This is a genomic window from Nesterenkonia halophila (assembly GCF_009467795.1).
GTDB lineage: Bacteria > Actinomycetota > Actinomycetes > Actinomycetales > Micrococcaceae > Nesterenkonia > Nesterenkonia halobia.
Genome location: NZ_WIAX01000002.1, coordinates 55516 through 111249, shown reverse-complemented (window position 1 = coordinate 111249; position 55734 = coordinate 55516). Strand labels below are relative to the sequence as shown.

General features: G+C 71.1%; 54 protein-coding genes (2 of these 54 cut by a window edge). 20 read left to right on the top strand and 34 right to left on the bottom strand.

Annotated elements, in window-relative coordinates; genetic code table 11:
- On the bottom strand, positions 1-850 hold the 5' portion of the coding sequence (locus tag GCL72_RS01615) for an alanine/glycine:cation symporter family protein (RefSeq protein ID WP_153142967.1). 707 nt of this gene lie to the left of the window's left edge; only the first 850 of its 1557 coding nucleotides appear in the window; it begins with the start codon at positions 848-850; the stop codon falls past the left edge of the window.
- A 261-nt stretch (positions 851-1111) separates the two neighbouring features.
- Between GCL72_RS01615 and GCL72_RS01610 the strand changes: the two genes are divergently transcribed.
- The gene (locus GCL72_RS01610; protein ID WP_246160958.1) at positions 1112-1939 is read left to right on the top strand and encodes a CPBP family intramembrane glutamic endopeptidase; all 828 of its coding nucleotides are present in this window, start codon (positions 1112-1114) and stop codon (positions 1937-1939) included.
- Between the two features lie 28 nt (positions 1940-1967).
- Here GCL72_RS01610 and GCL72_RS01605 read toward each other — a convergent pair whose 3' ends face one another.
- From GCL72_RS01605 to GCL72_RS01575, 7 genes are all read right to left on the bottom strand, one after another.
- Complete coding sequence (locus GCL72_RS01605) at positions 1968-2540, bottom strand: arsenate reductase/protein-tyrosine-phosphatase family protein (protein ID WP_153142965.1); 573 nt, start codon at positions 2538-2540, stop codon at positions 1968-1970.
- A gap of 81 nt (positions 2541-2621) precedes the next feature.
- The gene (locus GCL72_RS01600; protein ID WP_153142964.1) at positions 2622-3455 is read right to left on the bottom strand and encodes a fructosamine kinase family protein; all 834 of its coding nucleotides are present in this window, start codon (positions 3453-3455) and stop codon (positions 2622-2624) included.
- Positions 3456-3462: 7 nt separating this feature from the next.
- The gene (gatB, locus tag GCL72_RS01595; protein WP_153142963.1) at positions 3463-4977 is read right to left on the bottom strand and encodes an Asp-tRNA(Asn)/Glu-tRNA(Gln) amidotransferase subunit GatB; all 1515 of its coding nucleotides are present in this window, start codon (positions 4975-4977) and stop codon (positions 3463-3465) included.
- An 8-nt stretch (positions 4978-4985) separates the two neighbouring features.
- Positions 4986-6542, bottom strand: a complete 1557-nt coding sequence (gatA, locus tag GCL72_RS01590; protein ID WP_153142962.1) for an Asp-tRNA(Asn)/Glu-tRNA(Gln) amidotransferase subunit GatA — start codon at positions 6540-6542, stop codon at positions 4986-4988.
- 8 nt (positions 6543-6550) lie between these two features.
- Positions 6551-6847 carry an Asp-tRNA(Asn)/Glu-tRNA(Gln) amidotransferase subunit GatC gene (gene gatC, locus GCL72_RS01585; protein ID WP_153142961.1) on the bottom strand — a complete coding sequence of 99 codons (297 nt, stop codon included), beginning with the start codon at positions 6845-6847 and terminating at the stop codon, positions 6551-6553.
- Between the two features lie 138 nt (positions 6848-6985).
- Positions 6986-7672, bottom strand: coding sequence for a response regulator (locus GCL72_RS01580; protein WP_153142960.1), 687 nt, complete (start codon positions 7670-7672; stop codon positions 6986-6988).
- Entirely contained in the window at positions 7669-9393 is a 1725-nt protein-coding gene (locus tag GCL72_RS01575; RefSeq protein ID WP_153142959.1) for a sensor histidine kinase, read from the bottom strand. The genes GCL72_RS01580 and GCL72_RS01575 overlap by 4 nt, the downstream gene beginning before the upstream one ends.
- A gap of 205 nt (positions 9394-9598) precedes the next feature.
- Between GCL72_RS01575 and GCL72_RS01570 the strand changes: the two genes are divergently transcribed.
- On the top strand, positions 9599-11065 hold the full coding sequence (locus tag GCL72_RS01570; protein ID WP_153142958.1) for a CitMHS family transporter: 1467 nt from the start codon (positions 9599-9601) through the stop codon (positions 11063-11065).
- Positions 11066-11153: 88 nt separating this feature from the next.
- Here the strand turns inward: GCL72_RS01570 and GCL72_RS01565 are convergent, their stop codons facing one another.
- From GCL72_RS01565 to GCL72_RS01540, 6 genes are read right to left on the bottom strand one after another with little or no spacing between them, the layout of a single operon-like run.
- The gene (locus GCL72_RS01565) at positions 11154-11930 is read right to left on the bottom strand and encodes a hypothetical protein (RefSeq protein WP_153142957.1); all 777 of its coding nucleotides are present in this window, start codon (positions 11928-11930) and stop codon (positions 11154-11156) included.
- The gene (locus GCL72_RS01560; RefSeq protein WP_153142956.1) at positions 11930-12430 is read right to left on the bottom strand and encodes a hypothetical protein; all 501 of its coding nucleotides are present in this window, start codon (positions 12428-12430) and stop codon (positions 11930-11932) included. The genes GCL72_RS01565 and GCL72_RS01560 overlap by 1 nt, the downstream gene beginning before the upstream one ends.
- Before the next feature lie 46 nt (positions 12431-12476).
- The gene (locus GCL72_RS01555; RefSeq protein ID WP_153142955.1) at positions 12477-12881 is read right to left on the bottom strand and encodes a hypothetical protein; all 405 of its coding nucleotides are present in this window, start codon (positions 12879-12881) and stop codon (positions 12477-12479) included.
- A gap of 33 nt (positions 12882-12914) precedes the next feature.
- Positions 12915-13325, bottom strand: a complete 411-nt coding sequence (locus GCL72_RS01550) for a hypothetical protein (protein WP_153142954.1) — start codon at positions 13323-13325, stop codon at positions 12915-12917.
- 51 nt (positions 13326-13376) lie between these two features.
- Complete coding sequence (locus GCL72_RS01545) at positions 13377-14780, bottom strand: hypothetical protein (protein WP_153142953.1); 1404 nt, start codon at positions 14778-14780, stop codon at positions 13377-13379.
- Between the two features lies 1 nt (position 14781).
- Positions 14782-15120 carry a DUF6507 family protein gene (locus GCL72_RS01540; protein ID WP_153142952.1) on the bottom strand — a complete coding sequence of 113 codons (339 nt, stop codon included), beginning with the start codon at positions 15118-15120 and terminating at the stop codon, positions 14782-14784.
- Between the two features lie 185 nt (positions 15121-15305).
- Here GCL72_RS01540 and GCL72_RS01535 point away from each other — a divergent pair, with 185 nt between their 5' ends.
- The 3 genes from GCL72_RS01535 to GCL72_RS01525 all read left to right on the top strand — a co-directional run bounded on the left by GCL72_RS01535 (position 15306) and on the right by GCL72_RS01525 (position 16982).
- Positions 15306-16163, top strand: coding sequence for an EamA family transporter (locus GCL72_RS01535; RefSeq protein WP_246160957.1), 858 nt, complete (start codon positions 15306-15308; stop codon positions 16161-16163).
- Positions 16164-16227: 64 nt separating this feature from the next.
- Complete coding sequence (locus tag GCL72_RS01530) at positions 16228-16461, top strand: hypothetical protein (protein ID WP_153142950.1); 234 nt, start codon at positions 16228-16230, stop codon at positions 16459-16461.
- A 233-nt stretch (positions 16462-16694) separates the two neighbouring features.
- Positions 16695-16982, top strand: coding sequence for a hypothetical protein (locus GCL72_RS01525; RefSeq protein ID WP_153142949.1), 288 nt, complete (start codon positions 16695-16697; stop codon positions 16980-16982).
- Between the two features lie 826 nt (positions 16983-17808).
- Here the strand turns inward: GCL72_RS01525 and GCL72_RS01520 are convergent.
- The 5 genes from GCL72_RS01520 to GCL72_RS01500 form a co-directional block, all read right to left on the bottom strand.
- The gene (locus GCL72_RS01520; protein ID WP_153142948.1) at positions 17809-18372 is read right to left on the bottom strand and encodes a GNAT family N-acetyltransferase; all 564 of its coding nucleotides are present in this window, start codon (positions 18370-18372) and stop codon (positions 17809-17811) included.
- A complete protein-coding gene (locus tag GCL72_RS01515) occupies positions 18369-19265 on the bottom strand; it encodes an inositol monophosphatase family protein (protein ID WP_153142947.1) in 897 nt (298 codons plus the stop codon). The genes GCL72_RS01520 and GCL72_RS01515 overlap by 4 nt, the downstream gene beginning before the upstream one ends.
- A gap of 2 nt (positions 19266-19267) precedes the next feature.
- Entirely contained in the window at positions 19268-21598 is a 2331-nt protein-coding gene (gene ligA, locus GCL72_RS01510; protein WP_246160956.1) for an NAD-dependent DNA ligase LigA, read from the bottom strand.
- Between the two features lie 93 nt (positions 21599-21691).
- Positions 21692-22558 (bottom strand): methylenetetrahydrofolate reductase, encoded by an 867-nt coding sequence (locus GCL72_RS01505; protein WP_211364933.1) that lies wholly within the window; start codon positions 22556-22558, stop codon positions 21692-21694.
- Positions 22559-22707: 149 nt separating this feature from the next.
- Positions 22708-23502: an IclR family transcriptional regulator domain-containing protein gene (locus GCL72_RS01500; RefSeq protein WP_153142946.1), complete on the bottom strand. Its 795-nt coding sequence runs from the start codon at positions 23500-23502 to the stop codon at positions 22708-22710.
- Positions 23503-23669: 167 nt separating this feature from the next.
- Here GCL72_RS01500 and GCL72_RS01495 point away from each other — a divergent pair, with 167 nt between their 5' ends.
- The 8 genes from GCL72_RS01495 to GCL72_RS01460 all read left to right on the top strand — a co-directional run bounded on the left by GCL72_RS01495 (position 23670) and on the right by GCL72_RS01460 (position 32358).
- Positions 23670-24458, top strand: a complete 789-nt coding sequence (locus tag GCL72_RS01495) for an IclR family transcriptional regulator (RefSeq protein ID WP_170289520.1) — start codon at positions 23670-23672, stop codon at positions 24456-24458.
- A gap of 371 nt (positions 24459-24829) precedes the next feature.
- Complete coding sequence (locus GCL72_RS01490) at positions 24830-25840, top strand: ABC transporter substrate-binding protein (RefSeq protein ID WP_153142944.1); 1011 nt, start codon at positions 24830-24832, stop codon at positions 25838-25840.
- Positions 25841-25894: 54 nt separating this feature from the next.
- Positions 25895-26869: an ABC transporter substrate-binding protein gene (locus GCL72_RS01485; RefSeq protein ID WP_153142943.1), complete on the top strand. Its 975-nt coding sequence runs from the start codon at positions 25895-25897 to the stop codon at positions 26867-26869.
- 232 nt (positions 26870-27101) lie between these two features.
- Positions 27102-27914 (top strand): ABC transporter permease, encoded by an 813-nt coding sequence (locus GCL72_RS01480; RefSeq protein ID WP_153142942.1) that lies wholly within the window; start codon positions 27102-27104, stop codon positions 27912-27914.
- Positions 27911-28699: an ABC transporter permease gene (locus GCL72_RS01475; protein ID WP_153142941.1), complete on the top strand. Its 789-nt coding sequence runs from the start codon at positions 27911-27913 to the stop codon at positions 28697-28699. Before GCL72_RS01480 ends, GCL72_RS01475 begins: the two co-directional genes overlap by 4 nt.
- A complete protein-coding gene (locus tag GCL72_RS01470) occupies positions 28689-29552 on the top strand; it encodes an ABC transporter ATP-binding protein (protein ID WP_153142940.1) in 864 nt (287 codons plus the stop codon). Before GCL72_RS01475 ends, GCL72_RS01470 begins: the two co-directional genes overlap by 11 nt.
- A gap of 19 nt (positions 29553-29571) precedes the next feature.
- Positions 29572-30975 carry a vanillate/3-O-methylgallate O-demethylase gene (gene ligM, locus GCL72_RS01465; RefSeq protein WP_153142939.1) on the top strand — a complete coding sequence of 468 codons (1404 nt, stop codon included), beginning with the start codon at positions 29572-29574 and terminating at the stop codon, positions 30973-30975.
- A 159-nt stretch (positions 30976-31134) separates the two neighbouring features.
- Positions 31135-32358, top strand: a complete 1224-nt coding sequence (locus GCL72_RS01460; protein WP_153142938.1) for an MFS transporter — start codon at positions 31135-31137, stop codon at positions 32356-32358.
- Here GCL72_RS01460 and GCL72_RS01455 read toward each other — a convergent pair.
- The 4 genes from GCL72_RS01455 to GCL72_RS01440 all read right to left on the bottom strand — a co-directional run bounded on the left by GCL72_RS01455 (position 32349) and on the right by GCL72_RS01440 (position 35969).
- On the bottom strand, positions 32349-32843 hold the full coding sequence (locus GCL72_RS01455) for a MaoC family dehydratase (RefSeq protein ID WP_153142937.1): 495 nt from the start codon (positions 32841-32843) through the stop codon (positions 32349-32351). The two genes, GCL72_RS01460 and GCL72_RS01455, sit on opposite strands and share 10 nt — an antisense overlap.
- Positions 32844-32872: 29 nt before the next feature.
- Entirely contained in the window at positions 32873-34060 is a 1188-nt protein-coding gene (locus tag GCL72_RS01450; RefSeq protein ID WP_153142936.1) for an acyl-CoA dehydrogenase family protein, read from the bottom strand.
- 4 nt (positions 34061-34064) lie between these two features.
- Entirely contained in the window at positions 34065-34910 is an 846-nt protein-coding gene (locus GCL72_RS01445; RefSeq protein WP_153142990.1) for an amidohydrolase family protein, read from the bottom strand.
- Between the two features lie 111 nt (positions 34911-35021).
- Positions 35022-35969 (bottom strand): SDR family NAD(P)-dependent oxidoreductase, encoded by a 948-nt coding sequence (locus GCL72_RS01440; RefSeq protein WP_153142935.1) that lies wholly within the window; start codon positions 35967-35969, stop codon positions 35022-35024.
- Between the two features lie 162 nt (positions 35970-36131).
- Here GCL72_RS01440 and GCL72_RS01435 point away from each other — a divergent pair, with 162 nt between their 5' ends.
- On the top strand, positions 36132-36587 hold the full coding sequence (locus tag GCL72_RS01435) for a MarR family winged helix-turn-helix transcriptional regulator (RefSeq protein ID WP_153142934.1): 456 nt from the start codon (positions 36132-36134) through the stop codon (positions 36585-36587).
- A 28-nt stretch (positions 36588-36615) separates the two neighbouring features.
- Here the strand turns inward: GCL72_RS01435 and menE are convergent, their stop codons facing one another.
- From menE to GCL72_RS01405, 6 genes are all read right to left on the bottom strand, one after another.
- Complete coding sequence (gene menE / locus GCL72_RS01430) at positions 36616-38127, bottom strand: o-succinylbenzoate--CoA ligase (RefSeq protein WP_153142933.1); 1512 nt, start codon at positions 38125-38127, stop codon at positions 36616-36618.
- A 136-nt stretch (positions 38128-38263) separates the two neighbouring features.
- Complete coding sequence (locus GCL72_RS01425) at positions 38264-39013, bottom strand: PP2C family protein-serine/threonine phosphatase (RefSeq protein WP_153142932.1); 750 nt, start codon at positions 39011-39013, stop codon at positions 38264-38266.
- A 139-nt stretch (positions 39014-39152) separates the two neighbouring features.
- Entirely contained in the window at positions 39153-40382 is a 1230-nt protein-coding gene (locus GCL72_RS01420; protein ID WP_425486755.1) for an adenylate/guanylate cyclase domain-containing protein, read from the bottom strand.
- A 331-nt stretch (positions 40383-40713) separates the two neighbouring features.
- The gene (locus GCL72_RS01415) at positions 40714-41295 is read right to left on the bottom strand and encodes a hypothetical protein (RefSeq protein WP_153142931.1); all 582 of its coding nucleotides are present in this window, start codon (positions 41293-41295) and stop codon (positions 40714-40716) included.
- A 50-nt stretch (positions 41296-41345) separates the two neighbouring features.
- Complete coding sequence (locus tag GCL72_RS01410; RefSeq protein ID WP_153142930.1) at positions 41346-42350, bottom strand: biotin--[acetyl-CoA-carboxylase] ligase; 1005 nt, start codon at positions 42348-42350, stop codon at positions 41346-41348.
- A 66-nt stretch (positions 42351-42416) separates the two neighbouring features.
- Positions 42417-43361: an SDR family oxidoreductase gene (locus tag GCL72_RS01405; protein ID WP_153142929.1), complete on the bottom strand. Its 945-nt coding sequence runs from the start codon at positions 43359-43361 to the stop codon at positions 42417-42419.
- A gap of 171 nt (positions 43362-43532) precedes the next feature.
- On the opposite strand from GCL72_RS01405, the gene GCL72_RS01400 reads away from it, so the two are divergent.
- The 6 genes from GCL72_RS01400 (at position 43533) to GCL72_RS01375 (ending at position 50361) form a co-directional block, all read left to right on the top strand.
- A complete protein-coding gene (locus tag GCL72_RS01400; protein ID WP_246160955.1) occupies positions 43533-45182 on the top strand; it encodes an acyl-CoA carboxylase subunit beta in 1650 nt (549 codons plus the stop codon).
- 28 nt (positions 45183-45210) lie between these two features.
- Positions 45211-45504 (top strand): hypothetical protein, encoded by a 294-nt coding sequence (locus tag GCL72_RS01395; protein WP_153142928.1) that lies wholly within the window; start codon positions 45211-45213, stop codon positions 45502-45504.
- The gene (locus tag GCL72_RS01390) at positions 45501-46148 is read left to right on the top strand and encodes a Maf family protein (protein WP_153142927.1); all 648 of its coding nucleotides are present in this window, start codon (positions 45501-45503) and stop codon (positions 46146-46148) included. The genes GCL72_RS01395 and GCL72_RS01390 overlap by 4 nt, the downstream gene beginning before the upstream one ends.
- A gap of 19 nt (positions 46149-46167) precedes the next feature.
- Positions 46168-47958 carry an acetyl/propionyl/methylcrotonyl-CoA carboxylase subunit alpha gene (locus GCL72_RS01385; RefSeq protein WP_153142926.1) on the top strand — a complete coding sequence of 597 codons (1791 nt, stop codon included), beginning with the start codon at positions 46168-46170 and terminating at the stop codon, positions 47956-47958.
- A gap of 194 nt (positions 47959-48152) precedes the next feature.
- A complete protein-coding gene (locus GCL72_RS01380) occupies positions 48153-48761 on the top strand; it encodes a dihydrofolate reductase family protein (RefSeq protein ID WP_153142925.1) in 609 nt (202 codons plus the stop codon).
- 193 nt (positions 48762-48954) lie between these two features.
- The gene (locus tag GCL72_RS01375; RefSeq protein WP_153142924.1) at positions 48955-50361 is read left to right on the top strand and encodes an MFS transporter; all 1407 of its coding nucleotides are present in this window, start codon (positions 48955-48957) and stop codon (positions 50359-50361) included.
- Between the two features lie 164 nt (positions 50362-50525).
- Here the strand turns inward: GCL72_RS01375 and GCL72_RS01370 are convergent, their stop codons facing one another.
- The 5 genes from GCL72_RS01370 to GCL72_RS01350 form a co-directional block, all read right to left on the bottom strand.
- A complete protein-coding gene (locus tag GCL72_RS01370; RefSeq protein WP_153142923.1) occupies positions 50526-51179 on the bottom strand; it encodes a bifunctional 4-hydroxy-2-oxoglutarate aldolase/2-dehydro-3-deoxy-phosphogluconate aldolase in 654 nt (217 codons plus the stop codon).
- Entirely contained in the window at positions 51172-52686 is a 1515-nt protein-coding gene (locus GCL72_RS01365) for a mannitol dehydrogenase family protein (RefSeq protein WP_153142922.1), read from the bottom strand. Before GCL72_RS01365 ends, GCL72_RS01370 begins: the two co-directional genes overlap by 8 nt.
- Positions 52683-53663, bottom strand: a complete 981-nt coding sequence (locus GCL72_RS01360; protein ID WP_153142921.1) for a PfkB family carbohydrate kinase — start codon at positions 53661-53663, stop codon at positions 52683-52685. Before GCL72_RS01360 ends, GCL72_RS01365 begins: the two co-directional genes overlap by 4 nt.
- A complete protein-coding gene (gene manD / locus GCL72_RS01355) occupies positions 53660-54871 on the bottom strand; it encodes a D-mannonate dehydratase ManD (protein ID WP_153142920.1) in 1212 nt (403 codons plus the stop codon). The genes GCL72_RS01360 and manD overlap by 4 nt, the downstream gene beginning before the upstream one ends.
- Positions 54872-55098: 227 nt before the next feature.
- Positions 55099-55734 carry the 3' portion of a GntR family transcriptional regulator gene (locus GCL72_RS01350; RefSeq protein ID WP_153142919.1) on the bottom strand. Its footprint extends 78 nt past the window's final position, so only the last 636 of its 714 coding nucleotides appear in the window; its start codon lies beyond the right edge, outside the window — the gene reads right to left on this strand; its stop codon occupies positions 55099-55101.

Here is a 55734-nt window from a genome sequence, read left to right as displayed (position 1 = left end):
GCGGGCCGGTGCCCTGGCCGGCCTCATTGGAGTAGATGCCGCGCTGGACGCCGTAGCTGATGGCCACGCCGAGCATGCCGCCGAAGGCCGAGTGCACGCCGAACGCCGAGGAGACGATCAGCCGGACCATGTCCGGGATCTCGGTGATGTTGAACAGCACCACCACGATGGCGACCAGCAGGTAGAACGCCGCCATGATCGGCACGACGCGGGCGGTGAAGGCGGCGATGCGCTTCACGCCGCCGATGATGATGGTGCCCAGCACCAGAGCCAGCACGACGCCGACCATCCACTTGTCGATGGCCGGGACCGCATTGGTGACCGCCGTGGCCATCGTCGAGGTCTGGATCCCCGGCAGGAAGATGCCCAGCGCGATGACCGAGGCCATCGCGAAGCACCAGGCGTAGATCGTCAGCGGGATCCGCGCCCAGGTGTGACGATAGGCGCGCTCGAAGTAGAAGGCCGGCCCGCCGCGATACTCGCCGGTCCGCGGGTCACGCTCCTTGTAGATCTGAGCCAGCGTCGACTCGATGAACGAGGTCGCCGCACCCAGCAGCGCCACGACCCACATCCACAGCACCGCGCCGGGGCCGCCGACGGCGATGGCACCGGCCACGCCGGCGATGTTGCCCGCTCCCACGCGCCCCGACAGCGACATCGTCAACGCCTGGAACGGCGAGATGCCGTCGGCCGAGCTGCCGCCGCGGACGATGCTGCGGATCATGTTCGGCAGCCCGGTGATCTGGATCAGCCCCGAGCGCAGCGTGAACCAGAGTCCGGCTCCCAGGCAGAGCCAGACGAGCCAGTCGCTCCACACGACGTCGAGCGCTCCTTCGATGAATGCATCCATGCTGTGCTTCCCTCTCTCGCGCGTCGACGACGGCGGCGGGCCGGGATCTCCGACGCCCTCGCCGGCTCCCGTTCGGATGTGAACGGTGCCCGCCGTCTACGCTGCATGTGTCATGACTCACAGCGAGTCTCGCGGAGAAGAGTAGCACCCGGATGTTTCAGTCGTGTGGCATCAGCGCCGCGCCGTCCGGATCGACGCGCGCCCGCGGCTCCCGCACCCCGACGGCGGGGACGCGCTGACCCTCGCGATATGCTGACCGGCGTGGATCGCAGGACTCCCCCGCCCGACGCCGCACCGGCCGCACCGCTCGATGCGGGCACGCGCCGGCTGCTGATCATCGAGCTGGTCCTGGTGCTGGCGCTCTCGCTGGGCCGCAGCGCCGTCTATGCCGTGCTCGAGCTGGCCGAACGCCTGTCGCGGGGCCCGCTGGGCGAGCAGACCGCCACAGTGCAGACCGCCCAGTCGCGGCTGGAGATCTTCGACGCCGCCTACCAGGTCCTCGACAGCGTCTTCGCCCTCGCGCCGGCCGCGCTGGCGCTGTTCCTCCTGCACCTGCACCGTGCCGGCGGCTCGCCGCACCCGTTCCGGAGGCTCGGACTGGATCTGCGCCGGCCCGGGCTCGACATCGCCGTCGGGCTGGGCCTCTTCGGCCTCGTCGGCGGCGGCACGCTGCTGGTCTATCTGGCCGGCCGCAGCCTGGGCATCACCGCCGAGCTCGTCCCCGCCGACGTCGCCGCCCACTGGTGGACCCCGGCGGTGCTGCTGCTGGCCGCGCTGCGCCACGGGCTGGTCGAGGAGATCATCATGGTCGGCTGGTTCCTCGACCGCTGCCGGCGGCTGGCCCCGCGCACCTCGCCCTGGGTGCTCGTGGTGCTCTCCGCCGTGATCCGCGGGGCTTATCACCTCTATCAGGGGGTCGGACCGGGGATCGGCAATCTGCTGATGGGACTGATCTTCGGCGCGCTGTATCTGCGCACCGGCCGGATCATGCCGCTGGTGATCGCCCACGTGCTGCTCGACGCGGTGGCCTTCCTGGCGTTCCCGCTGGTGCTGCAGGCCACCGGACTCGGCGCCCTGCTGGGCGGCTGAGCTCCGCCGCCCAGCTCAGCCGCCCGGCTCAGCCGCGGACGAGCTCGACCAGCCCTTCTGTGGGGTCGCTGATCTGGGCGAAGGACTCGTCGTAGACCGACTCGGACAACAGGTACGGGTCGACGACGTCGTCGTCGCGGCCGGCCGGCCCCGCCGATGAGCGCGCGGCGTCGAGCAGCGGCACGACGGCGGCGAAGCGGTCGGCGATCGAGGCGCCCGCGCCCACGGCGTCGTCCAGCTGGGCGGCGTCGACGTGCTCGAGCAGGCGCCCGAGCTCGCGGATGGTGAAGGTCCGCTCGGCCGCCTGGGGCACCTCGTCGAGCAGGTCGGCGACGTGGACCCGGGTGGCGGTGAGGATCAGATCCGACTCCTCGATCATCGCCGCGGTGACCTGCTCGGCGACGAAGTCGTCCACGGCGGCCCCGGCGGCGGCTACCCGCCGCTTCATCGGCGGCTGCATGTCCTCGCCGTCGTGGGCGAAGGTCCCGCCAGAATGCACTCGGACATCCGGCGCGTCGGCGACGGCGCGGGCGAGCAGCCGTTCCATCGCCGGCGAGCGGCAGATGTTGCCGGTGCACACGGTCAGCACGGTGAAGGTCATGCGGTCCTCTCTGGTGAGCGGAGTGGTCGGAACAGACGGATCGGGCGGCTCCGGCGCGTCCGGAGCGACGGATCGTCCCCGTCAGAGCCGCAGGGCGGACTCGGCCGCCCGCAGCGTGGGCGCGGCGTATCCGGGCCCGAAGAGCGCCCAGTGGGCGAGCAGCGGGAAGAGCTGGTGCAGCGGCACGCGGTCCTCCACACCGTCGCGCAGCGGGGCGGTGCGCTGATACCCCTGCATCACCCGGTCCAGATGCGGCAGCCCGAACAGCCGCAGCATCGCCAGGTCGGCCTCGCGATGACCGGCGTGGGCGGCTGGATCGATGAGCACCGCCTCGACGGCGCCGCTCCCCCGGCCGCGCTCGGCCGGGGCGGTGCGCCAGAGCACGTTGCCGGACCACAGATCGCCGTGGATCCGCGCCGGCGGCTCGTCGTCGTCCAGCGCGCCGGAGGCGATCCGGTCGCGGACACGCTGCAGCAGTCGACGGGAGTCGCCGTCGGCGGGCCAGGGCGCGGCGTCCAGCTCGGCGAGCAGCGGGTCGAGTCGCTCGCCGGCGTGGAAGGCGCCCCAGGAGTCATGGGTGCCGGCGCCGACGTCGCGCAGGTCCTCGGCCGGACCGAAGAACGGGGCGACGCCGGCGGGGTGCTCCTCCGGCAGCGCGCCGAAGCGCGGGGGCTGACCGTGCGCGGCGAGCGAGCCGTGCGTGATCGCCAGCGCGGCCCCGAAGGCCTCGGCCGCCTGCGGATCCGGGCGGGCCTCGACGATCTCCTCCAGCTCCAGGAGCCCGTCGGCGGCGGCCTCGACGCCGACGACGGCCGCGCCGCCGGACGGCGCCGGCTCGGCGAGCCAGCGCAGTCCGGCGGCCTCGACCAGCGCGGCCTCGGGGCGGTCGGCGGGGACGGACTTGCGATGCGTCATGGACAGCTCAGGAGACTCCCAGCTTCTCCATGACGATCTCGCGGACCTTGCCCGCATCGGCCTGGCCCTGGGTCTCCTTCATGACCGGACCGATGAGCGCGCCGATGGCCTTGAGCTTGCCGGCGGCGACCTTCTCGACCACGTCGGGGTTCTCGGCCATGGCCTTCTCCACCGCGGCGGTCAGCGCCCCGTCGTCCGAGACGACCTCCAGGCCGCGGGCGGAGACGATCTCGGCCGGCGAGCCCTCGCCGTCGAGGTGGAACTCCAGCACCTGCCGGGCGATCTTGTCGTTGATCTTCCCCTCGTCGATGAGGCCGGCGAGCTCGATGATCGTCGCCGACTGCACGCCCAGCGCCGTCGGCTCGACGTCGCGGGCGTTGGCCAGCCGGGAGATCTCGCCCATCCACCACTTGCGGGCGGTGGCCGGGGAGGCCCCGGAGCCCACCGTCTCCTCGATCTCGTCGAGCAGCCCGGCGGCGACGACGTCGCGGAACTCCGCGTCGGAGTAGCCCCACGACTCGCGCAGCCGACGGCGGCGCTCGGCCGGCGGCTCGGGCAGCGTGGTGCGCAGCTGCTCGATCCACGCGGGCGAGGAGACGATCGGCACCAGGTCCGGCTCCGGGAAGTACCGGTAGTCGTCGGCGTCGGACTTGGGACGGCCCGAGCTGGTGGTCCGGGTCTCCTCCTTCCAGTGGCGGGTCTCCTGCACGATCGACCCGCCGGCGGCGAGCACACCAGCGTGGCGGCGGATCTCGAAGGTGACGGCGTGCTCGACGGCACGCATGGAGTTGACGTTCTTGGTCTCCGACCGGGTGCCGAAGGCGTCGCCGTCCTTGGGCATCAGCGAGACGTTGGCGTCGCAGCGGACGTTGCCGCGCTCCATCCTCGCGTCTGAGATGTCCAGAGCCTTGACCACGTCGCGGATGGCGCTGACGTAGGCCCGCGCGATCTCCGGGGCCCGGGAGCCGGCGCCGACGATCGGCTTGGTGACGATCTCGATCAGCGGCACGCCGGCGCGGTTGTAGTCCACCAGCGAGGAGTCCGCGCCCTGGATCCGGCCGGAGCCGCCCTGGTGGGTCAACTTGCCCGCGTCCTCCTCCATGTGGGCGCGCTCGATCTCCACGCGGAAGATCTCGCCGTCGTCGAGCTCGACGTCCAGCCAGCCGTCGTGGGCGATGGGCTCGTCGTACTGCGAGGTCTGCCAGTTCTTCGGAGTGTCCGGGTAGAAGTACTGCTTGCGCGCGAAGCGGCAGGACTCGGCGATGTCGCAGTTCAGCGCCAGGCCGAGCCGGATCGCCGACTCCACGGCCTTCTCGTTGACCACCGGCAGCGCGCCCGGCAGGCCCAGGCAGACCGGGCTGACGTTGGTGTTCGGCTCGTCGCCGAAGGCGTTCGGCGCCGCGGAGAACATCTTGGTGGCGGTGTTCAGTTCGACGTGGACCTCGAAGCCGAGGACCGGGTCGAACTGCTCCAGCGCGTCCTCGAAGGACAGCGGAGCGGCGTCGGGGAGCGTCTCAGTCATGGAAGTCCTCACTCTCCTGCGGTCTGGGCCGCGGCGGTCGGCAGCTCGGGGGCACGGGCCCAGAGGGGCTCGGCGTCGGCGGACAGCAGAGCCTCCAGGGCGCCGGCGGCGCGGTAGACCCGGGCGTCCTCGCGGGCCGGAGCCAGGAACTGGATCCCCACCGGCAGCGCGGCGCCGTCCCCGTCGGAGGCCAGCCCGCCGGGCACCGAGATGCCGGGGATGCCGGCGAGGTTCGCCGGGATGGTGGCGACGTCGTTGAGGTACATCGCCAGCGGGTCGTCCAGCTTCTCGCCCAGCGGGAAGGCCACTGTCGGCGCCGTCGGCGAGATCAGCACGTCGGCCTGCTCGAAGGCGGCGGCGAAGTCGCGCTGGATCAACGTGCGCACCTTCTGCGCCGAGCCGTAGTAGGCGTCGTAGTAGCCGGCCGAGAGCGCGTAGGTGCCCAGGATGATGCGCCGCTTGACCTCGTCGCCGAAGCCGGCCGCCCGGGTCGCGCCCATCACGCGCTCGATGGTCAGCGGCCCGTCCTCGGGCTCGACGCGCGTGCCGTAGCGCACGCCGTCGAAACGGGCCAGGTTCGAGGACGCCTCCGAGGGCATGATCAGGTAGTAGGCGCTCAGCGCGTGCTCGAAGCTCGGGCAGTCGACCTCGACGATCTCCGCACCCGCGGCGCGCAGCGCGTCCAGCGACTCCTGGAAGCGCGCGAGCACGCCCTCCTGGTAGCCCTCGCCCTGCAGCTGCTTGATGACGCCGATCCGCAGGCCGGAGACGTCCGTGGTCCGCGCCGCCGCCCCGAAGGCCGGGACCTCGTCGGGCAGCGACGTGGAGTCCTTCGGATCGTGGCCGGCGATCAGCTCGTGCAGCAGGGCCGCGTCCTCGGTGGTGCGGGCCACCGGGCCGATCTGGTCCAGCGAGGAGGCCATCGCGATGGCCCCGTAGCGCGAGACCGAGCCGTAGGTGGGCTTGGTGCCCACTGTGCCGGTGACCGCGCCGGGCTGGCGGATGGAGCCGCCGGTGTCGGTTCCCAGGGCCAGCGGGGCTTCGAAGGCCGCGACGGCGGCGGCCGAGCCGCCGCCCGAGCCGCCGGGGATGCGGTCGGTGTCCCAGGGGTTGCGGGTCACTCCGTAGGCTGAGTGCTCGGTGGAGGAGCCCATGGCGAACTCGTCGAGGTTGGTCTTGCCCAGGATCGGCAGCTTCGCCGCGCGGATCCGCTCGACGACGGTGGCGTCGTAGGGGCTCACCCAGTCCTCGAGCATCCTCGAGCCGGCGGTGGTCGGCTGGCCGACGGTGACGATCAGATCCTTGACCGCGATCGGCACCCCGGCCAGCGGGTGCAGCGCCTCGGCTTCGGCGCCGCCGGCCGCGCGGACGGCGTCGACCTCCTCAGCGGTGGCCAGCGCCTCGTCGCGGGAGACGTGGATGAAGGCGTTCAGGCCGGCCTCGCCGCCGTCGACGGCGTCGATGCGGTCCAGGTGGGCGCGCACCAGCTCGACGGAGGTGATCTCGCCGGCGGCCAGCTTCGCCGCCATCTGCGCGGCGGTCAGTCGGGTGATCTCTGCAGTCATCGCTCGCCTCACTCCTCGTCCAGGATCGCGGGGACCTTGAAGCGCCCGTCCTCGGCGTCCGGCGCATTGCTCAGCGCCTGCTCGGCGGTCAGCATCTCGCCGACCTCGTCGCGGCGGAAGACGTTGGTCAGCGGCAGCGGGTGGCTGGTCGCCGGCACGTCGGCGTCGACGGCCTCCGAGACCTTCTTGACCGAGTCGACGATGACGTCGAGCTCGCCGGCCATCGTGGTGAGCTCCTCGTCGGTCATGCTGATATGGGCGAGTTTCGCAAGATGCTCGACGTCGGCGCGCGAGATCTCAGACATGCAGCTCCCTCGAGACATGTAGGGGAAAGATCGGAATGGGTCGACGCCAGTCTACTGGGCACGTCGAGACGACGCCTGCTCGCCGCCGGCGCCGGACACCGCGGCGGCCGTCGGCGCCCGCCGCGCGGGATGCCGCGCTCAGTTCGCCCAGCGGTATCGGTGCTCCGGGCGGCCGGCCGAGCCGTACTGCAGCCGCAGCTCGGCCCGCTTCTCGGTGCACAGGTGCTCCAGATAGCGGCGGGCCGTCACGCGGGCGATTCCCGTCGCCTCGGAGACTTCGGCGGCGGAGAGGTCGCCGGCGGCGCCGCGCAGCGTCTCGGCCACCAACGTCGCCGTCGTCGCCGTCAGGCCCTTGGGCAGCGCGGCCGAGGGCGTCGGCCGCAGCAGCGAGATCAGCTGGTCGACGTCGCCCTGGGTGACGGTGCTCAGCCGATCGGCGGTCCGCCGCATCGCCGCGTAGCGCTCCAGCACCTCGCGCAGCGTGGCCAGCGGGAAGGGCTTGAGCAGGTAGTGCAGCGCCCCGGACTGCAGGGCGGTGCGCACATGGGCGAGCTCGCGCAGCGCGGTGATGACGACGACGTCGACCAGCCCGGCGCCGGTGGCCTGGCCGGGGCCGCGCATCTCGCGCAGCACGTCCAGTCCGGGGCGATCGGGCAGGAAGAGGTCGAGAAGCACCAGGTCCGGGGCGTGGCGCTGGACGGCCGCCACGGCCGAGGCGGCGGTGTGTTCGACGTCGACGACCTCGAAGCCGGCCGTCGAGTCCACCAGCTCCCGGTGGTTCTGCGCGACGCGGGCGTCGTCGTCGACGATCAGCACGCGGATCATCGGTCCTCCTCCTGGTCCTCCGGGACGGGCGCGCCGCCCGGCTTCGACGGCTCCGACGGTTCCGCCGGCTCCGGGGTCTCCTGCCGCTCGCGCGGCACGTACGCGCTGAACGTCGTCTCCTCCTCGACGTCGACGACGACGTCGCCGCCGCGTCGCCGGCAGGCCTGCCGGACCAGCGCCAGGCCCAGTCCGCGGTCGGATTCGCCGGCTGCAGACTTGGTGCTGAACCCGGCGGCGAAGACCTGCTCCTGCCCCGCGGCCAGTCCCGGCCCGGAGTCGGTCACCCGGATCTCGACGACCCGCCGGCCCTCGAGCGCGTGCTGCCGGACGAGCAGCTCCACGCGCCCGCGGGCTCCGGCGGCGTCCAGGGCGTTGTCAACCAGGTTGCCGACGATCAGCAGCAGGTCGTCGCGCAGCCCGGGCTCGAGGTCGTCGGGCAGGCTGCTCAGTTCGACCAGGGTGAACTCGACCTGCCGCTCGGCGGCCTGGGCGGCCTTCGCCAGCGTCAGCGCCGCGACGGCGGGGTCGGCCAGTCGCTCGGCGATCTCGGCGCCGTCGCGCGTGGTCTCGGCCGACAGCTCCGCGACGAAAGCCCGGGCCCGGTCCACCGCGCCGAGCTCGAGCATCCCGGCGATGGTGTGGATCCGGTTGGCGAACTCGTGACGCTGGGCGCGCAGCCCGCGGGTGACGGTCTGGGCGCCGTCGAGCTGCTCGGCCAGCCGGCGCAGGTCGGTCTGGTCGCGCAGCGTGATGACGGTGCCGCCGTCGGGCTCCTCGGGGCGCACCCGACGGCGCCGGCAGATCAGGATCCGGTCGCCGGCGGCGAGCAGCTCGCCCGCGTCCTCGGATCCCGGCTCCGCGGCGTGCCCGGCCTGTCCACCCGGCCCGTCGACCAGCGCCGTCGCGAGATCCTCGTCGAGCCCCACCTGCCGCGGCGAGCGCCCCAGCACCTCCGCATCCTCGGCGGGCAGTCCGAGCAGCCGCCGCGCCGGCGGGTTGGCCAGCACGATGCGTCCGGCATGGTCGAGGGCCAGCACGCCGTCGCCGATGGCGTGCAGCAGGGCTTCACGGCTGTCGAGCAGCTCGGCGATCTGTTCCGGCTCCAGTCCGCGGGTCTGGGCCCGGATGCGGCGGGCCAGCAGATGCGCCCCTCCCCCGCCGAGCAGCAGGACCAGCCCGGAGACGCCGAGGATGTACGGGATGTCCTCGCGCGAGGCGACGCGCACGTCGCCGGCGAGGATCCCGGCGGAGACGTAGCCGGTGACCGTCTCTCCGTCGTCTGCGCGGACGGGCACGCGGGCGCGCAGCGTCAGCCCCGCGGGGCCGCGCTCGGTGCCCGTCCAGGTCTCGCCCGCCAACACCGGGGTCGGATCGGTGTGCGGAGGCTTGCCGATGGCCTCTTCGACCGGATGGGACTGGCGGATGCCGTGGCGGTCGACGATGACGATGTAGCGGAATCCCGAGGCCTGTCGCAGCGTCTCGGCCAGCGGCGCCAGCGTCTCGGAGGGGTCCTCGGCGGTGAGATCCTCGCGCACCCGCGGCATGGCCGCGACCGTCTCGGCCATGGTCATCGCGCGATGTTCGTACTCGACCTGGACTTCGCGGCGCTCGTGGACGAACCACAGCGAACCGACCGCCAGCACGATGCCGACGAGCAGCAGCACATTGACCAGGAAGAGCCGGCGACTCAGCGGGATGCGCCGACGGCGGGCGGCGGCCATAGGTCCTCCCCTCGTCGCCGGCCGGGCGGACGACCGATCCGCCCGCGATGTACGTGACCACTATGACCATTATCGCGGCTGTGTGCACAACGACGTGACCCGCCTCACGCCTCCCTCAGGATGTGTCGGAGACCTCACCGGGGATCCGCGCCACAGTCCCGCACCGGGACCGGATCCCCGCCGCACCGTTCGCATCGGAGGAGACATGCTGAGCATCGTCGGCCTGGCCGTCATCGTCTGCATGACCACGCTGCTGATCCTGGGGCGCATCGCCCCGGTGGTCGGCCTGACCGTCATTCCCATCACCGGAGCGCTGGTCGCCGGGTTCGGCCCCGGAGAGATCAGCGAGTTCTTCGACACCGGACTCGCCGACGTCGCCGATGTCGCGGTGATGCTGATCTTCGCGATCCTGTTCTTCGGGGTGATGAACGACGTCGGCCTGTTCAACCCGCTGATCCGGGCGACGGTGAAACTCACCGGCGGCAATGTGATCGCCGTCTGCGTGGGCACCGTCCTGCTCGGGGCGGTGTGCCACCTGGACGGCGCCGGCGCCTCGACCTACCTGATCACGCTGCCGGCGCTGCTGCCCCTCTACCGGCACCTGGGCATGAGCCCCTATCTGCTCTTCCTGCTGGTCTCGACCAGCATGGGCATCCTGAACATGCTGCCCTGGGGCGGCCCGACCGGGCGTGCCGCCAGCGTCACCGGCATGGACCCGGTGGACCTGTGGATCTCGCTGATCCCCGTGCAGGGCGTCGCCCTGGTGCTGCTGATCGCCATGGCCGTGCTGCTGGGCATCCGGGAGAAGAAGCGGCTGGAGACACGGGCCCTGGTGGCCGCCGACGACCCCGAGCTGGCCGGCGCCACAGTCGGCGTGGCGGGATCCTCGCACGCCGAGGCGGACGAGGGCGCCGCCGGCCGCGATCGCTTCACCTCCTCGAACTCGGCGATCACCCGGGGCGTGGCCGACGAGTCCGCCACCGGGCCCGCGGACGACGACTCCTCGCACCCCGGCTCCTCGGATGTCGGCAACCCGATCGACGAGACCGCCGCCCGACGCCCGCTGTGGATGAACGCCGCGCTGGTGGTGCTGGTCATCGCCGCGCTGATCTCGCAGGTGGTGCCGCCGTCGCTGGCCTTCATGGTCGCTCTCTCCGGCGCGCTGGTGCTGAACTATCCGCGGGTCTCCGACCAGATGGCCCGCATCCGCGCCCACGGCGGCAGCGCCCTGGGCACCGGCTCGATCATCTTCGCCGCCGGCTGCTTCCTCGGCATCATGTCCGAGTCCGGCATGCTCGAGGCGCTGGCCTCCGCCGCGATCGGCGTGCTGCCCGAGGCGCTGCTGCCGCAGCTGCACCTGATCGTCGGCGCCGTCGGCCTGCCGCTGGAGCTGCTGTTCTCCACCGACGCGCACTACTTCGCGCTGCTGCCGCTGGTCGAGGGCATCGGCTCCGAGGCCGGAGTGAGCACGCTGGCCATCACCCAGACGGTGATCGTCGGCAACGTGATCGGCACCTACCTCAGTCCGTTCAACGCCTCGATGTGGCTGGGGCTGGGGCTGGCCAACCTCGACATGGGCAAGCACTTCCGGTACTCGTTCTTCCCCATGTGGATCTTCAGCCTCCTGGTGCTGGGCATCAGCCTGATCCTCGGCCTGATCAGCTGGTCCTGATCAGCTGGTCCTGATCAGCTGGTCCTGATCAGCCGGCCCTGACCAGCTGGTCCTGACCGCGGGCCTGCCCGGCGTCCGACACCGGGCGTCAGGCAGGCCCGGTCCATCGCGCGATGTCCTCGGCCCCGGGCAGGGAGCCGACGGCCATATGCCAGAAGACCCATGCCGGGGCGGGCTCGAGCAGGTGCTTCTCGCCGAGGAAGCGGCGTTCGACGGAGTGGAGGAGCATGCCGTCCGGAGTGTCGAGGCCCATCAGGCGGGCCTGCGCCCCGCCGGCGCCGTCGTCCCACTCGGCGGCCAGCACGACGACGTCGGCTCGACCGGCCACCAGGCTGTCGGCGATCTGCGCGGCCTGTCCGCGCACGGCCGCCGCGGCCTCGCGCCGGGCGGCGGCCGGGCTGTCGGGACCCTGGGAGAAGTCCACGGCCCGCATCATCAGATTCTTCGAGATCTCGGCGGGCACGACGCCGCGAGCAGGGGCCGGTCGCGGACCGAGCCCCAGTCCGTCGATGAGCACCGGGTAGAGCGTCCCGCCGGCCGCGCCGCGCAGCAGCACGGCGCCGTCGTTCTGTAGCTCATGCCAGAGCATGCCGTGCGGGCTGAGCCGGATGGTGGTGTTCTGCTCATGCCCCTGCGCGTCGACGCGCTGGACCAGGATCACCGCACGCTGCTCGGAGAAGGAGCGCATCAGGCGGTCGTACTCGGGAGCGGGGCGGCCGTCGCTCACGAGGAGCTGTCCGTCGAGGTCCCGGAGCTCGGGGACGGTGACCGGCTCCAGCCAGCCCAGGGCGGCGGCGAGCTGATCCACCTGTTCGGCGCTCAGTCGTGCCGTGCTGCGCTGTTCCATCGCGCTGTGCTGCTCCATCAGGAGACCCCCGTCCATTCGAGCGTGTTGGCCAGCGACCAGCCGCCCTCGGACCAGGTCAGCACATCGACGGTCGGATAGGTGACGGTCATGGAGAGCTCGACGCCGACGCAGCGGGCCACCCATTGGTGCATCATCACCGGCACGGCCTCGGCGGTGGTGTACGACGCGACGCGCATGACGCCGTGGACCTGCTGCTCACCGTGGAAGCCGAAGGTGTCGACGTCGAGATGCAGCGGGCGGTGATCGCGCAGCTGCTCGGCGATCGTGGTCTCGACGAGCCGCTGGGATTCCAGCACGGCGGCCGGATCGGTGCTGTGCTCCTCGCCCAGCCGCGCCTGGGTGAAGACCACCGTCGGCACGAAGCCCATGCTCCACGGCCGGTCGTCGCCGACGATGACCAGTCCGTCGTCGAGGCCGCTGAGGTCGACCTCCCAGCGCTGCGGGATCTCCAGGGCCGCGGCGAAGCGCGGGTGCTCGAGCCGCTGTGTCACGTCCATGCTGCTCCGTTCGTCCAGGGTGCCGGCTGATGATGCCCGGAGTCCTTCAGCTGGTCTGTTCGTTCCGCCGAGCGGCGGCATTCTTCTCCCGGCGACGCCGCCGACGCTCTTCCCGGTCCTGCGAGCGGCGTTCACGCACCCACTTGGGGGTCAGGAAGGGCAGCACGGGCACCCCCAACGTGGCGAAGAAGCCGCAGAGCATGAGGAAGCCGGTTGTTCCCATCGTCACCTGCTCCAACCACGTCGGCCAGCTGATACCCCACACGTCGGACACTCGGTATGCACATGCCACCGACGCCATAGCGAAGAACGGAGGGAGGCCGTACAGGTACAGGCGCTCCGAGAACCACCCATACCAATGAGCGTCGTTGATGAGGCGCGGGTAGACGACGAACCATACTGTCAGCACCGGACACACCAGCAGTCCGATGAACCATAGAGCGAAGCTCACCGTCTGTCGCCCGCTTTCGCTTCACACCGCGACTCAGCCCTCATTCGCCACTGCTTCGTCTTCCTTCGCCGACTTCTTCGCCTCACGACGCCGACGACGCTCCTCTCGGTCCTGCTTGCGCCGCTCACGCACCCACTTCGGGGTGAGGAACGGTGGGACAGGCATGCCCAGTGCAGCCAAGAGGCCCAGGATCATCAGAAGGCCCGTCACGCCGATCGTCACCTGCGCAAACCAGTCGGGCCACACGTGGCCGAACCCGCGCGATGCTTCCCGCATGCTGTAGAAGGCTGCTGCCGCGAAGAACGGCGGGAAGGCATACAGGTACATCCGTTCGGAGAAGAATCCGTACCACGTTGCATCGTTGATGATCCGCGGGTAGACCACGAACCATACAGCCAGGACTGAACTGACCAACGTCGCCAGCAACCACCAAACGATCTCCATGTCCCCTCCTTCAGCTGTCAGAACTGGCACGTCGGACCATCAGACAGGTCGTCAGAACCACGATGTCACAGAATCCCAGGTCTCCTCCGCCTTGTCCGCCGCGGCACTGGCCACCGCTTCGCCGGTGTCTAGGAGCCCGCTGACGACATCTCCGGTGGCATTCTTCAGGCCTTCGCCGAGCTCCTTGCCGACAGCGCTTCCAGCGATACCTCCGATGACGCCACCGGCCACTGCACCAATCGCAGTCCCCGGCCCCGGGAACAGCGATCCGATGGCGGCGCCGGCAGCGGCACCTGCTTTTGCCCCGGCCCAACCGCCGATGGCCGCACCGCCGCCCACTGTGGCGGCACGAGTGAATTGCTCCGCCCCCTCCATATCGGGATGCTTGGCGCTGTCCTCGTTCCATTGCCCGACGAAACCAGTCGCCAGTGTCAGCACGGATCCCGTGCCCCCCGCCACCTTGCTCACCTTGCTCGCCGTGCTGAACGCCCCGGACTTCCCCGCCTTGGGGGTCAGGTTGTTCGTGTTGAAGTTCGCGAAGAAGCGACTCCGCAGAGCCTTGGCTCCATCCACGAGGCCCTGCGGACGCCGGTAGGGGTTCTGCGCGGAGTTCTTCGCCAACCATCGCCCGCTGTTCGTCACCTGGTTGGCGTCCCAGCCCGTCACCTTCTTCACCAGCTCGGTGCTCCGTTCACCGCGAGCGGCGATGTTCTTCGCCCACTCGGGCGCCCAGCCCTGGCGCGGCCGCACCTCGGACCAGGAGTGCTTCAGCGAGTCGGCGACCGCGCCCGTCGTCGTGAGCCCTTTCGACGCGGCGAAGGAGAGCTCATCCGCCCAGCTGCCGTCGAAGTTCTCGCCCGGAGTGACGCCGAGGGACGCCACCAGCCAGTCCTCCGGCGACTGCGGCGGGGTCTCGACCTGGCCGGCGGCGTCGGCCGTCGACACCTCGGTGCGGCTCCCTCGGGGCAGCGAGGCGCTGGTGGTGATCGCCCCGAGCGCCGCCGCGCAGGCGTTCTGCGCCTCGTCCTTCCACTCGGCCAGCTCTCGGCACCGTCGCTGCAGCTCGGCGATGCGCTCCTCCCGCGCCGCCCAGTCGTCCTCGGCGGCGTCCTCTGCTCCCTCGACCTGGAAGGCTTCGATGTCCTCGACCAGCCCTCGCCGTGTCGTCTGCATCTCCCGGAGCGCCGCCGCATAGGTGTGCACCGCGGTTTCGGCCTCCGCCCCGGCTCGGGCCAGCTCCGCCGCCCGGCTCGTCGCCGGCTGCAGCGCAGTCAGCAGCTCCCCGGTCTCCGGTGCGCGGTAGGACTGCTCGAGTCCGCCCCAGATGCGAGAGGCCCGGCCGATGGACTCGTCGACGTCGGCCGTGGCAGTCTTCAGCGCCGTCGCGGAGGACTCGACGGTGTCCGGGTCGTCGAGGTCCGCCACTGTGAACAGCTCGGCATAGGTCGTGGCCATCTCAGCCCGTTCGCGGCATATCGGGTCGATGGACGTCTCCGGCGCTCTTCCGGGCGGCCGCCGCCATCTGGTCGTCGCCGGAGGAGTAGTGCCCCAGTGCTGTCGAGGTGCCGCCCGTCGCCGCCTCCGTCTGCGCGACGGCGCCGGACCCGGTGGGCTGCAGGACCTCGGCCTCCAGCCCCTGCACGGCCTCGACCACCACGGAGCTGTTCGCCAGGTCCTGGGCCAGCGTCGTCGCGGCCGCCGTGACGCCGCCCGTCCGGCCGCGTGCTTCCTCCGCCGTCGCCTCGACCGAGGAGACCGTCGACGACGCCTCGACAGGCAGGATCTCGAATCGCATCGGCGTGCTCGCTCCCCCTTCTCCGTGCTCGGACCTGTGTCCTGCCGCGGCCTCCGCGCGCCGCGGCGTCCCGACGAGGATAGGCAGATTCCCGCCGTCGCCGCAGACGTTCTCCACAGGCGCCCCGGGATCGCACTCATGCCGCGGATCGACGGGCCTCGGTCATGACCGTCTATCCTGTCCGGGTGAGACACTCGACCACCGTCCCCATCCTGCTGGTGCTGGTGAGCATCCTGGGCCAGCAGCTGGGGGCCTCGCTGGCGGCCACGCTCTTCGGCAGCGTCGGCCCGCAGGGCATGGTGATGATGCGTCTGCTGTTCTCCGCGCTGATCATGGTGGCCATCCTGCGGCCGGCGCTGCGCGCGATCACCGGATCGGGCTGGCTCACCGTGCTGGCCCTGGGCGCGACGATGACCGGCATGAACCTGATGATCTACGAGGCCTTCGACCGGATCCCGCAGGGCATCGCGGTGACCATCGAGGCGCTGGGCCCGCTGACGCTGTCGGTGCTGACCGGACGCCGCCTGCTCGGCCTGCTCTGGGCATTCCTCGCCCTGGCCGGCGTCGGCACGCTCGGCCGCGACGGGTTCGACGCCGTCGACGGCCTGGATCCGGTCGGCGTCGCCTTCGCCCTCGGCGCGGCCGCCTGCTGGGCGGGGTTCATCATGATGAATCGTCGTGCCGGCCGCGTGCTGCCCGGCGCCCAGGGCCTCGCCCTGGCGATGTGCGTCGGATCCCTGGTGGTCGTCCCGCTGGGGACCGCCTCGGCCGGCGCCGCCCTGCTGGATCCCTGGGTGCTCGCCGTCGGCCTGGGCATCGCGCTGCTCTCCTCGGCGATCCCCTACGGCATCGAGACGCGCGTGCTGCAGCGCCTGCATGCCTCGACCTTCTCCATCCTCACCTGCCTGTCGCCGGTGATGGCGGCGCTGACGGCCTTCGTCGTCCTCGGCCAGCGCCTCGAGCTGCTGGATCTGGTCGCCATGCTGCTGGTGATCGTCGCCTGCGCCGGCGCGGTGCGCACGCGTCCGGCGACGCCGGCCTGAGCCGCGCCCTCCTGGCGATAGTGCCCCGCGCGCCCCTGGCGATGACTCCGCAGGAGGTGTGGGAATGAAGCGACATTCCCACACGAGCCACGGAGCCACCACCTGGTGGGCGAAGCTGTCAGGCGTCTTCGCGGAAATCCTCGAGCGCCGGAACCTCATAACCGACCATCCCATCGCGTCCGCGGACCACGACGACGCCGCTCTCCTCCTGGTAGTCGATGCGGCGCAGCTCGGCGACCGTCGGCATCTCGTCGACGGCGGCCTGCTCGTCCCGGTCGCAGGGAACCTCGATCCGTAGCGCTCGACGTCGGCCAGATCGTCACCCGTGCTCCACGTGCCTTCAGCGCGCTCGGTGTATCGACGCACCTCCGACGAGTCCCGGCCCTTCCAGCAGAACGCCGTCGGCTCGTAGGCATCCCGGGATGTGACCGATTCTCCCGTCACGAGGTCGATCGTGACGGTCTCACCATCACGTGACGGCATCTCCTCGTAGCGCGCATCGTTCACGATGCCCGCCTCGGGCTCCTCGACTTGGGCGGCGCCATCGATGTCGACGCGCCACACCTGCTCGCCGGCGTCGATGTCCAGGCCGGCGACATACTGGTCCACGTCCTGGTCCTCCCAGGTCGTCTCCCCGTCGTCATCCTGGCTGAACGTCCGGGTGCCGGCGTCGTAGCCGCAGGCGATGGCCACCGTCGGGTCGCCATCGATCAGTTCATCGCTGGAGAGATCCGCGTAGTCGCAGCCCAGGTGGGCATTCTCGGCCTTCCAGAGCGTCTCGCCGGTCGAGACGTCGAGCCGCAGCGTGCTGGTCAGTGAACCGAGGTCCTTCTTCTCCCCGTCTCCTCCATACGGCCATACCGAGAGGATCAGGGGATAATCCTCGCCCCCGTCGGTGTACCGGACCGAGCGGTCCTCAGTGTTCTCATGCCCGAGCGCCTCGGTGTATGGACGCTCCCATCGGTTCTCCCCGTCGGCGCCATAGCCGATCAGGGTCCTCGGTCACCGGCGGAGCATCCTCGTCCTCCGTCCCGTCGACCTGCTCACGCGCCGTCCACCGTTCCGATCCCCCAGTCGAAGGCGATCTCCTGAGACTCGGCGAAGTACCCGGAGCCCCCGTCCTGATACCACCATTCTCCCTCGGCGCAGAATGTCTCCCCACAGGTGTACGGCCGGTCCGCGAAGGTCCCCTGGGCCAGCCCCGACCTCAGCCGTTCTCCCGTCTCGACATCGACGGCCTCGGGGTGCCCCGGCCCCTCCTCCGACGGCGCGTAGCAACTCGTCGTCGGACTCCCAGCCCACCTCCAGCGGCGCGGCCAGCTGGTCCTCCTCGGCCTGGGCGGTCAGTTCCTCATCGCTGGGACCGCAGCCGCTCAGCGCCAGCAGGGCCGCCGCCCCGGCCGCCGTCGTCGTCATCGCTCGCCACATCCACCGGCGCCAACGCCCGGCGGCCTCGACACGCTCCTCCACGTCGTCTCCCCTCATCCTGGTTCTCGGCCGGAGGAGAGGCTGCCAACGTGTCAGCTGTCTCGCTGACGACGGCCCTCAGCCTGTGGAGAACTCCCCGACGGTGGCTCGGCGGAAGGTGTGGGAACGAGCGCGTATTCCCACGCGTTCCACGGAGTCATCGCAGGTGAGGAGGGGGTCACGCCAGGCGGCGGCGGAAGAACGGGAAGCGGCCGACGCCCTCGACCACCAGGTCGCGCGACGGGTCCGCGACGAAGCCTTCGGACCGATAGAGCGCATGCGCGGCGGTCATCGAGCGCAGGCTGCACAGCACCACCGCCTCGGTCCCCGGCGCCTGGTCGGCGCGGGCCATCAGATGCCGCACCAGCGTGCGGGCGACGCCGCGCCCCTGATGCCGCGGATCCACGGCGAGCATGCGGAACTCCATCTCGCCCTCGCGCGCCAGCTCGGAGAGCACCTCTCCGGGCCAGGTGATCACCGCCGAGGCGGCGACGTCGCCGTCGAGCTCGACGACGACCACCTCACCGTGCTCCGCGCGGTGGGCGACGTCGGCCAGCTGCCGCATGTACGGATCCTCGCGGCGCATGTGTCCCCCGGCCGCGTAGGCGGCCATCGTCAGCTCCGCGATCGCGGGGTGGTCGGCCGGCGCGGCGTCCCGCACCCGCGGCGCGGCCGTGCCCCGGCCGCGGCCCCGCGTCGCGGCCTCACGCGCGTCGACGGCGACGTCGGCCTCGCCGGTCATGCCACCGTCTCCCGCGGCGCCGGCCGCAGCTGCTCCAGCGGGACGCCCAGGTCTCCGGCGATGCACCAGTCCGGGTGAGCGGCCCCGTCGGCGGCCAGCGGACGGCGCATCGGCACCCCGGCCTCCTCGGCGATCAGCGCGCCGGCGGCCCAGTCGTGCTCCTGGATGCCGTACTCGGCGTAGGCCTCGACCGTGCCGTCGGCGACCATGCAGATGTCCAGCGCCGCCGCGCCCAGCCGGCGCAGGTTCCCGAAGCCGCCCAGCAGCTCGACGACGGCCGACACCTGCTGCTCCCGACGGGCGGCATCGTAGCCGAAGCCGGTGGAGAGCAGCCCGGCCGCGCGCGTGCCCTGCGGTCCGCTCAGCCGGTCCACGCCGGGCTGGCCGGCATCGTCGACGCCTCCCACGCCGTCGCCGGCGCCGGGCCGCGCGGTCGACACTCGGCCGGTGAACGCGCCGGCGCCGCGGGAGGCCCACCACAGCCGGTCCAGCGCCGGCGCATGCACCACTCCGGCCAGCCAGTCGCCGTCGGGGCCCTGCACCGCGACCGAGGTGCCGTAGTAGACGATGCCGCGGACGAAGTTCGTCGTGCCGTCCAGCGGGTCGATGGACCAGCGGATCCCGGAGGCCTGCTCCGGAGCACTGGTGCCGTACTCCTCGCCGGTGATCGCGTCCTGCGGGCGACGCCGGCCGATCACCGCGCGCACCGCCTGCTCGGAGCGGCGGTCGAAGTCGGTGACCAGGTCGGCCTCGGAGGACTTGGTCTTCAGGCCCGACTCGTCGCCGCGCAGCACCCGGCCCGACGGCGCGACGGCGTCGCGCTCGGCGAGCACAGCGGCTCCGGCGGCCGCGGCCTCGGCGGCCACGTCCAGCAGTTCACGTGCCTCGGTCATGCTCAGTCCTCCAACCCGTCGGGTCCCTCGGCCAGCAGCGTCCGGAACTGGTCCTCGTCCAGCACCGGCACGCCGAGGGATTCGGCCTTCTCGGCCTTGGAGCCGGCGTTCTCGCCGGCCACCAGATAATGCGTCTTCTTGGACACCGAGCCGGCCGCGCGGCCGCCCCGGGCGATGATCGCCTCCTTGGACTCGTCGCGCGAGAAGCTCTCCAGGCTGCCGGTGACCACCACGGTCATACCCTCCAGCGTCCGCGGGGTCGACTCGTCGACGTCGTCGACCATCCGCACTCCGGCCGCGGCCCAGCGGTCGATGAGGCGCTGATGCCAATCGACGGCGAACCACTCGCGCACCGCCGCGGCGATGGTCGGGCCGACGCCGTCGATGCCGGCGAGCTCCTCCTCGTCGGCGGAGCGGATCCGCTCGATCGACCCGTAGGCCGAGGCCAGCGCCCGCGAGGCGGTGGGCCCGACGTGGCGGATGGACAGCGCGACCAGCACGCGCCAGAGCGGCTGCTCTTCGGCCTTCTCCAGCTCGGCGACGAGCTGGACGGTGTTCTCCGTGGGCTCGGAGGTCTTCTTCAGCCGCCCGTCGGCGTAGTGCTGCGCCTTGGTCCAGAAGTACAGCGACGGCGCCCAGCGTCCGGTGCCCTCCGGCTGGCCGGTCTCGGCGTTCTTCCGCCGCACCTCGCGCCAGACGTGGACCCCGCGCAAGTCCTCCGGCGTCAGGTCGAAGAGCTCGGCCTCGCTGCGCAGCACCGGGGTCTGCGGCAGCGGCTCGCCGTCGTCTCCGAAGGCCACCTCGACGCCGGACTTCGCCAGGGCGTCGTGGTCGATCAGCTCCTTCGACGGCCGCCGGCGGTCCGGGTCCGTCAGCGCCAGACCGGCCTCCTCGCCGAGTGCTTCGATGTCGAGCGCCCCGCGAGAGCCGACGTGGATGACCCGCTCGGCCAGCTGGGCCGGGCAGGACTCGGCGTTCGGGCAGCGGCGATCGACGTCGCCCTCCTTGGCCGCGGCCAGGGTCGTCCCACAGGACGGGCATGCGGCCGGGAAGACGTACTCGCGCAGCTCCTCCTCGCGGCCCTCGCGTGCCGGCATCACCGGGCCGAGCACCTCGGGGATGACGTCGCCGGCCTTGCGGATGAAGACGTCGTCGCCGATCAGCACGTTCTTCGCCCGGACCACGTCCTGGTTGTGCAACGTCGCCCGGGAGACCTCCGAGCCGGCGACCTGCACCGGCTCCAGCACCGCATAGGGCGTCACGCGGCCGGTGCGGCCGACCTGCTCACGGATGTCCACCAGCCGGGTGGTGACCTCCTCCGGCGGATACTTGTACGCCACCGCCCAGCGCGGCACCCGAGAGGTGTGCCCCAGGGCCCGCTGCTGGTCGAAGTCATCGACCTTGACCACCACGCCGTCGATCTCATGGACCAGCTCATGGCGCTTCGCCAGATGCGCGTCGAGATACTCCTCGATCTCCTCGAGGTCGGAGAGGATCCGTGTGTAGGGGCTGACCGGCAGCCCCCAGGCGGCCAGCTGGTCGTAGGCGTCGTGCTGGCTGGTCAGCTCGACGCCGGAGCGGGCGCCGACGCCGTGGACGAACATGCTCAGCGGCCGCTCGGCGGTCTTCGCCGGATCCTTCTGGCGCAGCGAGCCGGCCGCGGCGTTGCGCGGGTTCGCCAGCGGGGCCTTCCCCTGGGCGGCGAGCTGCTCGTTGAAGGCGTGGAACTCGGCGGTGGGCATGAAGATCTCGCCGCGGACCTCCAGCTCCTCGGGATGGTCGGAGCCGGCCAGCCGGCGCGGGACGTCGTCGATGGTGAGGACATTGTGGGTGACGTCCTCGCCGGTATGCCCGTCGCCTCGGGTCGCGGCCCGGACCAGCCGCCCGTCGCGGTAGAGCAGGCTGATGGCCAGCCCGTCGATCTTCACCTCGGTGAGCCAGCGCGGCGTCGCGTCGGGGCGCAGCTCGGCCAGCGAGGCGACGGCGCGCTCATGCCAGGCGCGCAGCTCCTCGCGGGAGAAGACGTCCTCCAGCGAGTACATCTGACGCAGGTGCTCCACCGGGGCGAAGGCCTCCGAGACGCCCTCGCCGACCTGCTGGGTGGGCGAATCGGCGGTGCGCAGCTCCGGATGCTCGGCCTCGATCCGCTCGAGCCGGCGGAAGAGCTCGTCGAACTCGGCATCGGAGATGAGCGGGTCGGCTTCCTGATAGTAGCGAGTGCGGTGGCCGCGGATCTCCTCGGCCAGACGCGCATGCTCCTCGCGCAGCTCATCGGCGGGCACGGCGGGGTCCTCGGAGCTCTGACTGGGACTCGGGCTGGGGCTCTGACTCACGCACCCCAGTCTAGGACGTGTCCTGTCAGCCCGGTGAGCAGAGCCCGATCGGGCACGACGGCGCGCGGGACGACGCGTCCGCTCCCGGGGCGCCTACGAGGCCTGGGCGATGAGGTCCCTCCGCCACGCCTCCGTGGCGGCCAGATCGTTGAAGGTGAAGACGTGGAAGCCGGTCAGCGCAGTGTCCGCCTCTCCCTCGGCCAGCTTCCGGACCAGCCCGCGGATGAGCTTGGTGGGCTTGTAGCCGGAGGGCGAGAAGAACTTCCAGACCATGTTCTGCTGCTTCGCCAGGAAGCTGGCCGACTGCCCGAGTCCCAGCCCGGCGGAGACGCGGGCGAGCTTCTGCCGGCTGACCGGCCCGGGCATCCCCGCGTAGATGGGCAGGTCCACGCCGTCGGCCTTGATGCGCTCCGCCCAGTCGACGACGGCGTCGGCGCTGAAGCAGATCTGCGTCAGGATCCTGTCCGCATACGGCGCCTTCCTCCGCAGGGCGCTGTCGATGTCGGCCTGCGGGAAGCTGGCGTGCCCCTCGGGATAGCCGCCGACGCCGATGGTCGCGAAGCTGTGCCCCCGGTCTTCGAGAGCCGTCAGCAGATCCATGGCGTCGTGGAATTCGCCGGCGGGCTCCTCGGCATCGCCGGCGACGATGAAGATCCGGTCGACGTCGGCGGCCTCGATCCGGGAGATCAGCCGGTCCAGCTCCTCGGGTCCGCCCACCAGTCGCGCCGGGATATGCGGGGCGACGGTGTAACCCTGCTCGCGCAGGAAGAAGGCCGCATCGAGGGTCGGTTCCAGCCCTTTGCCGCCTGTGGCGGTGATGGTCAGCGGCACCTCCGTGGGCACCTCGGCCACGACTCTGTCCTTGACCGACTTGAACGGCATGACCTCATAGCCCATGTTCTCGACCAGTCCGGCCAGCACCTCCTTCTCCCGGGCGGTGACTGCTACGGGCTTGGCCATATGTGGTGCCTCCTCAGTACGATGCGGGCTTCTTCCTGCGCCCCGGCGCTCGTCCCGGGACGGACGCGGCTCCCTGCTGGGCGCCACTCTATGGAGCGATCGGTCCCGCTCCCCGACGACGACGTCGGATGTGACCTCCGCAGCGGCCTTCACCATTGCAGCCCCAGGAGGACCTGCACCCGCTCTGCCGCCTCCTGCAGCGGGCCCACGAAGGTATTCTCCAGCTCGGCGCAGCTGCCTGCCGCGCCGTCGGCTGTCCCCAGCGCGACGTTCAACGCCGCGACCACCTCGCCGCCCGGAGAGAAGACCGGCACGGCCACGGATCGAAGTCCGGCCTCCAGCTCATGCTCCACCAGGATCCAGCCGCGCCGCCGCCCCAGCCACAGCTGAGCGAACAGCTCGTTCACATCGGTGACCGTGTCCGGAGTCAGCGCCGCCAGCGGCAGCTCCAGTCTCTCCCGGACCTGCCCCGCGGGCAGCTGGGCGAGCTGCGCCCGGCCCATGGACGTGGCGTAGGCCGGCAGCCGGGTGCCCACCGAGATCTCGAGCCGCACGACGCGCCGGACGGGGGCGCGGGCGATGTAGACGATGTACCCGCCGTCCAGCACGGCGGCAGAGACCGACTCGCCGAGGCGCGCGGAGAGATCCTCGACGACCGGTTGGATCAGCCGCGACAGATCGGCCGAGGCGAAGCAGGCATATCCCAGCTCCAACACCTTGGGAGTGAGCTCGAACCTGCCTCCCCGCCGCACGACATATCCCAGATCCGCCAGGGTGACCAGGAAGCGCCGTGCCGTCGCCCGTGACAGTGCCGTCCGCTCGGTGACCTCCGCCAGGGACAGCCCTGCGGACGAGGTGCTCGACGCCCCCTCCGGCCCGCCGGTGAAGGCCCGGATGACGTCGACGCCGCGCGCCAGCGACTGGACGTAGTCACCTCCGGCCATCAGCGCGCGCCTGAGTTCTCATCGCTTCCTTCTCCTCGATGTTCGCATGTCGAACTTGACGCCACTATATGAACTACGCCACACTCACACCAGTGTTCGTCCCACTCAATAAGGACGCGGAGGAAGATCAGGCAGCTTCCTCGAGCGCAGGGACAAGGAGGCCCCTCATGGCGAACTCACCCTCAGGAGATTCGGTCCTGGACCGAGTCATGCGCATGCTGACCGCCCTGGAAGCCGAACCCGAGCTGTCGCCGAACGGCCTGGCGCGCGAGACAGGCCTGCCCAAGTCCACCGCCTATCGACTCATCGACGACCTCGCCCGCAGGGGCATGCTGGAGCGCGGGCCCGAGGGGCAGATCTCCCTCGGGCAGCGACTCTGGGAGATGGCCCAGCGGACCCCGCTGGCGACCACGCTGCGCCGGACGGCGCTGCCGCATATGGAGGACCTCAACGGCGTCGTGCAGCACACGACACAGCTGACCGTGCTGGACGGCCCCTCCGTCATGGTCGTCGAGCAGCTCTCCCGCACGGGGGCGGCGGAGAACACCGCCGAGGTGGCCGGCCGCATGCCTGTGCACCTGACCTCGATGGGCCATGCGATCCTCGCCTTCTCCGCGCCGACGGTGGTCGACGAGCTGCTCAGCCGGCGGGGCGGACGGATCGCCGCCGAGCGGCCGACGTTCCGCGCCGAGCTGGCCGAGGCGCGCCGCCGGGGATACGCCCAGCTCGCCCCCGTGGTCGACCGGCGCACCACGGACATCTCAGCACCGGTGCTGGACGAGCAGGGGCGCGCCCTGGCCGCCCTCACCGTGGTCGTCCCCGCCGATGCCACGACTCCGCGACACCACCTGGCGGCACTGACGATGGCCGCCCGTGCCCTCTCCGCCGATCTGAGCCGTCAGAAGCGGCCCGCAGACCGAGGGCCACAGGGCGCCGCAGAGCCGGTCGCGGCCTAGTCACACCGCCTCGGACCACTGGCCATCGGCCACCGGCGAGCCCGGGGCGGCCCCGGCCGGATCCCGGCCGGATCCCGGCGACGCCGCCCGACGCCGCCGAACTCCCCCGCACCACCCCAGGACGAGCTACCAGCCAATGGGACTCGACACCACGACGACTGTCGTCCAGGCCTAGTGTGACCCAAGACACGCCGGAGGTCCGCAGGCGGGGAGCACCGGCAGCCGCCGACGCCGCAGGCTCGCCCGGAGTCGTCAGCACGACCCGACGGCACGGAGTCGGAGCAGCTCCCGGAGCGACGGCGAGCACCGACCTGCTCCACCTCCGACTCCGCTCACGCGTCACTCGCCCACCGCCGAAGGAGAGTTCCCCGATGACACGCTCCACCCTTCCATCACTGACAGCCTTGTCTATTTTCGGAGGCCTGACACTTGTGCTCAGCTCGTGCGGCTCCGGAGGCGACGCCCAGGACGACGGAGGCTCTGCGCCGGGAGACGGCGGCGAGCTCACGCCGATCGAAGTCGGCGTCCTACCGATCGTGGACAACGCCGCGATCTACCTCGGCCAGGAGGAGGGCTTCTTCGAGGACGAGGGCCTCGACCTCACCCTCACCCAGGCCCAGGGCGGCGCGGCACTGCTGCCGGCCGTGGTCGGCGGCGAGATGAACTTCGGCTTCAGCAATGTCACCTCGCTGGTCATCGCCGAGTCCCGAGGCCTCGACGTCGAGATCCTCGCCGGAGGCAGCGGCACCACCGGAGACCCGGACGAGGACTTCGCCGCAGTCGTCGTCCCGGACGGCTCCGACATCACCGAGATCACAGATCTGGAAGGGGCCAGCATCGCGGTGAACACGCTGAGCAACATCTCGGACTCCACCATCAGCGAAGCGGTGGAGCAGTCCGGCGGCGACCCCTCCACGCTGGACTACGTGGAGATGCCGTTCCCGGATATGGCCGGCGCGCTGAGCAGCGGAGACGTCGACGCCGCCGCGGCCGTGGAGCCGTTCCAGACGCTGATCCTCGACGACGGCGGCCGGGCGATCTTCTCGAACTACGCCTACCCGGTGGAGGACCTCACCGTGGCCACCTACTTCACCTCCGCGGACTACCTCGACGCCAACCCCGAGGTCGTCGACGCCTTCAGCCGAGCGATGGCCGAGTCTCAGCGTCACGCCGACGAGAATCCGGACGCCGTGCGAGAGATCCTGCCGACCTACACCGACCTGGACGAGGGCGTCATCGACCAGCTGACCCTCTCGCGCTACCCGGCGGCGGTGAACCGGGACTCCCTGCAGGAGATCAACGAGATCTCCGCGAAGACCGGAGTCATCGACGAGGAGATCAACCTGGACGAGCTGTTCAGCGAGCACACCGTCACCGAGTAGCACTGCGCTCGACTGTCGATGCATCGCACCTGACACGGGAGGGGGGCCTTCACCATGGCACGAGCATCACACGGAATCGCACTGATGTGCGCCGCAGCGCTGCTGCTCAGCGGCTGCTCCGGCTCGGCCGACGACGGCGGCGCCGGATCCGGCGAGGACGACGACCTGGTCGAGGTCACGCTGGGTGTGCTGTCCATCGCGCCGTCGGCGGCCGTGCAATACGGCCTCGACGAGGGGATCTTCGCCGAGCACGGCTTGGACGTGACGCTGACGCCCGGACAGGGTGCCGCTGCCATGCTGCCGACGGTCCAGGCCGGAGACATGGACTTCGCCGTGGGCAATGCGCTCTCCGTGCTGGTCGCCGTCGACCAGGGGCTGGACATGCGCATCCTGTCCGGCTATTCGCATTCGTATGCGGAGGGCGACGACATCAACGGCGTCGTCGTCCGGGCGGAGGACGATCTGGAGTCCTGGAGCGACCTGGAGGAGCAGAGCATGGCCGTCAACGTGCTCAACGGCCAGGGCGACCTGACCATCATGGAAGCAGTCTCCCAGGACGGCGGCGACCCCGGGGCGATCGACCTCACTGAGGTCAACTTCCCGGACATGGAGGCCCAGCTGGAGCGGGGCAACATCGACGCCGCCTGGCTCCCCGAGCCGTTCCTGAGTCAGTCGCTGGCGCAGGACGAGTTCGAGCTGCTGGGCGAGCCCAACCAGGAGGTCATCCCCGGCCTGCCGACGATGATCTCGTTCACCTCCGGGCGCTACGCCACGGAGAACCCGGAGGCGGTGGACCAGTTCCAGGCCGCGATGGACGAGACGCTCTCCGCCGCGGAGGAGGACCCGCAGGGCACCGCCTCCGCTCTGGCGAGCTTCCTGGACATGCCCGAGGAGGCCGCCGCCGAGATCCGCATGGAGGAGTACGACAGCGACCCGCGCGTCGAGCAGCTGTCCACGATGGTGGACCTCATGGTCGAGTACGACTTCGTCGACGAGCCTGTCGACCTCAACGAGGTGGTCGTGGAGTGACGAGGAGGCTGATCGGCGCCAGGACCCGCAGTGCGGCGGCGGACTCCCGTCCGGCCGACTCGCGACGGATCTCGCACCGCGGCCGGCGAGGTGATTCACCATCCGCACGACTGTTCGCATTTTCCTATCCAATGGACCATGATGCGCATCACTCCTCGGGCTGTTCCATCATGGCACCAGACCGAGAAGCGACGAGTCCCCATGGCCACCATGTGCGGACCGAGGAGGAGACGTGACGCGTGGATCCCGGGGAAGGCCGCGCAGCGGGGACCCTGCGTGGAGAGCGCCGCTGCTGGGGCTCGCCGGCATCGCCGGCTCTCTGCTCATCTGGGAGCTGCTGCCTCGCGCGGGCGTGATCGACGGCAGGTACCTGCCCCCGGCCAGCGAGGTGATCGCCGCGGCGATCGGCAATCTCGGCTCGAGCATCTTCTGGTCCGACGTGTACGACACGATGCTCGCCTGGGCCGTCGGGCTGAGTCTGGCCGCGCTGACGGCGACGGCGACCGGCCTGCTGGTCGGGATGAGCCCGTTCCTGCGCCGCTATACGCACTCGACCATCGAGTTCCTGCGCCCCATCCCCTCGGTGGCGCTGATCCCGCTGGCCGTGCTGTTGTTCGGCATCGGCATCGAGTCCGCCCTCATGCTGATCATCTACGCCTGCTTCTGGCAGGTCCTCATCCAGGTGCTCTACGGAGTCGCCGATGTGGACACGGTGGCGATGAACACCGCCCGCTCCTACGGGTTCAGCCCCCTGCAGCGCGTGCGGGACGTGGTCCTTCCGACAGTGCTGCCGTACTTCATGACCGGGATCCGGCTCGCGGCGGCGGTGGCGCTGATCCTGGCGATCACCGCCGGACTCGTCATCGGCTCGCCGGGGCTCGGCAGCGCCATCAGCCGAGCTCAGCAGGGCGGGGCCATCACCGGGATGTACGCGCTGATCCTGGCCACCGGCATCCTGGGCGTGCTCATCAACCTGGCCGCCAGATGGGTGGAGCGCCGGGCGCTGTCCTGGCACACATCGGTCCGGGCGGAGCTGGCCGCATGAGCATCGCCCGACGCCTCCTCTCCACCGCCCTGGCGCTCTTCGCGCTGCCCGTCCTGCTGCTGGCCGTCTGGTGGGGCTACACCCTGGGCGGCAGCAGCTTCTTCGTCCCGGAACCGGTGCAGCTGGCCGACACCTTCGTCAACACCTGGATCACCGGCGAGCGGCTGACCGAGGACGTGCTGCCCAGCCTGCAGCGTCTTGTGCTGGGGCTCTTCCTGGCCATCGTGCTCGGCGTGCTGCTGGGGCTGCTCGTCGGGCTGAACAAGACCGCCCGCTCGCTGACCGAACCGGTCTTCGAGTTCTTCCGCGCGCTGCCGCCGCCGGTTCTCATCCCCGTGCTGATGCTGACCATCGGCGTGGGCACCGAGATGCAGGTCGCCGTCATCGTCTCCGGCTGCCTCTGGCCGGTGCTGCTGAACACCATCGAAGGCGTGCGCGGCGTCGACCCGGTGCAGAGCGAGACGTCGCGGGCGTACGGCATCACCGGCTTCAGCCGGATCCGCCACCAGCTCCTCCCGGGAGCCGCCCCGCCGATCATGGCCGGGGTCCGACAGACCCTCTCCATCGGTCTGATCCTGATGGTCATCTCGGAGATGTTCGCCACCTCGTCCGGGCTGGGCTTCACGATCGTCCAATTCCAGCGGTCCTTCGCGATCCCCGAGATGTGGTCCGGGATCGTCGTCCTCGGCATGATCGGCGTCGCTCTGTCCTTCATCTTCCAGTTCGTCGAACGCCGAGTCCTCCGCTGGTACCACGGTTTGAAAGAGGTGGAGAATGCAGCCTGATCCGGAAGACGCCTCCCCCGCCGCGACGAGCGGCCCAGCCGGCGCCACCCTGCCCGACGAGGAGGCGCTGCTGCGCGTCCGCGGCCTGCAGAAGATCTATCCCGCCGATGCCGGACCCGTCGAGGCCATCCGTGACCTGACCTTCGACCTCGGGCGCGGCGAACTGACCTGCCTGGTCGGCCCCTCAGGATCCGGCAAGACGACGCTGTTGAAATGCATCGCCGGGCTGATGAGCACCAGCGACGGCGACGTGGCCCTCGGCGGGAAGACCATCACCGGACCGCCGAAGAACATGGCCGTGGTGTTCCAGGAGTACGGCCGGTCGCTCTTCCCCTGGCTGCGCGTGGGCGCCAACGTGGAGCTGCCGCTGAAGAACGCCGGAACCCCCAGGGCGCGGCGCAAGGAGCTCGTCGACGAGGCGCTCGAGGCCGTGGGGCTGGAGCACGTGCACAAGTCCTACCCCTGGCAGCTCTCAGGCGGCATGCAGCAGCGTGTGGCCATCGCCCGGGCGATCGCCTACCAGCCCGAAGTGCTGCTGATGGACGAGCCCTTCGCCGCCGTCGATGCGCAGACGCGCGCCGACCTCGAGGACCTCATCCGCTCAGTGTGGAAGAAGCTCGGCGTGACGATCCTGTTCGTCACCCATGACATCGACGAGTCGGTCTACCTGGGGCAGCGGGTGATCATGCTGTCCTCCTCCCCGACGGTCATCCAGGACGACATCGCGATCGACCTGCCGGCGGAGCGCACCCAGCTGGAGACGCGCTCCGATCCGCGCTTCACCGAGCTTCGACACCACGTCTACGAACAGATCCAGCAGGCGAAGCAGGGATTCCGTCCCCGCGGAGCCTGACCCTATGGAAGGAGCATCCATGTCAGCTCAGCACCTTCAGGACGTCCTCGACCAGGCCGACGACACGGTCACCCTCCTGCGGAACTCGCAGATCGGCGCCTACATCTACCCGGTGGTGCCTGCGGAGTTCTCCAACTGGCGCCACGAGCAGCAGGCCTGGCGCACCACCGCTGTGCTGTTCGACCAGACTCATCACATGGACAACCTGTTCATCACCGGCCCGGACGCGCTGCAGCTGATCTCGGACACCGCGGTGAACTCCGTCGCCAATTTCGAGGTCGACAAGGCCAAGCAGTACGTGCCGACCACGCCTGCCGGCCATGTGATCGGCGACGGCATCGTCTTCCGCGAAGCCGAGCAGCGGATCGTCTACGTCGGCCGGTCGCCGGCCGCGAACTGGCTGCAGTACCACGCCGAGACAGGCGGCTATGACGTCGAGGTCGAGGTGGACCGACGGTCGCCTTCGCACCCCATGGGCCGGCCGGTCTCGCGCGCGTACTGGAGGTTCCAGATCCAGGGGCCGAACGCCTGGCAGGTCATCGAGAAGCTGCACGGCGCGCCGCTGGAGAAGCTGAAGTTCTTCACCATGTCCACGATGACCATCGGCGGCAAGCAGGTCCGCACGCTGCGCCATGGCATGGCGGGAGCCCCGGGCCTGGAGATCTGGGGTCCCTATGAGGACTACTTCGAGATCCGCGACACCATCCTGGAGGCCGGCGAGGAGTTCGGCATGGTGCCGGTGGGCTCGCGGACCTATTCGTCCAACACCATCGAGTCCGGCTGGATCCCGTCGCCGCTGCCGGCCATCTACACCGGCGAGGAGCTGCGCGGGTACCGGGAGTGGCTGGGCGCCGACAGCTACGAGGCAGTCAACGCGCTGGCCGGCAGCTTCGTCGGCGAGTCCATCGAGGACTACTACCTGACCCCCTGGGACCTGGGCTACGGCGGCTTCATCAGGTTCGACCATGACTTCATCGGTCGCGCGGCGCTGGAGAAGATGGACCCCGGCGCCCAGCGGCGGAAGGTGACCCTGGCCTGGAACGCCGAGGACGTGAAGAAGATCTGGGGCTCGCTGGTGGATCGCGAGGGCCCGCAGTACAAATACTTCGACCTGCCGATGGCGCAGTACGGCTCGTCGAACTACGACGCCGTGCTGGACGCCGACGGCACCACGATCGGCTTCTCCATGTTCACCGGCTACACCTCCAACGACCGCACGGTGATCTCGCTGGCCACAGTGGACGCCGATGTGCCCGAGGGCGCCGAGGTCACCGTGGTCTGGGGCGAGCCCGACGGCGGCACCTCCAAGCCGACGGTCGAGCCGCATGAACAGACCACCGTCCGGGCCGTGGTCAGTCCGGTGCCCTACTCCGAGGTGGCTCGCACGGAGTACGCGGGCGGGTGGCGCACGGCCCGGACCTGAGCCGCTCCCGCCGCACCGCCTGCCGTGCCCCGGTCTGCTGACGGCCGGGGCACGGTCGTGCGGGCTCCGGTCTGCGGGCTCCGACCGTGCAGCCGCGGACCGGTCCCGATCGCTGGGACGGCCAGTCTGCGGCCCCGCCGTGCCGACTACTTTAGCCCCATGGAGCAGCCGGGGCACCGTGGGCCGTCGCAGCTGATGCTGCTCGCCACGATCCTGGTGGTCGCCGCCAACCTGCGCCCGGCCATCACTGTGGTGGGCCCGCTGATCGAGCGCATCGGGGACGACACCGGGATGGACCCGGCGATGCTCGGCGTGCTCGGTGCCGCTCCGGTCTTCACCTTCGCCGCCGTCTCCCCCTTCGTCCACCATCTCGGCCGCCGCGTGGGGAGGGACCGGGCGATTTTCCTGGCCCTGCTGACGCTCACCGTCGGCACGCTGCTGCGCGCCGTGGAAGTGATCCCCTCCGCGCTGTTCCTGGGCACTGTGCTGCTGGCCGGCTCCATCGGAGTCATCAACGTGCTGGTGCCGATCCTCGTGAAGCAGGACTTCCCCGACCGGGTCCCGATGATGACGGCGACGTACACTGCGGCGCTGACCGCCGCCGCCGCAGCCGCCTCCGGCACGGCGGTGCCGCTGGCCGATGCTCTCGGCTGGCAGGCGGCCCTGGCCGGCACCGGGCTGCTGGCACTCCTCGGCGCCGGGCTGTGGAGCATCCGGCTGTCGCGCCGTCGTCGGTCGAGCGCACCCCGCGCCTCCGAACGTATCCCTGCGGCCGCCGGCGAGGAGCGCAGCGTGTGGACCTCCGCCCTGGCCTGGCAGGTCACGCTCTTCTTCGGCCTGCAGTCCTCGATCTTCTACTTCTTCCTGACCTGGATGGCGTCCATCCACACCGCCCAGGGCTTCAGCGAGCGGGCCGGCGGCTACGGGGTGGCGGCCTTCCAGGCCGTCGGCATCGTCGCCACGCTCGTCGTCGGCAGGATCATGCAGCGCCGGGACGACCATCGGCTGGTGGCCGTGGGCCTGGGTCTCGCCATGGCGACCGGCGTGGCGGGGATGATCGTCCTGCCTCCGCTGATGCCGGTCTGGGCGGTGGTCTGCGGACTGGCCTCCACCGCCACGCTGATGCTCTCGCTGACCATGGTCTCGCTGCGCGCCGGCAGCGCGGCCCAGGCCACCCGACTCTCCGGCATGGCCCAAGGGGTGGGCTACCTCATCGGCGGCGCGCTCCCGGTGCTCGCCGGCCAGCTGTTCGAGAGCACCGGATCCTGGGAGCCGCCGCTGTACGCGGCCCTGGTCGTCATCGGGATCTACACCGGCCTGGGGTATGTCTGCGGGCGCGACGTCCGGATCCCGCCGGCGCGGCCGACCTCAGCTCACCGGTAGAAGCGGGTGAGGAACGTCGCCACCACGGCGGGCCGCTCCTGCCCCTCGATCTCGATGGACGCCTCGGCGACGAGATGCAGCCCGTCGCCGGCGACCTCCTTCACCTCGCTGACGGCGACCGTCATCCGCACCCGCGAGCCGACGACCACCGGATTGGTGAAGCGCACTGTGTCCAGCCCGTAATTGACCTTGGTGCTCACCCCGGTGACGTCGAGCAGCTCCGTCCACATCGGGATCAGCAGCGACAGCGTCAGGAAGCCGTGGGCGATCGGGGCGCCGAACGGTCCGTCCTGAGCCCGCTCGGGATCGACATGGATCCACTGATGGTCGTCGGTCGCCGCGGCGAAGGTGTTCACCTGCTCCTGGGTGATCTCCCGCCAGGAGGTCGGCCCGAGCGTGGAGCCCTCCAGCGAGAGCACCTCCTCGAAGCTGACGACGGTCGGAGCGGTGCTGGCCTCGGAACTGTGGCCCTGGGATGCGTCCATGGTTTCTCTCCTCTTCTCGTGCCTCGGTGTCAGGCGAACGCGCCGACCCCCGTCGCCGCCCGCCCCACGACCAGGGCGTTGATCTCGTGGGTGCCCTCGTAGGTGTAGACCGCTTCGGCGTCGGCGTGGAACCGCGCGACGTCGTGGTCCAGCACGATGCCGTTGCCGCCGACGACCTCACGGGCCAGCGCCACGGTCTCGCGCATGGTGCGACACACGGTCATCTTCGCCAGCGCGGAGTCCTCGTCCCGGTACTGTCCGTCCTCCTGCCGGTCGGCCAGCGCCGTGGTCATCGTCAGCGAGGAGGTCAGATTCCCGAGCATGCGCGCGAGCTTCTCCTGGACGAGCTGGAATCCGCCCAGCGTGCGTCCGAACTGCTCGCGCGAGCGCACATAGCGGCGGGCCGCCTCGTAGGCGCCGGCCTGGACGCCGGCGGCGATCCAGGCGACGTCGGCACGCAGGCGGCCGAGCATGACGGCCACGTCGCCGAAGGACTCGACGGCCCCCAGCCGTCGGGACTCGGGCACGCGGACCCCGTCGAGGACGACGTCGGCGTTCTGCATCATGCGCAGCGACGTCTTGCCGCCGATCGTCGTGACCTCCAGCCCCGCCGCGCCGCCGTCGACGAGGAATCCCTTGACCTCGCCGTCGGCGACGTCGCGGGCGAAGACCGCCAGCACCTCGGCGGTGTCCGCGCCGCCGATCCACCGTTTGGCCCCCTCGAGCACCCAGGTGTCGCCCTCGCGGCGTGCCGTGGTCGTCAGCCCCTTCGCGATGTCCGAGCCGTGGTCCGGCTCGGTCAGGCAGAAGACGCCCCGCGTCCGCCAGCTGGTGATCTCCGGATCCCAGGCGGCTGCCTGCCCCGTCGTGCCGCCCAGCCGACAGGCCGTGCGGAACAGCCCGGCCTGCGCATTGAAGAACGTCGCCAGCGAGGCGTCGGTGCGGGCGAGCTCGAAGGTGCGGAACCCCTCGTAGAGGCGCCGCGCCGGCGCACCGTCGAATTCCGGCGGGACGATGAGGTCGGCGTCGATCAGCCGCGGCACCAGCTCGTGCGGGAAGGTCCCGGCCTCCCAGTGCCGGGCGAGCAGCGGCTGAGCATGCTCGTCGAGCACGCCGCGCAGGCGATGCAGCGGGCCGCGCTCCTGGTCGGTGAGCCGGTTCTCCAGGGCGAGCGGATCGCAGAACGGATACAGCCGGTCCTCGGCGCTCTCGTCCATCGGCTCAGCCCGTCCCCTGGGCGAGCCCGAGCAGCCGCGCGGCGTTGTGCTTGATGATCTTCGACCGTGCCTCCGCGCCGATCTCCAGCTGGTCGAAGTCCCCGAACCACTTCTCCGGAGTGATCAGCGGATAGTCGGTGCCGAAGAGCACCCGATCCTGCAGCCTCCGGCCGGCGGCGCGCACCAGCTGCGGCGGAAAGTACTTCGGCGACCACCCGGAGAGGTCGATCCACACATTCGTCTTATGCGCGGCGATCGACAGCGCCTCGTCCTGCCACGGTACGGAGGGGTGCGCCATAATGATCTGCAGCTCCGGGAATTCCGCGGCCACAGAGTCCAGCAGCATGGGGTTGGACCATCCGAGCTTGATGCCGAACCCGCCGGGGAGTCCGGCCCCGATGCCGTTCTGCCCGGTATGGAACAGCGCCGGCACCCCCATCTCCTGCAGGGCGGCGTAGAGCGGCCGATGCGCGGGGGCCGACGGGTCGAAGGCCTGGACCGAGGGGTGGAATTTGAAACCGCGGACACCGTGCTCCTCGACGAGCCGTCGGGCTCGGGCCACCGCCTCCGCGCCCTGGTGGGGGTCCACCGAGCCGAAGGGGATGAGCACGTCCCGGTGTCGCGCCGCGCCGGCGGCGATCTCCTCGATGGAGTTGGGCGGGTGCCCCAGCGCCGTCGTCGCGTCGACGGTGAACACGACGGCGGCCATGCGCCGTTCACGGTACCGTTCGGCGATCGTGTCCAGCGTCGGCGAGCGCTCCTCGGCGGCGAAGTAGGCCCCGGAGGCTTCGGTCAGCGCCGCGGGCAGGGACGGATGCCCGTCGTCGGAGCACTCGATGTGCACGTGCATGTCGATCGCCTCGAGGGCGTCGACGTCGACAGCGGGTTCATAGCGCACGGCGGCCTCCTCTGCCTCGTCCAGCGTCGTCTAGCCTCGTCTGCCGCGTCCGGCCGACGTCCGTCAGGACGCGTCCTTCGGCTGGAGCTCCTCGGGGAGCGGCGGCAGCGTCTCGCCCACCGACTGCCGATGCTCGGCGATCAGCGCGGGAAGCCGCCGCGCGACGGCCTCGCGCGTCCAGCCGCCGTCCTCGTACTCGGTGGACACCGGGCGGGGGTGGCTGAAGATCTGCAGCCGGTCGCCGCCGACGCCGATGACCTGGCCGCTGATGTCGGAGGCCTCGTCGGAGGCCAGGTGGGCGACGACGCCGGAGACGTCGGCGGCGCTGCCGAAGCCCAGATCCCGGCGGAAGAAGGCCGGCACCGGCTCGCCGGCACGCTCGGCCTCGACGGCGGCGCGGAAGTAGGGGACGGTCTCGGTCATCGCCGTCGCGGCCACCGGCACCACGGTGTTGACGGTGACTCCGGCCCGCGCCATCTCCTGGGCCCAGGTGCGGACCATGCCCACGATGCCGGCCTTGGCCGCGGCGTAGTTGGTCTGTCCGAAGGTGCCGTACTGGCCGGTCGGGGATCCGATGGTGATGATCCGTCCGGCGACGCCGTTCTCCTTGAAGTGGCGGAAGGCCTCGCGCACGCAGACGAAGGTGCCGCGCAGGTGCACGCCGATCACGGCGTCGAAGTCCTCGTCGGTCATCTTCAGCAGCGACCGGTCCCGCAGGATGCCGGCGTTGGTCACCAGGATGTCCAGACGGCCGAAGGCCTCGACGGCCCCCTCGACGAGGGCGGTCGCCGTCTCCGCGGATCCCACCGGCGCGACGACGGCGCTGGCCCGGCCGCCGTCCTCGACGATCGAGGCGACGGCGGCGTCGACGGCCTGCTGGTCGACGTCGTTGATGACCACCGCCGCCCCCTGCCGAGCCAGCTCGCGGGCATAGGAGAGGCCGAGCCCCTGACCGGATCCGGTGACGACGGCGACTCTGCCCTCCAGGGGCCTCCGGGCTGCGGAAGTCATGGCGCTCCATCTCTCGTCGACGACAGCTGAGGTACGACGGCGTCCCTCAGCGAGCTATCTCACTCCATTAGAACGACATCCGTTGAATACGTCAATCATTAAGTTCTGTCATAATATGGGCCGGCGCAGGATGAACGGACGATCGCCCGAGGAAGGACCCGCATGACCCCTCCGAGCACCCCGGACGGCGAGCCGTCGACGGCAGGGAGCCCGCTGACCGACGAGCCGCTGTTCCTGATGGCTCGCGCGTCCTCGCTGGGCTCGGCGGCCGCGAACAAGAAGCTCGCCCGCCTGGAGCTGAAAGTGCGCCAGTACTCGGTGCTGGCTCTGGCCTGCAGCGACCCGGCACCGACCCAGACCGAGGTGAGCAGCTTCCTCGTCCTGGACCCCAGCCAGGTGGTGGGCATCGTCGACGGCCTCGAACAGCGCGGCGCCGTCGAGCGCCGCCCCGGTGCGCACGACCGGCGCTCGAAGACCATCCGCGCGACCGCCGACGGACGGCGCCTCTTCGCCGAGGCCCGGAGCCTGCTGAGCGAGTCGACGGCGGATTCTCTCGCCGCGCTGACGGCGGAGGAGCAGGACCAGCTCAACGAGCTGCTGCGTCGCATCACGCTCTGACCCCGCCCCGCGCGGCGCCGGACACCGGTCACGCCGAGGGGCGCCGACCGACGAGCTGGCTCTTGCGCAGCTTGCCGGAGGCTGTGCGGGGGAGGTCCTCGACGAGCGTCACGTGCCGCGGGATCTTGTACCGGGCCAGCCGCCCGTCAAGGAAGCTCATCACCTCCTGCTCCGAGATGGACCGCCCCTCGGCGGCGACGATGTAGGCATGCGGCACATCGCCCCACCGGTCGTCCGGCACGCCGACCACGGCGACCGAGGACACCGCCGGATGCTCGATGAGCGTCGACTCCACCTCGGCCGGGTAGACGTTCTCCCCGCCCGAGACGAACATGTCCTTCAGCCGGTCCGTGACGTAGAGGAACCCGTCCTCGTCACGATGTCCCACATCGCCGGTGTGAAACCATCCGTCGCGGAAGGCCGATCCGGCGTCGGGGCGATTCCAGTAGTCGGTGATCACCTGCGGGCCGGAGACCAGGATCTCCCCTGTCTCCCCCGGCCCCAGATCCTCACCGAGCGGGTCGACGATGCGCACCTCGGTGAAGAAATGCGGCAGCCCGGAGGAGCCGGCTTTCTCCCGAGTCCGCTCCGGCGGACTCATCGTCACGCCCGGAGAGGCTTCGGTCATCCCATAGTTCATCGTGAAGGCCAGGCCGCGGGACTCGTAGGCGTCGAGCACAGTGTGCGGGATGGCCGAGCCGCCGCAGCTCATCCGGCGCAGCGAGCTCAGGTCCCGCCGCTCCCAGTCGTCATGCTCCATGAGCATCTGGAACGTCGTGGGGACGCCCGCGAGGCTGGTGACGCGCTCCCGCTCGATGAGCTCCAACGCACGACCAGGGTCGAACCGGGCCTCCATCACCAGCGCCGCCCCCTTCAGCACCGCCGGGAGCACGCCCATGCCCAGCGAGGCGACGTGGAACATCGGCGAGATCATGAGGCAGACGTCGTCGCCGCGCACATCGGAATCGACCAGCGCGTTGATGCAGTTCCACGTCAGGTTCCGATGCGTCAGCCGGGCCCCCTTGGGCCGCCCGGTGGTCCCCGAGGTGTAGAGGATCATGGCCGTCTCGTCCTCGGCGACGGCGACGTCCTCGCGCCAGGGCTCGGCGAGCCCCGGCGCCGCATCCGTCGCCCCGGACCGCCCGGGCTGCCCGACGGCCCGGCGGGACACCGCCCCGGTCGGGCAGGACTCCGCGGCCAGTGCCTCCAGGGCCTGATCATGAAGGAGCAGCCGCGCCCCGGAATCGTCGAGCTGGAAGGCGACCTCCGGCGCGGCGAGCCGGGTGTTGAGCGGCACGAGGACGCCGCCGACCAGCCAGGCGGCGAAGATGGTGCGGAGGAACTCGACGCTGTTCTCGCCCAGGAAGGCGACGCGATCTCCGGGACCGATCCCTCCCTCGTGCAGCGCGGTCGCCTCACGAGCCGTCTGCTCGGCCAGCTCGCGCCAGGTCAGACGGCAGTCCCCGTCGATCACCGCGAGGTGCTGCCCCGATCGCTCCGCCCGGCGGAGCATCCAGGGGCCCAGTCCCTGGTTGCGCATGCGACGCCCCTATGTGTCACCCATCATCAATCATTGCATTTCTCCATGATTTCTTTCGACACAGATAGTACGTGACGAGCCTCACACAGTCCAGGGGTCGTCTCGGGATGCGCGAAAGGGCGAGGGAGCGAAGGGCTCAGGCCGCCTGCACGTCGACGACGACGACGGTGACGTTGTCCCGCCCGCCGCCGCGCAGCGCCTGATGGATCAGCCAGTCGACCGTGTCCTGGGCCGAGCGTCCGGCGGCGAGGATCCGGGCGATCTCCGCGTCGGAGACCTCGCCGGTGAGCCCGTCGGAGCAGACCAGCAGGCGCTGGCCGGCCTCCACCGGCATGGCGGTGAACTCCCCGCTGAAGGCCTCGCCGGCGCCCAGCGCCCGGGTGATCACATTGCGATTGGGGTGGTTGGGCATCTCCGCGGCGGTGATCATGCCCGACTCGTACATCTCCTGGACCTGCGAGTGGTCCCGGGTGAGCTGACGCAGCCGCCCGTCGGCCAGCAGGTAGGTCCGCGAGTCGCCGATGTTGAAGACCAGCCACTCCCGCCGTCCCTCGAACTCGGCGACCACCGCCCCGGTCAGCGTCGTGCCGGCCTTGGAGTCCGTCTCTCGCCGGATGCGGGCGTCGGCCTCGTGCAGCGCCTCACGCATCGCGGCGTCGTCGATCCGCCCGCGAGCGCGCTCCCAGCCCTCGGCCAGCGCCTGGACGGCGAGCGAGGAGGCGACTTCGCCGGCCTCGTGGCCGCCCATGCCGTCGGCGACGGCGAAGAGCTCGTCGGTGACCACGGAGGAGTCCTCGTTCAGCTCCCGTCGCAGCCCGACGTGCGAGCCGTACCCGTAGTCGAGCGTCAGCTCGGCTCGGGGACGGGAGTGCTGCTCATCGCTCATGCTCGCCCCTTCTTGCTGGCGTGGAGGTGGGAGTTCGCGCGGTGTGCGCCGAAGCACTCCCCCATCATGTCACGGTCGAGTCACACCCGGCAGAGGTCGATTGTTCGTCCTCGCTCGTCATCGCCCGACCGGAGGCCGATCAGCCGCCGTCGAGCACGATGCCGGTGCCGCCGGAGCGCAGCAGCATATGCGGGGTGACCTCTCCGAAGCCGCGGACCATCCGCGGCGGCTGCGGGACCATCAGGTAGTCGTCGTCGGGCTCCAGCGCCCGGGCGGTCACCGAGTCGACCAGCACCGTGCCCGGATCCGCCAGCGCGGTCAGCCGGGCCGCCAGGTTCACCGTCGGCCCGTAGATGTCGCCCATCCGGGAGAGCACCCGCCCCCAGACCACCGAGACCCGGGCCTGGGGCAGCACGTCGTCGGCGGCGATCGTCTCGGCCAGCGCCAGGGCGATCTCCGCGCCGGCCTCCGGGGTCTCGGCGTTGTACAGCACCTCGTCGCCGACGGTCTTGACCAGTCGGCCGCCGCCGATGGAGATGATCTCGGCGCATTTGGACTCGAAACGCTGCACGGTCTGCGCCAACGTCCGCTCGCTCATCGTCCGCGACAACGAGGTGTAGGAGACCAGGTCGGCGAAGCCGACCGCCCGGGCCAGCGGCAGCGGCGAATCGTCCTCGGAGCCGTCGCGGCCGCGGGCGGTCGCCGCGAGCCCGGACTCCACGCGCACCGTCAGCCGCTGCAGCGCCGCCGAGAGCTGGCGTCGCCAGGCATAGCCCATCAGCCGCTGGATCGGCTCGATCAGCTCCGGCAGCGTCTCGACCACCTGACTGCGCGCCGTGGCGTCGGAGAGCTGCTCGTTGGCGATCTTGTCCTCGACCAGCGCCTCGATCTGCCAGACCACCATCCGGTCGGTCATCTGGCCGATCGAGCGGGTCAGCGAGATCGCGGTCTCCTCATTGAGGTGTCCCTCGCGGACCAGGTCGATCATCGTCGCCAGCGCCTCGACGTCCGTGTGCGTGAAGGCCTTGACGTCGTCGTCGAGGTTCGGGAAGCCCAGCGCGCGCCAGAGCTTCCGCGCCGAATGGGTGGACACGCCCATCTCGCGGGCCATCTGTCGATAGGTCAGCGTCCGTTCGGCGCCGAGCAGCCGGCGTTCGAGGTCACGGATCCGCGCATGCCAGGAGCGCTGCTCCAGCGTCGGGATCGGGATCGCGGCAGTCTCCGGGGCCCGGTCGGCGTCGGCGTCGTCCGAGGCGTCCACGTCGGAGACGCCGGCCGCCGACTCCTCGCCGGCGGGCTGCGCAGTGCTCTCCTCGGTGACCTCCTCCGCCGCCTCCTCGGGCGTATCGGCGTCGACCGGGTCGAGCAGGCTGTGCGCGCCCGTATCCTCCGGGGTGGCCGCGGCCGGGGCGGCGTCGCGACGGCGCGGCGGCCGCGGCAGCGCGATCTCGCCGGTGCCCAGGCTCGGCCCGCCGGGCGACCCGGCGGGACGACTGCGCGGCGAGGGGAAGTCCGACCAGTCTTCGCGGGCTGCGGCCAGCTGCTCGGGGGCATAGCCGCCGGCCCCCTCCCAGGGGCCCGGGACCTCGCCGGTCTCGCCGGCCAGGTACTCGGGCGCCCGGTCGCCGGCGCCCGAGGGCATGCGCGCCGGGTCGTCCGCCGAGGCGTCGACGGAGTCGGAGCTGGTTCCCGGGCTGGAGTCAGACATTCAGGCTCCCTCGATCGGTGGTCACCGCGGCCTCTCGGGCGCGGCGGGCGTGCTGCGCAGCGGCCGCACGGCGATAGGCGCCCAGCTCCTCGGCCAGCACAGTGTGGAGATGCTCGGCGTCGGGCATGTCGGCCAGCACAGTGCGCTGCTGCTGCCCATAGGCCCCGTGGTGGAGCACCAGGTCGCCGGCGCCGCTCATCGCCTGCAGGCGGGTCTGCTTCAGCTGCGCCTCGGCGAGCAGCCCCAGCGGCACGATCACCGGTTGCGGGGCGCCGAGCAGGTTCTTCCGCACCACCCGCAGATCGGTCAGCCAGGTGACCCGGTTGGCCCAGGCCAGCACCGGGCGCAGCGTGCCGAAGACCAGCGTCAGCGTCCCGGCGCCGACGACCAGCGTCGAGAGCACATGACTGTAGTGGCGGATCACCTCCGGCTGCGAGCCGCGGGAGACGTACCCCAGCAGGAAGCTCATCAGCGCCACAGTGACCAGCAGGGTCAGCAGAGCAGGCAGCAGCGTGCGCCGGTGGGCGCGCGTGCGCACGACGACCTGCTCGCCGTCGACCAGTCTGAGCCTCATCGCGGTCTCCGACCTCCCGATCGCCGTCCTCCCCTGAGTACCGGTCCAGTCTACCCGGCGGCCCCCGGAGGCTCCTCGGCCGGCCGCAGATGGACCACATCGCCGGCGCTGAAGCTCGTCCGCCGCGCCGCGTGCTCGCGCCAGGGCTCCTCGGCGGAGGAGCGCTCGGCGTCGACGACGACCTCCAGCGCGCCGTCGTCGGCCACTCCGACCGCCTCGCCGCGGCGGGCGGAGCCGTCGGGCAGCTCGATGCGCACCCGGCGGCCGACGGTCTCCATCGCCTCGACGGCGGCGCGGCCGACCGGCGAGTAGCGCACTTCGCCGCGGCGGCAGGACTCCAGCGTGGTCAGGTGCCCGACGAACCGGGCCATGAACTGGATCAGCAGATCGGCGCGCAGATCGGCGCGGGCGGGGTCGTCGCCGGGCAGCAGGCCGACGTCGGCGGCGGCGCCGGCCCGCCGGCGCTCGAGCATCAGCGAGGTCGACCCCTCGACCGGCAGCTGGTCCTCCTCCTGGAGCACGTTGATCCCCGTGCCGAGGATCACCGTCGGCACCGTCGGCCCGGAGGAGCCCGAGGAGCCGGAGGCGGCGCCCGCGACGGCGTTCCCCGGGGCGAGCACGGCGAGGATGCCGCAGATCTTGCGGCCGTCGACGAGGACGTCGTTCGGCCACTTCAGCCGGGCCGGCACGCCGTGCTCCTCGACGAGCGCCTCGACCAGGGCCAGACCGGCGACCAGCGAGATCCACGGCATGGCGTCGGCGTCCAGCCGGGGTCGAAGCACCAGCGAGGCCGACAGCGAGGTGTGCCGCGGCGAGGACCAGCCGCGTGCCATCCGGCCGCGTCCGCCGGTCTGCTCCTCGGCGACGAGCAGGCTCAGATGCGGGCGGCGTCGGGCGAAGTCCGGCTCGCCGGCCTCGCGCTGCAGCGCGGCGTTGGTGGAGTCGATGCTCTCGACATGTTCGAGGTCGGCCAGGATGCCGGGGGCGACCAGCGAGCGGCGGAGCAGCTCGACGTCGAGCGGGCGCCGGAGCGGATCGTTCGGTCTGTCGGCCATGAGGTCCTCCTGGTGACTCCGGGGCTGCGGCGGGGCGCGCGACCCTCGGCCGCCCACCCTCCCGCCTCAGGCGTCGAGCGCCGCGGGGAGGAAGGCGTCCGGGATGAGCTCGCGCCCCTCCTCCACAGCGTATCCCCGCAGGTCGGCGACGCCGGAAGACTCCAGGACCTGCTCGTCGATCAGGAACTCCCCGCAGGCCTCTCCTACGGCGCCGGTGAGCACCGCCCGGGCGGCGTCGGCGACGATCTGCGGCCGCCGCGCCGAGCGGATCAGCTCCTCGCCGCCGGGCATGGCCCGCACGGCGGCGGTGTCGATCAGCGTCGCCGGCCAGAGCGAGTTGACCAGCACGCCGTCGTCGGCCAGCTCGCGGGACAGGCCGAGCGTCGTCATCGACATCCCGTACTTGGCCATCGTGTAGCCCAGATGGCGGCCGAACCACTCCGGCTCCAGGCGCCCCTCCGCACCGGTCAGCGGCGGCGAGAGGGTGAGGATCTGCGGCCGCCACGACGAACCCGCCTCCGCCCCGTCCGCGGCGGCCGCCCGCGCGGAGGCGCGCAGATGCGGCATCGCCGCCTGCGAGAGCCGGAAGGTGCCCCGGACGTTGATGTCGTGCATCAGATCCCAGCGCTTCATGCTCAGCGACTCCGTCGGCGAGAGGTCGATGGCCGAGGCGTTGTTGACCACGACGTCGACGCCGCCGAAGGTCTCGACGGCGGCCGCGACGGCACGGTCGACGTCCTCGTCGGAGCGCAGGTCGCCGACGACGGCCAGCCCTCGGCCGCCGGCGGCCTCGACGTCGGCGACGGCGCTGTGCACAGTGCCCGGCAGCGTGGCATGCGGCGCGTCGGTCTTGGCCAGCAGCACCAGATTCGCGCCCTGTGCGGCGAGCGCGACGGCGATGGCATGACCGATGCCGCGGCTGCCGCCGGACATCAGCACCGTTCGTCCGGAGAGCTCGCGCGGGCCCACCGGCGGGGCGTGGCGTGGGCGGGTGCTCGGCTGTTCACTCATGCTTGCAGTCTACTCGCCGGTAACCGCAGAATATAACCCGCATCACGCCAGCACCTCGACACACCGGACGGCGTTGTAGATTTCCTACAGCCGGACGCCGCTGACAGCGGGCTAGACTGACGTGCGGATTGTAGAGTTCCTCCGAGACGAGAAAAGGTCAGCTCCCCACCGATGACTTCTTCGCCCCGCTCCGACTCCGGCGCCGGCCCCGGCGCGCGCTCCGCGACCGGCGGCGCGGAGGAGCTCGACCTGGACACCACCGCCGGCAAGCTCGCCGCCTTCCGCCGTCGCCGCGACCAGACGTTGACCCCGACCGGCGAGGCCGCGATCGAGAAGCAGCATGAGCGCGGCAAGCACACCGCCCGCGAGCGCGTCGAGATGCTGCTCGATCCCGACTCCTTCGTCGAGCTCGACGCGCTGGCGGTGCACCGCTCCACCTCCTTCGGCATGGAGAAGCGCAAGCCCCTCGGCGACGGGCTGGTCTCCGGCTACGGCACCGTCGACGGCCGGCTCGTCGCGGTCTACGCCCAGGACTTCACCGTCTTCGGCGGGTCGCTCTCCCAGGTCAACGGCGAGAAGATCGTCAAAGTCCAGGAGTTCGCCGCGCGCAACGGCTGCCCGGTGATCGGCATCAACGACGGCGGCGGCGCCCGCATCCAGGAGGGCGTGGCCTCGCTGGCGATGTTCGCCGACATCTTCCGGAACAACGTCCACTCCTCCGGGGTGGTCCCGCAGATCTCGCTGATCATGGGCCCGGCCGCCGGCGGCGCGGCCTACTCCCCGGCGCTGAACGACTTCGTGATCATGGTCGACCAGACCAGCCACATGTTCATCACCGGTCCCGACGTCATCAAGTCGGTCACCGGCGAGGACGTGGACATGGAGACCCTCGGCGGCGCCCGCTCGCACAACGAGACCACCGGCACCGCCTCGTACCTCGCCGCCGACGAGGAGGACGCCCTCGAGTTCACCAAGGAGCTGCTGGAGTTCCTGCCGCTGAACAACCTCGCCGAGCCGCCGGTGGAGCCCCATGAGGAGCGGGTGAAGATCGAGACCGAGGACGAGGCGCTGAACACGCTGATCCCCGACTCGGCGAACCAGCCCTACGACATGCGCGCAGTGATCGAGCAGACGCTCGACGACGGCCACTTCCTCGAGCTGCAGGCGCTCTACGCGCCCAACGTGCTCATCGGCCTGGGCCGGGTCGAGGGCCGCACCGTCGGCGTCGTCGCCAACCAGCCCTCGCAGCTGGCCGGCACGCTGGACATCGCCGCGTCCGAGAAGGCCGCGCGCTTCGTCCGGTTCTGCGACGCCTTCAACATCCCGATCCTGACCTTCGTCGACGTGCCGGGCTTCCTGCCGGGCACCGAGCAGGAGTTCGGCGGCATCATCCGGCGCGGGGCCAAGCTGCTCTACGCCTACGCCGAGGCCACCGTCCCGAAGATCACCGTGATCACCCGCAAGGCCTTCGGCGGCGCCTACATCGTGATGGGCTCGAAGACGCTCGGCGCGGACGTGAACCTGGCCTGGCCCACGGCGCAGATCGGCGTGATGGGCGCAGACGGCGCGGTGAACATCCTGCACCGCCGCGAGCTGGCCTCCGTCGGCAAGGAGGGCGGCGACGTCGAGGCGCGCCGGGCGGAGCTGGTCGACGAGTATGAGAAGGAGCTGCTCACCCCGTACCAGGCCGCCGAGCTGGGCTACATCGACGCGGTGATCGAACCCGCCGAGACCCGTTGGCAGATCACCCAGGCCCTGCGGGCGACGTTCCACAAGCGCGAGGCGCTGCCGGCGAAGAAGCACGGCAACATCCCGCTGTGAGTCGGCCCCGGCAGGAAGGACGACGTTCATGACTTCGACGAGCGCCCCCGGCTCCGGGGGCTCGACGGGCGCCGGCGCCGCAGGGGCCGACGCTGAGGCTGAGGAGGCTCCGCTGCTGCGGATCGACGGCACGCCGCTGACCGAGGAGGAGCAGGCCGCCGTCGCCGCCGTCGTCGGCCGGCTGGCCGGCGCCGAGCCGGCGGTCGAGACCGACCACGGCCGCGCCGGCCCCCGCGACCGCACGCTGGAGCGCCGCCGCCGGCTGGGCCTGTGGCCGCGACCCGGCACCGACTCCTGGCTGCAGGCGGGAGGGCTGCGATGAGCCCCCGACTGATCCTGGGCTCGGCCTCCCCCGGCCGCGCAGACGTGCTGACCCGCGCCGGCCTCGACTTCGCGGTGCGCGTGTCCTCCGTGGACGAGGACGCCGCCGTCGAGGCCGCCCGAGCCGCCGGCGAGGAGGTCACCCCGGCGCGCATGGCCGCGCTGCTGGCGCAGGCCAAGGCCGAGGCGGTGGCCCGCGCCGTGGCCGAGGAGGACCGGGGCGCGGACGAGGACCTGCTGGTGCTGGGCTGCGACTCGGTCTTCGAGCTCGACGGCGTCGCCTACGGCAAGCCGCACGAGCCCGAGGTCGCGATCAGCCGCTGGCGGGAGATGCGCGGCCGCACCGGCACGCTGCACTCCGGCCACCGCCTGGTGCGGCTGCGCGACGGCGCGACGGCGGAGCGGACGGCCTCCACGCAGGTGCGCTTCGGCACACCGAGCGAGGAGCAGATCCGCGCCTATGCGCACTCCGGCGAGCCGCTGGGCTGCGCGGGGGCATTCACCATCGACGGCCGCGGCGCGGCCTTCATCGACGGGGTCGACGGCGACCCGCAGTCGGTGATCGGCGTCTCGCCGCGGGCGCTGGGCGGGCTGCTCGCCGAGCTGGACATCGACATCACGACTCTGTGGACCCACGACCGCTGATCAGGAGCATCCGACGACCATGACTGACTTCTCCAAGGTGCTGATCGCCAACCGCGGCGAGATCGCCGTGCGGGTGATCCGCGCGGCCCGCGACGAGGGGCTGGCCACTGTGGCCGTCTACGCGGACCCGGACCGCGAGGCGATGCACGTGACCATGGCCGACGAGGCCTATGCGCTCGGCGGGGCGACGGCGGCCGACAGCTACCTGGTCGTCGACAAGATCCTCGAGGCCGCCCGCGCCACCGGCGCCGATGCGGTCCACCCCGGCTACGGCTTCCTCTCCGAGAACGCCGACTTCGCCCGTGCGGTCGCCGAGGCGGGACTGACCTGGATCGGGCCGTCGCCGACGGCCATCGAGACGCTCGGCGACAAGGTCTCGGCGCGACAGCTGGCCGAGAAGGTCGGCGCCCCGCTGGCCCCGGGCACCAAGGAGCCGGTCTCCTCGGCCAAGGAGGTCGTGAAGTTCGCCGACAAGCAGGGACTGCCGATCGCCATCAAGGCCGCCTACGGCGGCGGCGGGCGCGGCATCAAGGTCGCCCGCTCCCGCGACGAGATCGTCGAGCTCTACGAGTCCGCCGTGCGTGAGGCGGTCACCGCCTTCGGCCGCGGCGAGTGCTTCATCGAGCGGTTCCTCGACGCACCCCGGCACGTGGAGACCCAGTGCCTGGCCGACGCCCACGGCGACGTCGTCGTCGTCTCCACCCGTGACTGCTCGCTGCAGCGGCGCAACCAGAAGCTCGTCGAGGAGGCCCCGGCGCCGTTCCTGAGCCGGCAGCAGACCCGGCAGCTCTACCGGGCCTCGAAGGCGCTGCTGAAGGAGGCCGGCTACGTCGGCGCCGGCACCTGCGAGTTCCTCGTCGGCCAGGACGGGACCATCAGCTTCCTGGAGGTCAACACCCGGCTGCAGGTCGAGCACCCGGTCTCCGAGGAGGTCACCGGCCTGGACCTGGTGCGCGAGCAGTTCCGCATCGCCCGCGGCGAGCGGCTGGGCTACGACGACCCCGAGGTCCGCGGCCACTCCTTCGAGTTCCGCATCAACGGCGAGGACGCCGGCCGCGGCTTCATGCCCTCGCCCGGCAAGCTCGAGCACTTCGGGCTGCCCACCGGCCCCGGCGTGCGCGTGGACTCCGGCGTCCGCTCCGGCGAGTCGATCTCGGGAGCCTTCGACTCGATGATCGCCAAGCTGATCGTCACCGGTGCGACCCGCGAGCAGGCGCTGCAGCGCTCGAAGCGCGCGCTGGCGGAGATGCAGGTCGAGGGCATGCCCTCAGTGCTGCCCTTCCACCGGGTCGTCGTCGAGGACCCGGCCTTCGCCCCCGAGCTGCGCGCCGCCGCCGGGGCGAAGAAGAAGCCCGAGGCCTTCTCGGTGCACACCCGCTGGATCGAGACCGAGTTCGCCAACACCATCGCCCCGCACCACGCCCCGGCGGCCCAGGCCGCCCCGGAGCCGGAGCGGCAGTCGGTGGTCATGGAGGTCAACGGCAAGCGCGTCGACGTCTCGCTGCCGGCCTCGCTGGCCGCCGGCAAGCTCGCCGCGGCCCCGGCGAAGAAGCGCCGACGCCGGTCCCGCCGCTCCTCGGCGGCCGCACCCTCGGGCGACTCGCTGACCTCGCCGATGCAGGGCACTGTGGTCAAGGTCCAGACGAAGGACGGTGCGACAGTCGCCGAAGGGGACCAGATCCTGGTGCTCGAGGCGATGAAGATGGAGCAGCCGCTGACCGCCCATAAGTCCGGCACGCTGAAGGGTCTGTCGGTGGAACCGGGCGCGACCCTCTCGGCCGGCGAGGTCGTGGCCACCATCGAGGGCTGAGGCGTCCCGCCCGGCGCTGCTCTGCGCCGCCCCGCCTCCTCGCTTCCTCGATGACCCCGTGGGACGGGGTGGGAATGAGCGCTCATTCCCACCCCGTCCCGCGGGGTCATCGTGCACCGGGCCCGGTGAGGCGGAGGGATCGACCATTCCGCCGGCGGAGTCCGCGCACTAGGGTGGCCTCAGGAGGCACGATCATGACTGGGAGCGCCCGCCGGCGGGAGCCGGAGCTGCTGATGGACGTCATCACCTCGCTGGACGGCTACGCCTCCGCGGAGGGATGGCCCGGCTGGTGGGGCCGCGAGGGCCCGGAGTACCTGCGCTGGCTGGACCACCAGCCGGAGAACTCCCACCGCCTGCTGATGGGGACGACCACCTATGAGGTGATGTCGGGAATGTCCCGGGCGGCCCGCGACGGCGACGCCGGCATGTCCGAGGAGGAGGCCGAGACGCTGGTCGCCCTCGACGACGCCGACAAGGTCGTCTGCTCCTCCTCGCTCGCCGAGCCGCTGAGCTGGCCGCACACCGAGCTGGTCCGCGACGACGCCGCCGCGGCGGTGGCACGGATGAAGGCCGAGGGACAGTCGCTGCGCACCCTGGGCAGCCTGAGCCTCTGCCGCTCGCTGATGGCCGCCGGCGTCGTCGACCGGCTGCGGCTGGTCATCTTTCCGGTGATCACCGGCGCCTCCGGCCGCGAGCGGATCTTCGAGGGCTTCGGCGACGTCGCGCTGACGATGCTCTCCAGCCGACTCTTCGACGGCCGGCTGCAGATGGTGGAGTACGCCCCGACGCCGCTCCCCCAGTGATGACTCCGCGGAAGATGTGGGAATGCGGCCGTATTCCCACTCGTCCCGCCGAGTCGTCGCCCGGCGGGCGGACCAGCGGACGCTCGATCTCAGCATGCGGAACCGGCTTGCTGATCCGCCCCGACCAGGTCGAACCGGCCCTACAGTGACGAGGTCATCCTGTCATCGCTGACCTGATCGAGGAGTCCTGTCCATGTCCAGCAGTCCGTCGCAGGGGTCGACGAGCGTCTCGGCGGGCGCCGCCGAGGCCGCCCACGCCGAGATCCCCCGACACCGCATCATCCTGGCGTCGCTCATCGGCACCACGATCGAGTTCTACGACTTCTACATCTATGCCACCGCGGCGGTGTCGATCTTCCCGCTGCTGTTCTTCCACGGCGACGACCCGGGGATGAACCTGCTGCTGTCCATGGCGACCTTCGGCGTCGCCTTCCTCGCCCGGCCGCTGGGCTCGGTGGTCTTCGGCCACTTCGGCGACGTCGTCGGCCGCAAGGCCACTCTGGTCGGCGCGCTGCTGATCATGGGGCTCGCCACCTTCCTCATCGGCACGCTGCCCACCTATCACCAGATCGGGCTCTGGGCGCCGACGATGCTGACGATCCTGCGCTTCTGCCAGGGGCTGGGCCTGGGCGGCGAGTGGTCCGGCGCGGCGCTGCTGGCCAGCGAGACCGCCAAGCCCGGCAAGCGCGCCTCGGCGGCGATGTGGCCGCAGCTGGGCGCACCCTTCGGCTTCATCCTGGCCAACGGCCTCTTCCTGGTGCTCACCAGCCTCTTCGCCTACGACTCGACCTCGCCGTCGCTCGACGACCCGTTCGTCGTCTGGGGCTGGCGACTGCCGTTCCTGCTGTCGATCGTCATGATCGGCGTCGGACTCTACGTGCGGCTGCGCATCGAGGAGACTCCGGTCTTCGCCCGCGCGATGCAGAACGACGAGCGCGTCAAGGCGCCCATCGGCGAGGTCTTCGCCAAGGACTGGCGCCGGATCATCCTGGGCACCTTCATCATGCTGGCCACCTACGGGCTCTTCTACCTGATGACCACCTGGATCCTGTCCTACGCCATCGGCTCGGAGGAGACCGGCGGGCTGCAGTACGGGTACCACTCGTTCCTGATCCTGCAGCTGATCTCCATCCTGTTCTTCGCCGCCTTCATCCCGGTCTCCGGCGCGCTGGCCGACAAGTTCGGCCGCCGGCCGATGCTGCTGCTGGTCACCGCGGCGATCATCGTCTTCGGCTTCACCTTCGGCTTCTGGCTGGCGCCGGCGTCGATGGGCACCGGCGAGGGCATGAACGTCGGGCTCATGCTGGTCTTCCTCTGCGTGGGCATGGCGCTGATGGGCCTGACCTTCGGTCCGATGTCGGCGGTGCTGCCGGAGCTCTTCCCGACCAACACCCGCTACACCGGATCCGGCGTGGCCTACAACGCCGCCTCCATCCTGGGGGCGGCGCTGACTCCCTTCGCCGCCTCCTGGCTGGTGCAGGTCCAGGGCGTGGACGCCGTCGGCTACTATCTGGCCCTGCTCGGCGCGCTGACCTTCGTCGCCCTCTGGCTGGCCCCGGAGACGAAGACCCGCTCGCTGTACACTTCCGCCGCGGAGTGACGTGAACGGAGACGACGACGGCGACGGCCCCGGCGCACCTGCCGGGACCGTCGCCGTCGTCGTTCCGCCCCCCCGATAGCTCCGTGGGAGGTGTGGGAATGCGCGCGCTTTCCCACACCTCCCACGGAGTCATCCCCTCCGGACGGAGGCCGCCGGGCTGTGCCTCAGGCGGTCGGGGCGAGCTGCCGGGTCTCGCGAGCACGTCGCGTGACCTCGGCGAAGTCACCGGCGGCCAGCACTTCGCGAGGCGTGAGCCAGCTGCCGCCCACACAGGCGACGTTCCCCAGCGCGAGGTAGCCGGAGGCGTTGGAGGGGGTGATCCCTCCGGTCGGACAGAACGTCACCTCGGGCACGGGCCCGCCGACGGCGCGGAGATACGGGGCCCCTCCGGCCGCTTCCGCGGGGAAGAACTTCAGCCCGGTGATCCCCTGCTCGAGAGCCTCCATGAGCTGACTCACCGTCGAGACGCCGGGAAGACAGGGCACCTCGGCCTCGCCGATCCACCGGAGGAGGCTCGGCGTCAGGCCGGGAGTGACGACGAAGCCGGCCCCGGCGTCCACGGCACGATCCGCCTGCCGCGGGTCCAGGACGGTGCCGGCTCCGATCGCGATCTCCGGCACCTCCGCCGCGATCCGCCTCAGCGCCTCCAGGGCTGCGGGCGTCCGCAGGGTCACCTCGATCGTCGGCACCCCGCCGTCGACCAGGGCCCGGGCCAGCGGCACGGCCGTCTCCGGGTCCTCGACGGTCACCACCGGGATCACCGGGGCGAGCCCCATGATGTCGTGGATGTCGTGGATGTCGCGTCCCGAGTCAGACATCGGTCCTCCCCTTCCCGATCCGTGCGCGGATCTCCTGCCTCACCATGTCGGCGTCGTCCTGCATGAGCTCGAGCCACTCCGCCGCCGCCTGGACGAACCGGCCGCGGTCGGCCGCGTCCTGGAAGAGTCCGGCCTCGTCGAGGACGGACTCCACGGCACGCGCCGTGCCATGCTCCCCGCTCGCCCGGCGACGAAGCCGCTCGGCGGCTGGATCCGTCGCCTCAGGGCCCGGTGCCTCGAGGATGTCGTGCACCCACCCGGCGACGGCGAGCGCCGCCCACTGCGGGACCGCTCCGCGCTCCATGCTGCGCCGCACTGTGGTGCCGAACCGGGGGCCGAGCTTCTGCGACCCGTCGGATCCCACCTTCGCGGTGGTGTGGCCCAGGGCGGGATTGGCGAAGCGCCGCAGCACCGAGTCGGCATAGGCGGCGCCGTCGACGTCGCCCGGGGTCTCGAGCACGGGCAGCACGTCGGCGCGGTACAGCTCCCGACAGGCCGCGGCCCAGATCTCGTCCTCGGCGGCCTCGCAGATCGTCGACAGCCCCGCGTACCGCCCCAGGTAGGCCAGCAGCGAGTGTCCCGCGTTGAGGATCCGCAGCTTGGTCTCCTCCCAGGCGGCGACGTCCTCGCCGAAGGTGGCGCCGGCCGCCTCCCACCGGGGGCGGCCGGCGGCGAAGGCGTCCTCGAGGACCCATTGCCGGAAGGACTCGCTCGGCACGGCTCCCTCGTCCTGCAGGCCCAGAGCTCCTCGGGCCAGCTCCGCGGTCTCGGCCGTCGGCTGCGGGACCATCCGGTCGACCATGGTGCTCGGGAAGGTCACGTGCTGGTCGAGCCAGTCGAGCAGCTCCCGGCTCGCCTCCCCGTCCGGCAGCGCTCCGATGAACGTGCGCACGGCCCGGCGCGTGAGGGCTCCGTTGCCCGGGAGGTTGTCGCAGGAGAGGATGGTGAGCGGGCCGGCACCGGCCTCGGCACGACGCCGCAGGCCGGCGACGATCTGACCGATCGGTGTGCCGGGCTCGCCGCCGTCGAGATCGGCCCGGACCTCGGGGGCCGCCAGATCCACCGTCTGCTGCGCGGGGTCCAGCCGATATCCCTTCTCGGTGACGGTGAGGCTGACGATCCGTGTCCGGGGATCCGCGATCTTCTGCACGACCTCGTCGGCCTGGTCCGGGCCGGAGAGGACCTCCTCGACACAGGTGACCAGCTGCACGTCGGTGGTGCCCCGGTCCTGCTCCACGACGCTGAACAGCCCGTCCTGCGGATCGAGCTGATCGGCGACGGTGCGGGACCGCTGGGTGACCCCCACGATCCCCCAGCTCGGCTCGTCGAGCTGCTGGGCGCCTCGATTCGCCTCATCGGTGTACACCGCCGTGTGGGCCCGGGCGAATGCTCCGAACCCGAGGTGGACGATCAGCGGGCGGTCCGAATCTGCGGCAGGCTGTGGTCGGGCCGCATCGCTGAGCAGACCGGCCTGCCCGGCGGTCTCGCGGCTGAGCCGGCGTGTCATGCCCGTCCTCCTTCGCTGTGCGGGTCCTCGTGCTGCAGGTGCGCGCGGATCTGGTCCGGAGTCGGCACGACTCCGGTGCCTCCCCGTCCTCCGACGGCGAGCGACGCCGCGGCCACGCCCCAGCGCACCGCCTCGGGCAGCGGATCCCCCAGCACCGACCGGGCGGCGACGGATCCCAGGAAGGCGTCGCCGGCGCCGGTCTGGTCCACCACGCGGTGAGCCGGGATCGCGGGGATCCACTGCTCGACGCCGCCCTCGAGCAGATGGACGCCGTCGGCCCCGCAGGTCACCGCCACGTGCCGGGCGCCGAGGTCGACCAGCGACCGCGCTCCCTCGGCCGCGGACGTCGCGTCGAGCAGCTCCGCAGTCTCCCCCGGGTGCGAGGGCGTGACCAACCAGGCCGACGGGGCCAGGTCCCGGAGGCGTCGACGCGCGTCGTCGACGCTGCTCAGCCGGGGGCGATGATTCGGGTCGAGGACGAACCGCTCGGCGACCTCCGCGGCGGCGTGCACCGCGGCCTCCGCGGATTCAGAGAGGGCGCAGGTGATGCCGCTGGCGACCACCGCTCCGGCCCGCTTCAGCACCGGCAGGTCGAGGTCCTCGGGCGACAGGGTCGACCCCACGCTGTGTGCTCGCACGTAGGCGAACTCCCGCTCGCCGTCCGGGTCGCCGTGCACGAAGTACACGCCCTGCTGCCCCGGACGCCGCCGCAGCAGGTCTGGCGCGATGCCCAGCTCCTCGACGCGACGCCGCACCGCGTCCCCGAGCTCGTCCTCGCCGAGGACCGCCACGAGCCCGACCCGGGCCCCGGCGGCCGCCGCGGCGGCCGCGACGTTGAAGGCGTCGCCGGAGACGCCGAGGCGCGCCTCCACGCCGTCGTCGAACGGTGCGTCGGTGGAGACCTCCACCAGGACTTCGCCGAGGACGACGACGTCGAAGTCTCCTGAGTCATGTTCCGTCGTGCGATCAGTGCTCACCAGTCATGCACCGTCCCGTCGAGTCGCCGGTTGATGGGCAGATAGCGGGGTTCGTAGGGGTGGCGCGCGGCGGCCTCCTCGTCGAAGGTCACGCCGATGCCGGGCGCGTCGCCCGGGTGCGCGTGGCCGTCGACCACCGAGTAGGAGACGTCGAAGACCTCCTCGGCCGGCGAGCGGTGCCCCATGTACTCCTGGACGCCGAAGTTCGGGATGCTCATGTCCACGTGCAGCGCCGCGGCGAAGGACGCCGGAGAGAGGTCACCGGCCCCGTGGGAGCCGGAGCGGACGCCGTAGAGGTCGGCCAGCGCGAAGATCCGGCGCAGATGTGTGATCCCGCCGGCATGCGACACGGAGGTGCGGATGTAGTCGATCAGCCGCTCGGTGATGAGGTGCTGACAGTCCCAGATCGAGTTGAAGACCTCGCCGACGGCGAGCGGCGTGGTCGTGTGCTGCCGGATGGTGCGGAAGGCGCTCTGGTCCTCGGCCGGCGTCGGGTCCTCGATCCAGAACATCCGGTACGGCTCCAGCGCCTTGCCGAGATGCGCGGCTTCGATGGGGCTCAGACGATGGTGCACGTCGTGCAGCAGGTGGAAGCCGTAGCCGAACTCCTCGCGGACGGATGAGATCATCTCGGCCGCGAAGTCCAAGTAGGCCGCCGTGTCCCACCGGTCCTCCTGAGGCCGGTTTCCGCTGGCCGGTTCATAGACCGCGTCCCCGGCGGACGGCACGCCGTACGTCGAGGCGAGCCCCGGGATGGAGGCCTGCACCCGGACGGCCCGGTAACCCAGGTCCAGGTTCTCCTGGACGTCACGGTGCAGAGCGGCGAGGTCCTCGCCGCTGGCGTGCGTGTAGACCATGACGCCGTCCCGCGCGGCTCCGCCGAGCAGCTGGTAGACGGGCATGTCCGCGGCCTTGCCCTTGAGATCCCAGAGCGCGACGTCGACGGCGGCGATCGCCGTCATCGTGACCGGGCCCCGCCGCCAGTAGGCGCCCTTGTAGAGGTACTGCCAGATGTCCTCGATGCGCCGGGCGTCCCGGCCGACCAGCAGCGGGCAGACGTGCTCGCGGAGATAGGCGACGACGGCCATCTCGCGGCCGTTCAGCGTGGCGTCCCCGATCCCGACGAGCCCTTCGTCGGTCTCGATGATCAGCGTGACGTAGTTCCTCCCGGGGGAACAGACGACGACGCGGGCGTCGGTGATCCTCATGGTTCTCCTCCTCACCGGCCGGGACGTGCCGGCCGACTGTGCGTCCAGTCTTGTATACCAGACCTTGTATACCAGGAGTCTAGAGCATTCGCCCTTCGCCGAGAACCGGAGCGGGGCACGCCGACGGCATGACGACTCGACAGACGATCGAAGCTCGAGGCGCCCGACGGGATCCGGGCGGCCAGAGATCGAGGGCCGTCGGGACGACGCCCTCCGGAGGCGTCCGTCTACTCCCAGACGTACGTCGGGCGACGCACCGGCCGCGCCGACGCGTCCCCGACGAAGAGCTCGGGAGACCTGGACCGGATCTCCTCGACGTCGTCGAAGACCACCCGCAGATGAGAGGCGAGCAGCCGCTCCGCCTCGGCGAGATCCCCGTCGACCGCGGCGCGGAAGATGGCCCGGTGATCGTCGACGAAAGTGTCCACGCGCGGCACCTCCTGGATGCCGAGCATGCGCGCCCGGTCGAGATGCCCCTTGGCGCCGGCCACGGTGGACCAGGAGCTGTCATGCCCGGCGAGGGCCATCAGCCCGCGGTGGAACTCCTCGTCCAGGGCGAAGAAGGCCCGGACGTCCTCCGAGATGCGCGCCTGCTCCTCGAGGTTCTGCCGCAGCATCTGGAGAGCCTTCTCGTCATAGGGCGGCTCCAGAGTCCGCAGAGAGGCGAGCTCCACGGCCTCGCGCAGGAACTGCGCCTCGGCCACCCGAGAGGGGTCGACGCGGGACACGAACGTGCCGACCTTCGGGAAGACCTCCACGAGACCCTCCTCGGTGAGCAGGAGGACGGCCTCCCGGATCGGCGTGCGCGAGACGCCGAGCGTCCGAGCCAGCTCGTTCTCGGAGATCGCGCCGCCCGGGGGGAG

Coding starts and splice junctions, on each gene's coding strand:
- GCL72_RS01485 (WP_153142943.1), top strand. CDS start 25,895: ATGGCACGAGCATCACACGGAATCGCACTGATGTGCGCCGCAGCGCTG.
- GCL72_RS01400 (WP_246160955.1), top strand. CDS start 43,533: ATGACTTCTTCGCCCCGCTCCGACTCCGGCGCCGGCCCCGGCGCGCGC.
- GCL72_RS01565 (WP_153142957.1), bottom strand. CDS start 11,930: ATGGAGCAGCACAGCGCGATGGAACAGCGCAGCACGGCACGACTGAGC.
- GCL72_RS01495 (WP_170289520.1), top strand. CDS start 23,670: ATGGCGAACTCACCCTCAGGAGATTCGGTCCTGGACCGAGTCATGCGC.
- GCL72_RS01415 (WP_153142931.1), bottom strand. CDS start 41,295: ATGAGGCTCAGACTGGTCGACGGCGAGCAGGTCGTCGTGCGCACGCGC.
- GCL72_RS01385 (WP_153142926.1), top strand. CDS start 46,168: ATGACTGACTTCTCCAAGGTGCTGATCGCCAACCGCGGCGAGATCGCC.
- gatC (WP_153142961.1), bottom strand. CDS start 6,847: ATGTCTGAGATCTCGCGCGCCGACGTCGAGCATCTTGCGAAACTCGCC.
- GCL72_RS01475 (WP_153142941.1), top strand. CDS start 27,911: ATGAGCATCGCCCGACGCCTCCTCTCCACCGCCCTGGCGCTCTTCGCG.
- GCL72_RS01370 (WP_153142923.1), bottom strand. CDS start 51,179: ATGTCTGACTCGGGACGCGACATCCACGACATCCACGACATCATGGGG.
- gatA (WP_153142962.1), bottom strand. CDS start 6,542: ATGACTGCAGAGATCACCCGACTGACCGCCGCGCAGATGGCGGCGAAG.
- GCL72_RS01395 (WP_153142928.1), top strand. CDS start 45,211: ATGACTTCGACGAGCGCCCCCGGCTCCGGGGGCTCGACGGGCGCCGGC.
- GCL72_RS01455 (WP_153142937.1), bottom strand. CDS start 32,843: ATGGACGCATCCCAGGGCCACAGTTCCGAGGCCAGCACCGCTCCGACC.
- GCL72_RS01490 (WP_153142944.1), top strand. CDS start 24,830: ATGACACGCTCCACCCTTCCATCACTGACAGCCTTGTCTATTTTCGGA.
- GCL72_RS01545 (WP_153142953.1), bottom strand. CDS start 14,780: ATGGCCACGACCTATGCCGAGCTGTTCACAGTGGCGGACCTCGACGAC.
- GCL72_RS01435 (WP_153142934.1), top strand. CDS start 36,132: ATGACCCCTCCGAGCACCCCGGACGGCGAGCCGTCGACGGCAGGGAGC.
- GCL72_RS01550 (WP_153142954.1), bottom strand. CDS start 13,325: ATGGAGATCGTTTGGTGGTTGCTGGCGACGTTGGTCAGTTCAGTCCTG.
- GCL72_RS01375 (WP_153142924.1), top strand. CDS start 48,955: ATGTCCAGCAGTCCGTCGCAGGGGTCGACGAGCGTCTCGGCGGGCGCC.
- GCL72_RS01425 (WP_153142932.1), bottom strand. CDS start 39,013: ATGAGCGATGAGCAGCACTCCCGTCCCCGAGCCGAGCTGACGCTCGAC.
- GCL72_RS01575 (WP_153142959.1), bottom strand. CDS start 9,393: ATGGCCGCCGCCCGCCGTCGGCGCATCCCGCTGAGTCGCCGGCTCTTC.
- GCL72_RS01500 (WP_153142946.1), bottom strand. CDS start 23,502: ATGGCCGGAGGTGACTACGTCCAGTCGCTGGCGCGCGGCGTCGACGTC.
- GCL72_RS01560 (WP_153142956.1), bottom strand. CDS start 12,430: ATGGACGTGACACAGCGGCTCGAGCACCCGCGCTTCGCCGCGGCCCTG.
- GCL72_RS01540 (WP_153142952.1), bottom strand. CDS start 15,120: ATGCGATTCGAGATCCTGCCTGTCGAGGCGTCGTCGACGGTCTCCTCG.
- menE (WP_153142933.1), bottom strand. CDS start 38,127: ATGCGCAACCAGGGACTGGGCCCCTGGATGCTCCGCCGGGCGGAGCGA.
- GCL72_RS01380 (WP_153142925.1), top strand. CDS start 48,153: ATGACTGGGAGCGCCCGCCGGCGGGAGCCGGAGCTGCTGATGGACGTC.
- GCL72_RS01410 (WP_153142930.1), bottom strand. CDS start 42,350: ATGGCCGACAGACCGAACGATCCGCTCCGGCGCCCGCTCGACGTCGAG.
- GCL72_RS01520 (WP_153142948.1), bottom strand. CDS start 18,372: ATGACCGGCGAGGCCGACGTCGCCGTCGACGCGCGTGAGGCCGCGACG.
- gatB (WP_153142963.1), bottom strand. CDS start 4,977: ATGACTGAGACGCTCCCCGACGCCGCTCCGCTGTCCTTCGAGGACGCG.
- GCL72_RS01460 (WP_153142938.1), top strand. CDS start 31,135: ATGGAGCAGCCGGGGCACCGTGGGCCGTCGCAGCTGATGCTGCTCGCC.
- GCL72_RS01515 (WP_153142947.1), bottom strand. CDS start 19,265: ATGACCGAGGCACGTGAACTGCTGGACGTGGCCGCCGAGGCCGCGGCC.
- GCL72_RS01405 (WP_153142929.1), bottom strand. CDS start 43,361: ATGAGTGAACAGCCGAGCACCCGCCCACGCCACGCCCCGCCGGTGGGC.
- manD (WP_153142920.1), bottom strand. CDS start 54,871: ATGAGGATCACCGACGCCCGCGTCGTCGTCTGTTCCCCCGGGAGGAAC.
- GCL72_RS01440 (WP_153142935.1), bottom strand. CDS start 35,969: ATGACTTCCGCAGCCCGGAGGCCCCTGGAGGGCAGAGTCGCCGTCGTC.
- GCL72_RS01605 (WP_153142965.1), bottom strand. CDS start 2,540: ATGACCTTCACCGTGCTGACCGTGTGCACCGGCAACATCTGCCGCTCG.
- GCL72_RS01570 (WP_153142958.1), top strand. CDS start 9,599: ATGCTGAGCATCGTCGGCCTGGCCGTCATCGTCTGCATGACCACGCTG.
- GCL72_RS01450 (WP_153142936.1), bottom strand. CDS start 34,060: ATGGACGAGAGCGCCGAGGACCGGCTGTATCCGTTCTGCGATCCGCTC.
- GCL72_RS01470 (WP_153142940.1), top strand. CDS start 28,689: ATGCAGCCTGATCCGGAAGACGCCTCCCCCGCCGCGACGAGCGGCCCA.
- GCL72_RS01580 (WP_153142960.1), bottom strand. CDS start 7,672: ATGATCCGCGTGCTGATCGTCGACGACGACGCCCGCGTCGCGCAGAAC.
- GCL72_RS01365 (WP_153142922.1), bottom strand. CDS start 52,686: ATGACACGCCGGCTCAGCCGCGAGACCGCCGGGCAGGCCGGTCTGCTC.
- GCL72_RS01505 (WP_211364933.1), bottom strand. CDS start 22,558: ATGGCCAAGCCCGTAGCAGTCACCGCCCGGGAGAAGGAGGTGCTGGCC.
- GCL72_RS01600 (WP_153142964.1), bottom strand. CDS start 3,455: ATGACGCATCGCAAGTCCGTCCCCGCCGACCGCCCCGAGGCCGCGCTG.
- GCL72_RS01530 (WP_153142950.1), top strand. CDS start 16,228: ATGAAGCGACATTCCCACACGAGCCACGGAGCCACCACCTGGTGGGCG.
- GCL72_RS01445 (WP_153142990.1), bottom strand. CDS start 34,910: ATGCACGTGCACATCGAGTGCTCCGACGACGGGCATCCGTCCCTGCCC.
- ligM (WP_153142939.1), top strand. CDS start 29,572: ATGTCAGCTCAGCACCTTCAGGACGTCCTCGACCAGGCCGACGACACG.
- GCL72_RS01390 (WP_153142927.1), top strand. CDS start 45,501: ATGAGCCCCCGACTGATCCTGGGCTCGGCCTCCCCCGGCCGCGCAGAC.